The sequence below is a fragment of the Mediterraneibacter butyricigenes genome (assembly GCF_003574295.1).
Taxonomy (GTDB): domain Bacteria; phylum Bacillota; class Clostridia; order Lachnospirales; family Lachnospiraceae; genus Mediterraneibacter_A; species Mediterraneibacter_A butyricigenes.
On sequence record NZ_BHGK01000001.1, the window covers coordinates 749,730 to 807,400 of the forward strand.

A 57,671-nucleotide genomic window follows, 5' to 3' on the forward strand; every position below is an offset into this window, starting at 1 on the left:
TCGTCTGATCGGTACCCACGGCGGACTTTCCTCCGGCTATGGTCCGACTCATAATACCATCGTAGAATTCGGTGTTATGAACACCATTCCGAATATGACCATGATCGCCCCCTGCGATGCAAATGAATGTGTCAAGATGCTGGAAGCTTCCCTGACCTATCCGGGACCGATTTATATCCGTATCCCACGAGGAGAAGAACCAGCTGTTTATACCGATGATTTCGACTATGAAATTGGAAAGGCAATCACCATTAAAGAAGGAAAAGATGCCACCATCATCGCAACAGGATCTGAGGTTCATTTCAGTATCCAGGCTGCAAAAGAGCTGGCGGAAGAAGGCATTGATGTAGGAGTCATTGACATGCATACTCTGAAACCGATCGATAAAGACGCCATCATCAACGCTGCAAAGAAGACCGGCGTGATCATCACGGCTGAAGATCACAACACATTAGGTGGTCTGGGAAGTATGGTTGCCGATGTTCTGATGGAAGCAGGAGTTCCGGCAAGACTGAAGAAGATCGCTATCCCGGATACTTTCGTAAGCTTTGGTTATCCGGAGGAAATTTATCCTCATTACGGATTCGACGGACCAGGTATCGCTAAAACTGTCCGTGAATTTCTTTAGAAGTAATCCTTCCAAATAGATACCCTCTTATTTCAACAGGAAGAACCCTCAATCGGTCGGGTTCTTCCTGTTTCTGTTTTTTCTCTCTCCACTCCAAATTGAGAGAGTCTTTTTCACTTTTGATTCTGAGCAGGTCATTAGCAAACCAGAACGCATTCTTCCAAGAAGGAAGATTCAATGCTTTCATTCCTTTTATTTTCAAGGGTTTAAAGGATTTTTATCAACACGTTTTGTCCTATAATTCGAATTTCTGCGTAAAAGTAAAAGAAAAAAGACCAACATTACTGTTGATCTCCCAATAAATATGTACCTTCAAAATCACATACAAAGAACTCTTTCATCCATTCTCCTATCACCTGTTTGGTTATGCCCTCGACCTATTAGTAACAGTCAGCTCCATGCATTACTGCACTTCCACCTCTGCCCTATCTACCTCGTCGTCTTCAAGGGGTCTTACTAACTTCACGTTATGAGATATCTCATCTTGAGGGGGGCTTCACGCTTAGATGCCTTCAGCGTTTATCCCTTCCCGGCTTGGCTACTCTGCTATGCTCTTGGTAGAACAACAGATACACCAGCGGCCAGTCCATCCCGGTCCTCTCGTACTAAGGACAGCTCCTCTCAAATATCTTACGCCCACGCCGGATAGGGACCGAACTGTCTCACGACGTTCTGAACCCAGCTCGCGTACCGCTTTAATGGGCGAACAGCCCAACCCTTGGGACCTACTTCAGCCCCAGGATGCGATGAGCCGACATCGAGGTGCCAAACCACTCCGTCGATGTGAACTCTTGGGAGTGATAAGCCTGTTATCCCCAGGGTAGCTTTTATCCGTTGAGCGATGGCAATCCCACTTTATACCACCGGATCACTAAGTCCTACTTTCGTACCTGCTCCACCCGTCGGTGTCGCAGTCAAGCTCCCTTCTGCCTTTGCACTCTTCGAATGGTTTCCAACCATTCTGAGGGAACCTTTGAGCGCCTCCGATACCCTTTCGGAGGCGACCGCCCCAGTCAAACTCCCCACCTGACATTGTCCCCCGACCCGATCAGGGCCGCTGGTTAGAAACCCAATACTGCAAGGGTGGTATCCCAACAGCGACTCCCCAACAACTGGCGTCATTGGTTCCTAGTCTCCCACCTATCCTGTACATGCAATATCGAATCCCAGTATCAAGCTGGAGTAAAGCTCCATGGGGTCTTTCCGTCCTGGCGCAGGTAACCAGCATCTTCACTGGTATTTCAATTTCACCGGGTGCATTGTTGAGACAGTGCCCAAATCATTACGCCTTTCGTGCGGGTCGGAACTTACCCGACAAGGAATTTCGCTACCTTAGGACCGTTATAGTTACGGCCGCCGTTTACTGGGGCTTAAGTTCAAAGCTTCGCTTGCGCTAACCTCTCCCCTTAACCTTCCAGCACCGGGCAGGCGTCAGCCCATATACCTCACCTTTCGGTTTTGCATAGACCTGTGTTTTTGCTAAACAGTTGCTTGGGCCATTTCTCTGCGGCCTGTCACCAGGCACTCCTTCTCCCGAAGTTACGGAGTCATTTTGCCGAGTTCCTTAACAATGCTTCTCCCGTCGGCCTTAGGATTCTCTCCTCATCCACCTGTGTCGGTTTACGGTACGGGTATTTTATGAACAATAGCGGCTTTTCTTGGCAGTTAGCTCACACGCTTCCTTACTTTTATTTCAGTCCGCATCACGTCTTCTCCTTATGAGGCGGATTTGCCTACCTCACGGATACCTCGCTTGCACCGGTCTTTCCATTCCCGGCTCGTGCTCTCTCCCTGCGTCCCCACAGTTCTGTCATAAAATAGTACAGGAATTTCAACCTGTTATCCATCGACTACGTCTTTCGACCTTGCCTTAGGCCCCGACTTACCCAGAGCAGATCAGCTTTACTCTGGAAACCTTAGATATTCGGCCGGAAGGATTCTCACCTTCCTCTCGCTACTCATTCCGGCATTCTCTCTTCCATACAGTCCACTACTCCTTCCGGTATAGCTTCTTCCCGTATGCAATGCTCCTCTACCAATCTTCTAAAAGATTCCTAGGCTTCGGTAGTGTGTTTCAGCCCCGGACATTTTCGGCGCAGGACCTCTCGACTAGTGAGCTATTACGCACTCTTTGAATGTATGGCTGCTTCTGAGCCAACATCCTAGTTGTCTTCGAAATCCCACATCCTTTTCCACTTAACACACATTTTGGGACCTTAGCCGTAGGTCTGGGCTCTTTCCCTTTTGACCATCCAACTTATCTCGGACAGTCTGACTCCCATACAGCATCTACACGGCATTCGGAGTTTGATATTCTTTGGTAAGCTTTGACGCCCCCGCGGAAATTCAGTGCTCTACCTCCGCAAGACTCGTATGAGGCTAGCCCTAAAGCTATTTCGAGGAGAACCAGCTATCTCCGGGTTCGATTGGAATTTCTCCCCTATCCACACCTCATCCCCACCCTTTTCAACGGATGTGGGTTCGGTCCTCCATTGCCTTTTACGGCAACTTCAACCTGGACATGGATAGATCACCCGGTTTCGGGTCTACTCCGTCTGACTTCTCGCTCAGTTAAAACTTGGTTTCCCTTCGGCTCCACACCTGCAGTGCTTAACCTCGCCAGACAGCGTAACTCGCCGGACCGTTCTACAAAAAGTACGCGGTTCCGCCAATAATGCGGTTCCACAGCTTGTAAACATATGGTTTCAGGTTCTCTTTCACTCCCCTCCCGGGGTCCTTTTCACCTTTCCTTCACAGTACTATGCGCTATCGGTCACTAAGTAGTATTTAGCCTTACGGGGTGGTCCCCGCTTATTCAGTCAAGGTTTCTCGTGTCTCGACCTACTCTGGATCCCGCCTTGTCAACTCGTCTTTCGCTTACGGGGCTTTCACCCTCTCTGGCTGGCTTTCCCAAAACCATTCTGCTAAACTCATTGAATCAATTCCGCGGTCCGAACCCCAGCATGCACGCACACTGGTTTGGGCTCTTCCGTTTTCGCTCGCCGCTACTCACAGAATCACATGTTGTTTTCTCTTCCTCCGGCTACTTAGATGTTTCAGTTCACCGGGTTCCCCTCCTAACGTTATGTATTGGCGTTAGGATACTTGAGGTCTTCTCAAGTAGGTTTCCCCATTCAGAAATCTCCGGATCAATGGATATTTGCTCCTCCCCGAAGCTTTTCGCAGCTTATCACGTCTTTCATCGGCTCTTAGTGCCAAGGCATCCACCATACGCTCTTTTTAGCATAACCAACTTGCTTTGATTCACGGGAATGAATCTCAGCCACACATGTATAGCGTTACATGCGTTGGTAATAGTTCAATTGTTTCAGTTCGTTTTCTTCGAACAAGTTAATGTTGTTAACATTACCTCGGATGTCTTGATATTTCTATCTTATCTTTGTATGCGATTTTCAAGGTACATAAAGATGCGAGCGCGTCGATTGTGACAACTTGCTTGTCTAGCACTTTGCTTTTCGATGCATTGGCATGTCATGCCAGAGCGATAAACCGTAGGTTTAGAGCTTCGCATCACATCTTCTCATTTCATTGACTGAATTTATCAGTCATTAGAAACCTGAACACTTTTAGAACTTCTTCTTTTCTTCTCGTTCAACTCTCTAATCACTGGTAAAACCAGCTATCCGAACAGCACTTCCCTGCTGATGGGGTTGACCTCAGGCTCCCCTCTTTTCTTCAGTTGCCTGTGTCTGTATCTATGCATAAATGTCCAGCAGCGAATCTGTTCTTTCGTTCATTCTTTTTCAATTTTGGCGGCCACCTACTCTCCCACACCGTTACCAGTGCAGTACCATCGGCCGCTTGAGGCTTAACCATCGTGTTCGGGATGAGAACGGGTGTTTCCCTTAAGCGCATCGCCACCAAAAACCTTTCAGTCTTTGATAACTAAACAATAGACAACAGCACTCTCTACTTTTTCTTCCGTTTTAGTTGGATTGTTCCAGACGAAAGAAATATTTCTTTATCCTTAGAAAGGAGGTGATCCAGCCGCACCTTCCGATACGGCTACCTTGTTACGACTTCACCCCAGTTATCGGTCCCACCTTCGGCAGCTCCCTCCTTACGGTTGGGTCACTGACTTCGGGCGTTACCAACTCCCATGGTGTGACGGGCGGTGTGTACAAGACCCGGGAACGTATTCACCGCGACATTCTGATTCGCGATTACTAGCGATTCCAGCTTCATGTAGTCGAGTTGCAGACTACAATCCGAACTGAGACGTTATTTTTGAGATTTGCTCGGCCTCACGACTCTGCTTCCCTTTGTTTACGCCATTGTAGCACGTGTGTAGCCCTGCCCATAAGGGGCATGATGATTTGACGTCATCCCCACCTTCCTCCAGGTTATCCCTGGCAGTCTCTCTAGAGTGCCCATCCTAATTGCTGGCTACTAAAGATAAGGGTTGCGCTCGTTGCGGGACTTAACCCAACATCTCACGACACGAGCTGACGACAACCATGCACCACCTGTCTCGAATGTCCCGAAGGAAAGGCGACATTACTCACCGGTCATTCGGATGTCAAGGGCAGGTAAGGTTCTTCGCGTTGCTTCGAATTAAACCACATGCTCCACCGCTTGTGCGGGTCCCCGTCAATTCCTTTGAGTTTCATTCTTGCGAACGTACTCCCCAGGTGGACTACTTATTGCGTTTGCTGCGGCACCGAATGGCTTTGCCACCCGACACCTAGTAGTCATCGTTTACGGCGTGGACTACCAGGGTATCTAATCCTGTTTGCTCCCCACGCTTTCGAGCCTCAACGTCAGTCATCGTCCAGTAAGCCGCCTTCGCCACTGGTGTTCCTCCTAATATCTACGCATTTCACCGCTACACTAGGAATTCCACTTACCTCTCCGACACTCTAGATCAACAGTTTCCAATGCAGTCCCGGGGTTGAGCCCCGGGTTTTCACATCAGACTTGCTGTTCCGTCTACGCTCCCTTTACACCCAGTAAATCCGGATAACGCTTGCCCCCTACGTATTACCGCGGCTGCTGGCACGTAGTTAGCCGGGGCTTCTTAGTCAGGTACCGTCATTTTCTTCCCTGCTGATAGAGCTTTACATACCGAAATACTTCTTCACTCACGCGGCGTCGCTGCATCAGGGTTTCCCCCATTGTGCAATATTCCCCACTGCTGCCTCCCGTAGGAGTTTGGGCCGTGTCTCAGTCCCAATGTGGCCGGTCACCCTCTCAGGTCGGCTACTGATCGTCGCCTTGGTGAGCCGTTACCTCACCAACCAGCTAATCAGACGCGGGCCCATCTTGTACCACCTCAGTTTTTACCCCTGCATCATGTGATGCTGTGGTCTTATGCGGTATTAGCAGTCATTTCTAACTGTTATCCCCCTGTACAAGGCAGGTTGCCCACGCGTTACTCACCCGTCCGCCACTCAGTCACAAGATCTTCATCTCCGAAGAAAATCAAATCAAGTGCTTCGTTCGACTTGCATGTGTTAAGCACGCCGCCAGCGTTCATCCTGAGCCAGGATCAAACTCTCGTATAAAGAACTTAGGCTTTGTTCTTTGAAGCCTTATGTTCGTTTACGCTTCGCATGTTCTTAGTGAGGTCTCCCACGAACTTAGAACTGTCGAAGCTTCTTCGTTTGTGTCCAGTTCAAAATCAACCTTCTGGCTAATTCTTCCCTTTTTACTGTTGTTTGGCATTGAACACTTGATGAGGTTCTTCACGAATCTAGTGTGAAAGCCGTTCGGCTTCGCCGAACTTCCTCGTGTCCAATACGTTCTTGAATTTTTTCTCTTATAAGAAATTTTCAAGGGTTGTTGTCTATTGTTCAGTTATCAATGTTCTTTTTCTTTGCTGTGCTCTCACGAGTCAGCCTATTTAGGTTATCACATCCGCAGCTTTCTGTCAAGAACTTTTTTATTTTTCTTTTTCAGGTTCTCATCTCAGCTCTTCGTCTCAACCACTGTCGATCACCCGATCCGTTCTGTTGTTCCGACTTGCTGTTAGCTGTCTGCCTCAGCGACGTGTTATATCTTATCATTCTAATTTTGAATTGTCAATGATTTTTCTGTTTTTTATTTAATTCGCACAATTCAGACAATTTAGATTAAATCCAGCACTTCACTGATACTATTTACACCTACTAATTTTATTCCAGAAGTATCCTCTATACTCTTTAGCGATACCTTCGGAAGAATACAGGTTTCAAATCCAAGTTTTCTTGCTTCCGCTACTCTCTGCTGCGGCATGTTCACTGCCCGCACTTCTCCGCTAAGTCCTACTTCTCCAAACACTATGGTCTTTTCATCAATCGGACGATTCTTATAACTGGACACAATCGCCAGTATCAGTCCCAGATCTATCGCCGGTTCATTCATCCGGATTCCTCCGGCAATATTTACATAAGCATCATAATCCGATATATGCAGTCCGATTCGTTTTTCCAGAACTGCCATCAGTAAATTAACACGATTATAGTCTGTCCCCGTTGCCGTTCTCCGTGGCATTCCGAAATTGCTTTTACATACCAATGCCTGAATCTCAATCAGAATCGGACGCGTTCCTTCCATAGAACATGCTACAACCGAACCGGATGCATTTTCCGGCCGCCCATTTAACATATATTCCGATGGATTCTGTACTTCCCAGAGTCCGTCACCTCGCATCTCGAATACACCAATCTCGTTTGTGGAACCAAACCGGTTCTTTACTCCCCGCAAAATTCGATAAGATGCATGGCGATCCCCCTCAAAATATAAGACCGTATCTACCATATGTTCCAACACACGGGGACCTGCCACTGTCCCTTCTTTCGTCACATGTCCTACAATAAAGATAGAGATTCCCAGTCCTTTTGCCAACTGCATCAGCACATTTGTAGATTCACGCACCTGAGAAACACTTCCGGGAGCTGATCCCACTTCTTCATTGTACATGGTCTGAATGGAATCAATGATTACTGTTGCAGGTCTCTTCTTTTCTATTACACTTCTTATAATATCCAAATTGGTTTCACACAACAGTTTTAATCGATCCGAAAATTCTCCCATACGATTGGCGCGCAATTTGATCTGCGCCAAAGATTCTTCTCCCGAAATATAGAGCACGTTCTGCACTTCCGCCAGATGCTGACACACCTGCAACAAAAGCGTTGACTTTCCGATTCCCGGATCTCCTCCAACCAGAATCATTGAACCCGGCACGATTCCTCCTCCTAGCACCCGATCCAGCTCCTGAATTCCTGTCTGAACGCGAAGGGTATCATCCAACTTCACTTCTGATAGTCCCAGCACCTGCATTTCACTGTCCAGTCGGGCTGCTGCCACCGATTTTGAAGTTGTGATCTTCTCCTCTACAAATGTATTCCATTCCTTACAGGCAGGACATTGCCCTAGCCATTTATTTTCTTCATGTCCACAATTCTGACAGAAATAAATGCTCTTTTTCTTCGCCATTGTTTTCCCTCGCGTTATTTCCCCTGTTGGTTCTTGTTACTTAGTATAGAAAAGAAGCTGTCAGATCAGTCTTTTCTTATCTGACAGCTTTCCTCTTTTATCGCTTAACTTTCTCAGGATCTCTGTTCAACATTTTCAGGATATCCAGAATATGAATCATACAGATTAACACTTTGCAATCTTAACCTGTGCGCTTTCTCCCTCATTCAGTTCTACACTGACACTCAGTTTTCCACTGAGATTGGTAGACATCTTTCCGGCATCTTCTCCGTTGATCTTGACATCATACTCACATTCCGGCTCCAGTTCTACTGTAAACTGGGCATCTCCTGCCGCTGATACGGAAAATGATACTTCCGAGTCAGTCATGGAAAATGATTCAACTGCGGTTCCCGGTACTGATTCATAAACAAACAGACCATTCTTTTCCAATTTTGTAATCTCGTTGTATGTTTTTACCTTATAAACATCGCCCTCGAATTCAAAATTATCCAGTTTCGTCTTCTTGTCGAGCGTATAATCTCCAAAGCTAAGTGTCTTATCGGCTTCTGTTCTCAACAGTTCTTTTACTACTGCCATTTTTAGTTTCCTCCTAGGTATTTCAGAATTTATTCTGTTGTCAAAGGTATTATATACTAAATCTTTTCTTTTTTCTACTACAATATATTTATGGTTAATATCCGTTACCCCCGTAAGGAATTATCCATCTTGTTGTTTAAGCGCTTCTTTCTCTTCGCCGAAACAATTTTAAGCAGAATAAAACTTCATTTCTTTCCTGGATACTCCCACTTCTACTTTCTGACCACTTTTGACTTCTCCGCTCAGAATCGCATCCGCAAGCTTATCTTCCAGTTCCGTCTGAAGTGCTCTTCTCAGCGGTCGGGCACCAAACTTCGCATCTGTTCCCTTTTCCATAATCTGCTTTTTCACAGAATCCCGGATCTTCAGATCAATGTCTAACTGTTCCTTTACCCGACTTGTAAATTCTTTGCACAACAGTCCCACAATCTTCTTCAATTCCGGTTCACCCAACGTATGGAACACGATAATCTCATCGATACGGTTCAGAAATTCCGGACGGAACAGCCGTTTCACTTCATCCATCACATTTTGTTTCATACGTGCATAATCCGCTTTTTCATCTTTTTGCGCGGAAAATCCCAGTTTCTTCGGTTCTACGATTGCTTTTGCGCCTGCATTGGAGGTCATAATGATCACGGTATTCTTAAAATCTACTTTTCTTCCCTGTGAATCGGTAATATGGCCATCATCCAGCACCTGCAGCAAAATATTAAACACATCCGGGTGCGCCTTCTCAATCTCATCGAATAAGATGACCGAATACGGATGGGTACGAACCTGATCACTTAACTGACCGCCCTCTTCATGTCCCACATATCCCGGAGGAGATCCAATCATCTTGGACACGCTGTGGGATTCCATATATTCTGACATATCTACACGGATCATGGCATCTTCTTTTCCAAACAGAACTTCCGCCAGTGCCTTGGACAATTCTGTCTTTCCGACACCCGTTGGTCCAAGGAATAAGAAGGAACCGATCGGGCGTTTCGGATCTTTCAGGCCGATTCTTCCGCGTTTTACGGCGCGCGCTACGGCGCTCACCGCCTCATCCTGTCCGATGACACGTTTATGAAGCTCCTTTTCCAGATTCAAAAGTCTTCCAGCCTCCGACTCCATCAGCCGGTTGATCGGAACCTTGCTCCATACAGATACCACATCTGCAATATCCTCTTCTGATACCTGCTGTTCCTGCTTCTCATATTTTTTATCCATGCGCTTCTGCTGTTTTTTCAGTTTTTCATCCACTTGCTTCTGCTCTGCATTTAAGAGTGCTGCCTCCTGGAAATCTCCCTGACGGATCGCCTCTTCTTTCTGACGGGCAAGCTCAATTCTTGCTCCCTCCAGTTTTTCCATGGTTTCCGGCACTTTATACCCTTTCATGTTCACTTTGGAGCAGGCTTCATCTAGCACATCAATGGCTTTATCCGGAAGATTTCTGTCATTAATATAGCGCATCGAAAGATCCACTGCTGCCTGCAGTGCTTCCTCAGAGACTTTCACTTTATGATGACTTTCGTATTTTCCGCGGATTCCTTTCAGGATCTCAATACATTCTTCTCTGGATGGTTCTTCCACCATAACCGGCTGAAACCGACGTTCCAACGCAGCATCTTTTTCGATATATTTCCGATATTCAGCAATCGTCGTCGCGCCGATCAGGCGCAGTTCTCCTCTGGCGAGCGCCGGTTTTAAGATGCTGGATGCATCAATGGCACCTTCTGCTCCTCCGGCTCCGATCATAGTATGAACCTCATCCAGGAACAGGATCACATCCTGATTCTCCTCCACTTCCGCGATCAAACGTTTCATCCGCTCTTCAAATTCGCCACGATATTTGGAACCGGCGATCATCCCCGGAAGATCCAGAGAATAAATGTGCTTGTTCTTCATATGTTCCGGTACAGCTCCGGAAGCCACCCGTTGCGCAAGCCCTTCCAGAATCGCAGTCTTGCCGACTCCCGGCTCTCCAACCAGACAGGGATTATTCTTTCCTCTTCTGCTCAAAATCTGGATCAGACGTTCCATTTCTTTTTCCCGTCCGATTACCGGATCTGATTTTCCTTCCAGTGCTTTCTCGGTCAGATCTGTTCCGTACTGTTCCAACATATCTGTACGTTTTCCATTTTCTCCCTGCATCTCTTCCTGGTATTCCTTCGGATCTGCTCCAAGGGCCTGTAAAATCTCCGCGAACAATCGTTGCGGATTTACATTCAACGTCAAAAGAATCTTGGTTCCAACGCAATCCGGATCATGTAACATTGCCAGAAGCAATTCCTCGGTTCCGATTTCATGCATGCGGAAGAAATCCGCCTCTTTTTTCGCATTTTCATAAAGATACGTAAGCCTCGGACTCTCTGCAAGCTTCCTTCTTTTTCCGGTTCCTTCCTCCGGTGTGATCAGTTCGTTCATCACCTTCAGGACCTTTTCTTCCTCGACCTCGCAACCAGACAGGATCTGTCCCGCCACGCCTTCGTACTCATGGCTCAGCCCCAACAGAAGATGTTCGGTTCCCACATAGGGATGGTTCAGTTGTCTCGCCATTTCAGTTGCATATTCCCGCACCTGTTCTGCCTGTTTTGTATAGTGGTTCTGCATAAATACTCCTTTTATTTTTCTATGTTGCTTTTATTCTTTACCAGGATTTGGTAAACTTTCTACTTATATTCATCAAAAATCTCATCAACCAGGGTATGAACTTCCTCTCTGGTGATTCCTTTACAGCGACTTTGCGCCAGCAGCACAAGAAGCTGTTCCTTCAGACCTTCCATCGCTTTGATCCGATTCACATCGATTGCCACAACGGCACCTCTTCTCCGGTCAAGCTGGATAAATCCTTCCTGTTTCAATACAGCATACGCCTTATTAACCGTATGCATATTAATTCCGATCGTATCCGCCATCTGACGAACAGAAGGCAGCGGATCTCCTTCCTGAAGCTTTGATGTAGCAATCCCCATAATGATCTGATTGCACAGTTGCATATAAATTGCTTCACTGCTGTTAAAATCAATTTGAATTATCATTTGTGTCACCCATTTCCATCCTTACACTTGTTATACACATAGTAGCACATATGACACGTTTTACGCAAGCAAAAAGATAGATGGCAGACCCATAAAAAGAGGCAACCAAAAAGAGACATCTTCCGGGCTTGCTCGCATCGTCATTCCCAGAAGACATCTCTTCTATAATTAACCCTATTATTTTTTTACGCTTTCTGCTGCTACATTGTCTCGAACAAATTCACATCAAGCGTTTTTCGTTGCGATAATATCTATGCCTGTTCCGGCAACATCTTTCAGGATCACATCACCGATATGTACCGGTGCTTTGACTGTGATGCCCTTCAGGGCTTTCACACATTCAAAAATCTTTCCTTTCGGAATATCTTCTTTTGTCTTCACGGAAACCATATCAACCTTTCCGCCTTCTACCTTTACAGTGGAAGTTACAATTCTTGTAGGATTCGTCACTTCTTTTCTGGCATAGGCATCACCTCTCGGACAGGTATTTCCGGTGACACTGACTACTTCTGTTCCGTTCATCTCCACGGTCAGAGGGCATCCCATCGGGCAGCCGATACAGATCAATTCTCTTTTTTCCATCATGTTACGCCTCCTCTAACTTCACCGTAATCTTCTTCAGATCCGGATAATCCTTAAGCTGTGCCTTTTTCAGTTTCACATCTTCCATTTCTCCCGGTGCTACAACCGGACGTTTTTTATGGATAATTCTTTCGTCATCCAGATAAACGCTTACGAAACAGTTTTTATACACACCGCCTACACGGAAACGTACGGTCAGTACATCTTCCATCCGATCCACATGAATCGTAGATGGTACAGTATAACGTACACCGTCTGTCGCCACGATCTCTACTGCCTTTCCAGCTTCTTTGCTTCCTTCTTTTACATAGGTCGCCGCATTCTTTCCGGCTGTGGTTGCTTCCTCAGACACAAAATCAACCAAGTCATGCACATGCAGAACATTTCCACAGGCAAAGACACCTTCAATATTTGTTTCCAGGATTTCATTCACAACCGGTCCTGATGTCACTTTACTCAGTTCTACACCCATTCCGTTGGAAAGTTCATTTTCCGGAATCAGACCACAGGAGAGAAGTAAGGTATCACATTCATATTCTTCTTCCGTTCCCGGAATCGGTTTGCCTTTTCCGTCCACCTCAGCCAGTGTAATTCCTTCCACTCTTTCTTTTCCTTTGATATCCACAACCGTATGACTCAACTTCAACGGAATTCCGTAATCATCCAAGCACTGTACGATATTTCTCTTCAATCCACCCGAATACGGCATCAACTCTGCCACTACCTGTACTTTTGCACCTTCAAATGTCATACGTCTTGCCATGATCAGTCCAATATCTCCGGATCCCAGGATCACGACTTTACGGCCCGGCATATATCCTTCCATATTTACCAGACGCTGTGCAGTTCCTGCGGAAAAGATACCTGCCGGACGATATCCCGGAATATTCAAAGCTCCTCTCGGTCTTTCCCGACATCCCATCGCCAGGATCACTGCTTTCGCCGGAATCTCAAACATTCCGTCTGTACGGTTCATAGCCGTTACAACCTTGTCATGGCTGATATCCATTACCATCGTATTCAGCTTATATTCAATCCCAAGTTCTTCTACCTGAGCGATGAATCTGGCTGCATATTCCGGTCCGGTCAGTTCTTCTTTAAAAGTATGAAGTCCGAATCCATTGTGGATACACTGATTCAGGATTCCGCCCAGTTCATTATCTCTTTCCAGGATCAGAATATCGTCAATCCCGTTTTTCTTTGCAGATACTGCTGCCGCGAGGCCTGCAGGTCCACCACCAATTATCACAATATCATATGCTCTCATCTGCGTAAGCCTCCTTTAAATAGAATCCTTGTTTGTTCCAACTGCGATCACGGATTTTCCACCGGATTTTGTAATTTCCAGCATATCCATGTCACATTCTCTTGCCAGAATCTCCATAACTCTCGGAGAACAGAAACCAGCCTGACAGCGTCCCATTCCCGCTCTGGTTCTTCTCTTGACACCATCCAGAGATTTTGCACCCAGCGGACGTTTGATCGCATCAATGATCTCACCCTCTGTGATCATTTCGCAACGGCAGATGATCTTTCCGTATGCCGGATTTTCTTTGATCAGTTTGTCCCGATCTTCTTTTGATAAGGTATCCGGTTTCAGGATGCCTTTTCTCGTTGCGATAAAGTCCTCTTTCTCTTCCAGATCCAGAATATCTTTTACGATACCTGCTACCATCTTTCCGATTGCCGGGGAGCTGGTCAGTCCCGGAGATTCGATGCCGGCACAGTCTACAAAGCCTTTGGCACCTTCTACTTCTCCGATGATAAACTCGTGATTTCCTTCATGGGCACGAAGTCCGGCAAAGGAAGTAATCACAGAGCGAAGCGGCAGATCTTTTACATATTCTCCTGCTTTTTCGATCACCTGGTCCAGACCGTCTCTTGTGGTGTTGGTTCCTTCTTTATTTTCAATATCAATAGCCGTTGGTCCGAGGATCAAATTTCCATGGATCGTCGGCGATACCAGTATTCCTTTTCCAAATTTTCCAGGAAGTGGGAAGATCGTATGAGATACGTGCTTTCCTGCGGATTTATCCAACAGGCAATAATCTCCTCTTCTTGGAACAATATTGATCTTTTTATCACTTACCATATTGTGGATTGCATCTGCGTAAACGCCGGCTGCATTTACCACACATTTTGTTTCAAATTCACCCTGATTCGTCTCAACGATCCATCCACCGTCAATCTTCCTAAATCCGGTCACTTCTGTGTTGAATTTGAATTCTACTCCGTTGTCGCTGGCATTTTCTGCCATCGCAATATTCAGACCGAACGGACATACAATTCCACCGGTCGGTGCATACAATGCAGCCACTGCATCGTCTGCAATATTCGGTTCCATTGCTACCAATTCTTCTCTTCCGATAATCCGGAGATCTTTCACTCCGTTCTTGATTCCACGATCCAGAAGTTTCTGCAGATTCGGCATATCTTCTTCCGCTCTGCACACAACCAGAGAACCATTCATCGCAAAGTCAAAATCCAGATCCTTTGACAGCTGCTCCATCATCAGATTTCCCTCTACATTCAGCTTTGCCATCAGGGATCCTTCTGCTGCGTCAAATCCTGCGTGGACGATTGCACTGTTTGCTTTTGAAGTTCCGCAACATACGTCTTCTGCCTTTTCCAGTACGCACGCATTCACTTTGTAGCGAGAAATTTCTCTTGCAGATGCACTGCCGGAAACTCCTGCGCCGATAATAATTACGTCATACATCATAAATATCCTCCAGTCTTACTTTTAAAAAAGAACCTGACAATAAAACATACCTCTTCTGATATGTCTCGATTGTCAGGCTCCGTTCTCACACAATCCAATTATTCAATTATTGCTATTGTTGTTTCTTTGTTATTACCAGTTTACCACGGAATCGCGCCATAAAGCAATACAGCTACGATTGCTCCAACGATTGGTCCAAAAATCGGAACGATCAGACCATAACCGAAATTGGATGAACCTTTGTCTTTGATCGGCAGAATCGCATGTGCCAGACGAGGTCCAAGATCTCTTGCCGGGTTGATCGCATATCCGGTCAGTCCACCAAGTGACATACCGATGGAAACAATAATTCCGAATACGAAGAGTTTGTCAACACCAGTTGCAATTCCTGTTACATTTCCAATTCCTTTGATAGCAAATACCAATACAAATGTACCGATTGCTTCGGAAAGGAAGTTCAATGCCGTATTCGGAACAGATGGTCCTGTTGCAAATACACCAAGCTTGGTTCCCTGATCTTCTGTGGCATCAAACTGTTCTTTAAACAGGATATAAACTAAGATTGCGCCAACAAATGCTCCTGCTACCTGTGCTATAATATAACCAGGTACCATTGCCCAGTCAAAACTTCCATCCACTGCAAGTGCAATGGTAAGTGCCGGGTTGAAAGATGCTCCGGATGCCTCTCCGAAAATGAACGCCGGTACCAGCACTGCAAGACCCCAGGCAAATGTGATCTGAACAGTTCCGCCGCCTTTCATTCCTGATTTATCTAGGTTCACGTTACAACATACTCCGCATCCTAACAGGATCAGTATCATGGTTCCTAAAAACTCACTTATATATGGTAACATAGTGTGTCCCCCTTTTTAAGAATCGCTCTATTCGGTTGTGTTTGTGCATTTGGATTTTAAATAAAACTGGTTTTGAAATTTTTATGGCCTTTTAAGCTTTACCTGATCTTACTTTTTCTGATATGATTCAGATTTCCCGATCGGTTACTTAATCTTCTTTTGCCCATCCATATGCACATTTTACTGCTTTGTTCCAGCCCTTGACCATTTTTTCTCTCTTCTCGTCAGAAATCTCCGGCGCGAAGGTGCGATCGATTGCCCAGTTCTTTACTACATCTTCCTTGCTTGACCAGTAGCCAACTGCCAGACCTGCCAGATAAGCAGCTCCCATTGCAGTGGTCTCTACACACATCGGACGGTTAACCGGTGCATTACTGATATCAGCCTGCTCCTGCATCAGCAGATTGTTGGCACTTGCGCCTCCATCCACCTTCAGAGCTGCCAGTTTGATTCCGGAATCAGCTTCCATTGCCTTCAGTACATCATTTACCTGATATGCCAGAGAATCCAGTGTTGCACGGATAATGTGGTATTTATTTACACCACGGGTAAGTCCAACAATTGTTCCTCTTGCATACTGATCCCAGTGAGGTGCTCCAAGTCCTGTAAATGCAGGAACTACATAACATCCATTGGTATCTTTCACCTTTCTTGCCATATATTCAGAATCCGGTGAAGAATCAATCAGCCGCATCTCGTCACGCAGCCACTGAATAGATGCTCCTGCCACAAAGATAGAACCTTCCAGTGCGTAATTCACTTTTCCGTCCAGTCCCCAGGCGATCGTGGTAACCAGTCCATTCTTTGAGAATACCGGTTTTTCTCCTGTGTTCATCAGAAGGAAGCATCCTGTTCCGTATGTATTCTTTGCCTCGCCTGCTGTGAAACAGGTCTGACCAAACAATGCTGCCTGCTGATCTCCTGCTGCTCCTGCGATCGGGATCGGTCCTCCGAAGAATCCCGGATCAGCTTCTCCGTAAATGCAGCTTGACGGTTTTGCTTCCGGAAGCATACATTTCGGAATATTCAGTTCTGCAAGGATCTCATCATCCCATTCCAGGGTATTGATGTTGAACAGCAATGTACGGGATGCATTGGAGTAATCCGTTACATGAACGGCACCTTTGGTCAGTTTCCAGATCAGCCATGTCTCAACTGTACCAAATAACAATTCTCCTCTTTCCGCTCTTTCGCGGGCACCTTCCACATTGTCAAGGATCCATTTGATCTTTGTTCCTGAGAAATACGCGTCAATTACAAGTCCTGTTTTCTCTCTGAATTTGTCAGTCAGTCCTTTTTCTTTCAGACTGTCTGCGTACTCAGAAGTTCTACGACACTGCCATACAATTGCATGGAATACAGGTTCGCCGGTATTCTTGTCCCAAACGATGGTTGTTTCACGCTGGTTGGTAATACCAATTGCTGCAATGTCAGCTGCTGTGGCGTTGATGTTTGCCATTGCCTGCTGTGCAACTTCCAACTGTGTTGACCAGATTTCCTCCGCATCATGTTCTACCCAGCCCGGTTTTGGGAAGTACTGTGTGAATTCCTTCTGTGCAACAGAACACATCTCACCTTTTTCGTTGAAAAGGATACAGCGGTTACTTGTTGTACCTGCGTCCAGTGCCATTACATACTTTGCCATATTCGTCCTCCTTTAGGAAACTAGGATTTCGCCAAATGTACCGACCCAAGATACACTTGACAGATCTATCACCAAATTGTCTAATGGCCCCTTAGACAACCCAGCTTCGTTTTTCGTACACAGAAGATATGTTCCTGTGTATCAGAGGAACCAGACATCCTGGTTCGTTGAGGATACTGAAATCGCACCGGCATTTAATGCGCCCATCACATCTTCTTTGTCTGTGATCAGTCCGCCTGCAATCACCGGACAGCGACTTTTCTTGCAAATTCTTTTTATGATCTTCGGCATCACACCCGGCAAAATCTCAATAAAATCCGGTCGTGCTCCCGCGTACTGATGATCGGTCATCTCCACATTTCTCAATGCGATTGAATCCAAGATAAAGAATCTCAAAACTGTATAGAGTCCTAATTCTCTCCCTCTTTTAATCAATGCAGGTTTGGTGGAAATTATTCCATCCGCATGGGTATTATTTTTAATATATTCTACGGCGATTTCTTTGGAACTTAAGCCCACGATCAGATCCATATGTACCATGGCGATCTTTCCGGCCTCATGAAGCTTCTGTACGATCCCGTCTATGGAACAGATATCTCCAAACAGGATAAACACAACCTTGATATCCTCCACCTGACAGCATTTTTCAAGTCCATCCATGTCTTTGATCGCTGCGATTACCGGACTTGCTTCCACCGCATTATAAAATTTTTGATCCATATTCTATTGAAATCCCCTTTTTAATTTTTATAATATTCTTTTTCTTTATTATACTAAAAAAGCACAAGTTTATATACGACATTTCTGTCGTCCATGCTCGTGCTCTCGTCTCACTTCAATCTTTAACTTAAACTCAGTTTAACACAATGCACAATTTTTTTCAATACTATTTCTCATTTTTGTGCAACTCGTAATAATATTACATTTTTCGCACCTTGATTTGTTTGAAAATTCATGGAATTGAACAAAATTTATGTTATTCTTTTAACAGTCCTATATTTCAGCCATTCCTGGACTGGACAAATGAATATTTAGAAAAACCCGCCGGACCTGATGTCCGACGGGTTTCTTTATGATCTTGATTCAGAATCTGAACAATTGTGAAACTGTGGATTAGTCCTCTCCGTAAAGAGTTACTAATTTCTGCAGGTATGCAAATCTTTCCATAGCTTCTTTCTCGTTCTGAGCAAACAGTCTTGCTGCCTTCTCCGGATTCTGTCTTGCAAGTGCGTTGTAACGTACCTCTCCATTCAGGAAGTCCTGATACTCTTCAGCCTTCGGAGCCTTGCTGTCCAGAGTGAATTTACCCTTTTCAGCTGCCGGATTGAATCTGAAGTTGTTCCAGTATCCGCATTCTACTGCTAACTGTTCCTCTGTCTGAGCTTTGCTCATACCCTTCTTGATACCGTGGTTGATACATGGAGCGTATGCGATGATCAGTGACGGTCCCGGATATGCCTCAGCCTCTGCAATTGCTTTTACAGTCTGGTTGAAGTCAGCACCCATAGCGATCTGTGCAACGTATACATAGCCATAGCTCATTGCGATACCAGCAAGGTCTTTCTTCTTGGTTTCTTTTCCGCCTGCTGCGAACTGTGCAGTAGCACCAGTCTTTGTAGCCTTGGAGGACTGTCCACCTGTATTGGAGTAAACTTCTGTATCGAATACCATGATGTTGATGTCCTTACCGCTTGCAAGTACGTGGTCAACACCACCAAATCCGATATCGTAAGCCCATCCGTCTCCACCGAAGATCCACTGAGATTTCTTAGCCAGGAAGTCTTTCTCAGCCAGAATGTCTTTCTTCAGATCTCCGTCGCAGTCGCAAGCTTCCAGAGCAGCTACCAGTTTGTCAGTAGCAGATCCGTTGGTTGCTCCAACAGCGAATGTATCCAGATAATCTTTTGCAGCTGCCTTCACATCTTCGTTAGATGCTTCTTCTGCAAGCTGTTCTACTTTTACTTTCAGTCTGTCACGAATGGTGTTCTGAGCAAGCAGCATACCATAACCAAACTCAGCGTTATCCTCGAACAGAGAGTTTGACCAAGCCGGTCCTCTTCCCTGAGCGTTTACTGTGTAAGGTGTGGACGGTGAGGAGTTACCCCAGATAGAAGAACATCCTGTTGCATTTGCGATGTACATTCTGTCACCGAACAGCTGTGTGATCAGTTTTGCGTAAGGTGTTTCACCACAACCAGCACATGCTCCAGAGAACTCAAGCAGTGGCTGTTTGAACTGGCTTCCCTTAACGGTTGCTTCGTTAAATTTAGCAACAACTTCTGGTTTTACCGGAATTTCAACACCAAAGTCGAATACTTCCTGGCTTGCAACATTTGCTTCCATGTTTTCCATAACCAGAGCTTTTTCGCCCTTCTTTCCAGGACAAACGTTTGCACAAGATCCGCATCCTGTACAGTCAAGAGCAGATACTGTCATAACAAATTTCATTCCAGGCATACCGATCATATCGATTGCTTTTGTTCCTTCCGGAGCCTTAGCAAGTTCCTCTTCTGTCAGAGCTACCGGACGGATAACTGCATGAGGACAAACATATGCACAACGGTTACACTGGATACAATTTTCTTCTTTCCAAACCGGGATATCTACTGCGATACCACGTTTCTCGTATGCAGCTGCACCAGACGGTGTGGATCCATCTACATAATCATGGAAAGCAGATACCGGAAGTGTATTACCTTCCTGAGCATTTACTTTAGCCTGAATGTTCTTAACGAAGTCTACAACGTCATCTCTTCCACCCTTAACTTCCGGTGTGAACAGACCTTCGTCTTCACAGGATTTCCAGGAATCCGGAACGTTAATCTCTACAACCTGCTTAGCACCAGCGTCGATTGCATCGTAATTCATCTGAACGATCTTGTCACCTTTTCTTCCGTATGTAGCTTTTGCAGCAGCCTTCATCAGGTTGATTGCATCTTCTTCCGGAATGATGTTAGCCAGCTTGAAGAATGCAGACTGAAGAACAGTGTTGATACGTCCACCAAGTCCGATCTCTTTACCGATCTTGATACCATCGATGGTGTAGAATTTGATGTTGTGGTCAGCGATAAATGCTTTAACCTGTCCCGGCAGATGTTTCTCGAGATCTTCCATATCCCATGGGCAGTTCAACAGGAATGTACCACCATCAACAAGTTCCTGAACCATGTTGTATTTATTTACATAAGAAGGATTATGACAAGCAACAAAGTTTGCCTGATGGATCAGGTATGTTGACTTGATCGGCTTCTTACCGAAACGCAGGTGAGACATTGTAACACCACCGGACTTCTTAGAGTCATAATCAAAGTAAGCCTGAGCGTACATATCTGTGTTATCACCGATGATCTTGATGGAGTTCTTGTTAGCACCTACTGTACCATCTGCTCCCAGACCCCAGAACTTACAGTTGATGGTTCCTTCCGGAGTTGTAACAAGTGCCGGTCCTACTTCCAGTGACAGGTTTGTCACATCATCTTTGATACCGATTGTGAATTTCTGTTTTTCTGTGTTGTGATATACTGCAACGATCTGTGCAGGTGTTGTATCTTTGGAACCTAATCCGTAACGTCCAGTCATAACCGGAACTGCATCGAATTTAGATCCTTTCAGAGCTGCAACAACATCCAGATACAGAGGCTCTCCAAGAGATCCTGGCTCTTTGGTTCTGTCAAGAACAGAGATTCTCTTTACGCTGTCCGGAATTGCTTCGATCAGAGCTTCTGCACTGAACGGTCTGTACAGACGTACTTTTACAACACCGACTTTTTCGCCAGCTGCTACCAGATGGTCGATTGTCTCTTCGATTGTATCACAAACAGATCCCATAGCAACGATTACGTGCTCTGCATCAGCTGCTCCATAGTAGTTGAACAGTTTGTAATCTGTACCGATCTTAGCATTTACTTTGTCCATGTAGTCCTGAACGATTGCCGGAAGAGCATCGTAATACGGGTTACATGCTTCTCTTGCCTGGAAGAAGATATCCGGGTTCTGAGCAGATCCTCTCTGGCATGGATGATTCGGGTTCAGAGCGTGTGCACGGAACTCAGCCAGAGCCTCTTTGTTCAGGAGATCTCCAAGATCTTCATAATCCCATGTCTCAATCTTCTGGATCTCGTGAGATGTACGGAATCCGTCGAAGAAGTTAATGAACGGAATCTTTCCTTCCAGTGCTGCACAGTGTGCAACCGGTGTCAGGTCCATAACTTCCTGTACGCTGGACTCGCAGAGCATAGCAGCTCCGGTCTGACGACAGGCATAAACATCAGAGTGATCTCCGAAGATGTTCAGTGCGTGGGTTGCAAGAGCACGAGCGGAAACATTGAATACTCCCGGCAGCTGCTCACCTGCAACTTTATATAAGTTAGGAATCATCAGAAGCAGACCCTGAGATGCTGTAAATGTAGTAGTCATTGCTCCTGCTGAAAGAGCTCCGTGTACTGCACCTGCTGCACCAGCCTCAGACTGCATCTCTGTTACCTGTACGGTCTGTCCATATAAGTTCTTACGACCTTCTGTTGCCCACTCGTCAATATGTTCAGGCATAACAGATGACGGTGTAATTGGGTAAATCGCTGCAACTTCTGTATACGCGTAAGACACGTGAGCTGCGGCCTGATTACCATCCATGGTCTTCATTTTTCTTGCCATTTCCTTATTCCTCCTTAGGTTTTGCATTGATAAAAATATTTAATCACACATATTGTTATTATAATGCGGTTATACCAAAATGTCCATAAAAGTTTCCCAGATTCTTGTTCCTTTTTGTATACAATATTCATTCCTTATCACATCATAAAAAAAAGAAATACCAAACCCTCCTGGCAGACAGATTGCTACACTGTCCGTCCGGGAACATCCGGTATTTCTTTCTAAAATTTTCTTGTTTATTTTTCCGACCGGGCTGCCTTTCTGCGTTCTCTTTCCCTTCTCTTCCTCTGGAACTCTTCGTATTCGATCCGTTCCAGGTTCTTATGGTTATAAATAAGCACTCCTCCGACTCCCAGCACAATCAGTCCCGCCAGCAGCTGAGATACCGGCCATCCGAGTCCCGGAAGCTTCAGCTGATCTGTCCGGAGTCCTTCAATCCAGACTCTGCCAAGTGCATAGGCAAACAGATACAACAGGAACAATTCTCCGTCGTAACGCTTTCTCTTCCGATACCAGACCAGAAAAATCACGATCAGCATACACCAGAACGATTCATATAAAAAAGTCGGGCTTACCTGAATATATCTGACACCGTCAATCTTCGTCAGATGTTCCCGCATCTTGTCCGTAATGTCTGCTGCCCGGACCGCATCCACCGGCAATCTCATTGCCAGAAGTCCGTTGGTATATTCTCCGAACGCTTCCCGGTTGAAAAAGTTTCCCCAACGTCCTAACATCTGTCCATTTACAATACTGATTGCCACCGTATCAAAAATCAACGGTACATGCAGATGTTTGATCTTACAGTAAACCGTTCCAGTCAGGACCGCACCGATGATTCCGCCGTAAATTGCCAGTCCGCCCTGCCGCAGATTCAGGATACTCAAAAGATTGCCTTTGTACATATCCCAGGAAAAAATCACGTAATATAATCTGGCGCAGATCACACTGACGATGACCCCATAGATTGCCAGATCAAAATAAATATCCGGATTCTGTCTGGTTCTTCTGGCTTCCCGAACCGCAATAAAAATACCAAGCAAAATTGCCATTCCAATGATCATTCCATAGAATGCAATCTCAAATCCAAAGATCGAAATGGATTTTCCCACATGAGAAAGATGAATTCCGATATTTGGGAATGCAATATCCATATGCATGTTGCTACCCCTTTTCTGTCACGCTCTATTCCTTTCCGTATCCTACCTGTCTTCAAGATCCAAAGTCTGGTTTGTCCGAATTCAGAAAATGAGCCACTCTCTTTTTCTTATACATTAAAACGGAACAGCATGATGTCTCCATCCTGTACCACATAATCTTTTCCTTCCAGACGGATCAGGCCTTTTTCACGGGCTGCCGCATGGCTTCCACATGCGATCAGATCGTCATAGCTTACAACCTCTGCACGAATAAATCCACGTTCGAAATCTGTATGGATCTTTCCTGCTGCCTGTGGCGCTTTGGTTCCCTTTGTAATAGTCCATGCACGAACTTCCGGTTCTCCCGCTGTCAGGTAACTGATCAGTCCCAGCAGATGATAACTTGCGCGGATCAATTTCTCCAGACCAGATTCCTTCAGACCCAGATCCTCTAAGAACATTTTCTTTTCATCCTCTTCCAGTTCTGCAATCTCCTGTTCAATCTGCGCACATACCACAAACACTTCGCAGTTCTCCTGTGCAGCATACGCTCTCAGTGCCTGAACCCCTTCGTTATTTGCTCCGTCATCCGGCAGATCTTCTTCGGTTACATTTGCTGCAAAGATCACCGGTTTTGCGGTCAGAAGATTATAAGTTCCAAACCACTCTTCTTCCTCTTCATCCAGCAATTCAAATGTTTTTGCCAGCTTGCCGTCTTCCAGCCATGCTTTCAGACGTTTTAACATTTCCAGTTCTTTTGCTGCTGCCTTATCATTTCTGGAAAGTTTGACAACCTTTGCGATTCTTCGTTCCAGAATTTCAATATCGGAAAAGATCAGCTCAAAATTGATCGTCTCCACATCTCGCATCGGATTGATGGAACCGTCTACATGAACAATGTTGCTGTCCTCAAAGCAGCGTACCACATGGACGATCGCATCTACCTCACGGATATTTGCAAGGAACTGATTTCCAAGACCTTCTCCCTTGGATGCACCCTTCACCAGACCTGCAATGTCAACAAATTCGATCACAGCCGGAACGATTTTTTTCGTCTGATACATTTCTCCTAATACATTTAATCTTTCATCCGGCACTGTTACCACACCTACATTCGGGTCGATGGTACAGAACGGATAGTTGGCTGATTCTGCACCCGCTTTGGTCAGCGAGTTAAATAACGTACTTTTTCCTACATTTGGTAATCCCACGATTCCGAGCTTCATACAGTATATTTCTCCTTTAAAACATCTTGTTTTTTCTAAATTCGTTCATACATCCATATAGTGTATCATATTGAGGTGAAAATGTACAATTTTTTCTATTATCTTATCTTCGGCTGATACCGCATATTCGACACATTATACACCGTCACAAAGGCTTTTGGATCTATGCGGCTGATAAAATTCATCAGTTTCTGATATTCTGTCTTATCCACTATCGTAATGATCTCATTATGCTTCTGGAAATCATACGCACCGGTCGCTTCATAAATCGTTGCTCCACTGTGTAAATCCTCTATAATGAATTTGCGAAGTTCTTCTTCCTTGTCCGTGATAACGCAAACTCTGCGCTTTATATTATGATCAAAAATAAAATGATCCAGAACGATTCCATTAAAATATGTTCCAAGGATACTCAGAACAACTGTCTTCTTGTCGTAGACCAGTGCCGCAGACAATGCCACGCACATTCCGGAAAATGACATGGCTTTTCCCAACTCCATATGTAAATATTTATTCAGAATCTTTGCCACAATATCCAAACCGCCGGAAGAAGCGTTTCTATTAAACAAAATACTTAACCCCACACTGACTACCAGGATATAGCAAAGCACATCCAATTCCTGACTGCCTGTCAGTGACTGGAAATCCGGTGCAATTTTTTCAAACAGACCGATAAACAACGGCAACACAACACTTGTATAAACTGTCTTTGCACCAAACTCCCGACCACAGGTAAAAAATCCGATGACCAGAAGGACTACATTCAATATCATCGTAATTGCCGACAGTGGCAACGGTACGAAATTCGCCAGTACGATTCCGAGTCCTGAAATACTGCTCACGGATGTATGGCTCGGCACCAGAAAAAAGTAAACGGCTGCCGCTATGATCGCCACGGCCCAGGTCAATACTACAATTTCTTTTATGAGATCTGTTGCTGTTATCTGTTTTTTCCCCATCTTCTTTTCCTTCACTCCTCAGTTTTTTCAAGTTATCGAAACATCTGCGTTCTACTTCGGTCAGTGCTGAACAAGCATAAATCATAGAATACACACTTTACAAACATTCTATTGTCATGAATTCAAAACGAGACAAGAAACCATTTTAGTCTCTCGTCTCCATTAATACCAGTTGTCCGCTGCCGTAAGTGATCACAACTTCCTCTTCCTGGATCTGATTGCTGACGCTTAAGCTGTCATAAGGTTCCAGCAAATGATGAGAAAGTGGATATTTTGCTCCGGTTATACTCAGATCTCCGACCGCTCCTCCCAACGCAAACAGGGAGAAGTACGGACCGAAGGCCTCTTCTTTTTTTAAATGTACTTCGCGGTCGATCAGCCGAATCCGGTTGTGCGGATCCAGAAGTTCCGCTTCTACACCGGCATCCTTTGCAATCTTTAAGCACTGTACATTCGCCCAGATATGGTCAATCCTTGTTCCGGTTCCGCCCAGAATCCGAATCGGCTCTTTGCCATGCTCCAGTGCCTGGCGAATGGCAATTTCCGTATCAGATGCATCTTTGACCGGATTAAATTTCCGGATCGGGATGGAAAAATGTTCCTGATACCAGGGCAGGATTCCATCCTCCAGACTATCAAAATCTCCCACAATAATATCCGGCAGGATCTGATGACGGTACAGGAACTTCAGCCCTGCATCCACTGCGATCACATAACCAATTTCTTCCTTCTCTTCTCTAACTGCAGATTCTTCTAACTGCAGATACTCCCAACCATTCTGGCCAGTTAAAATGGGCAGAACAAAAGACTCGTCTAATGTTCCGCCGCTTACGATCACCGTATATTTACTCATGACTGTTTAAAATCTCCATAAATTCTCTGGTGTTTTTGGCAATATCTCCTTTGAAGACTCCGGATCCGGATACGATGATATTTGCTCCTGCATCCAGCACTTCTTTTACATTTGCCTGATAAATTCCGCCGTCCACTTCGATATCCACATCCACGCCAGCTTCCTCTACCATAGCGCGAAGTGCACGGATCTTATCCAGGGATTCCGGAATAAATTTCTGTCCACCGAATCCAGGCTCTACACTCATCACCAGAATCATATCAATCTGATCCAAATATGGGCGGATCGCTTCTGCTTCTGTTGCCGGTTTGATGGAAAGCCCTACTTTCAGCCCTGCTTCCCGAATGGCTTTGATGGTTGCCGCCACATCTTCACAGGCTTCCAGATGGATCGTGATCAGATCTGCGCCTGCCTCTTTAAATTCTTTAATATAACGAATGGGTTCTGTGATCATCAAATGTACGTCCATCACCTGATTCGTACAGGAACGGATCGAAGAAAGTACCGGCATTCCAAAAGAAATGCTTGGAACGAAGATTCCGTCCATCACATCATAATGAAGATATTCTGCTCCATTTTCCTCGATCGTCTTAATTGCCTGTCCCAGTTCTTTAAAATCTGCTGCCAAAATGGATGGTGCCAAAATGTTTTCCATACCTTTAATACCTCTTTTTTTCTTTCATTTCCTGATAGAGTTCTGTATAATTCTGATACCGCATCTTCGGGATCTTTCCTTCTTCCACCGCCTGCTTTACTGCGCAGTCCGGCTCGTGTACATGGTCACAGCCGTTAAAACGACATTTCCCCTCATATGGAGCAAACTCCCGAAAGCAGTATTTCAGTTCTTCTTTTTCCATATCATTGACATAGAGGGAACTGAATCCCGGCGTGTCCATGATAAAGGAATCTTCGTCAATCGGCAAAAGTTCCGCATGTCTTGTGGTATGCTTTCCACGATCGATCTTCCGGCTGATGGAACCGGTCTCCATCTCAGCCTCCGGAGACAACAAATTGATCAAAGAAGATTTTCCCACTCCGGAAGGTCCGGCAATCACAGTCGTCTTTCCTTTCAGTGCCTTCCGGATCGGATCGATATTTTCTTCTTTTCTGGCGCTTGCAAAGATCACCGGGTAACCGCAGGTCTGATAAATTTCCAGAAGTTCCTGCATCTCTTCGTCTTTTGCCAGATCCTGTTTGTTAAAACACAGAATCACCGGAATATCTTTACGTTCCATCATCACCAGAAACCGATCCAGTAAATGAAAATGAGGCTTTGGTTTTGTCACTGCAAACACCACCAACGCCTGATCCACATTTGCCGAAGCCGGACGAATCAATTCGTTTTTTCGAGGCAGAATCACATCCAGATTTCCCTCTTTTGCCGCTTCATCCAGCACACTGATCTCCACCAGATCCCCTACCAGCGGTTTCTTTTTTTCTTTTCGGAAAATTCCTTTTGCCTTACATTCATAAACACCGGATCCTACCACGTAAACGTAGTAGAATCCGGCAATTCCTTTTATAATTCTTCCCTGCATCTTGTATCCTGTCGTTTCTGTCTGCCGGTTCGCATTAAGTCCTGCTTATCAAAGTTTGTTGATTCACGCCTTATTCACTCTGGCTTTCTGTGTCGTCGTCTGTATCCGGTTCTTCCCTTCCGTTACTGATTACATAACTCACGGAAGCTCCTTCTTCCATCTGGCTTCCCGGAGATGCCGACTGTGAAATTACATAACCAACCGATACGGTATTGCTGTATTCATAGGTCACACTTCCCACATTCAGACCGGCGTTCTGAAGCGCAACTGCTGCCTCATCTCCCGTCTTTCCTGTCAGAGTCGGTACCGTAACCATCTTCGTTTGCGGGCCCTTGCTGACTACATAGTCCACACTGGTTCCCTTGGATACTTTCTTGCCTGCTTTGATTCCCTGAGAAATGATACATCCCTCAGCTACAGAATCACTGTACTTGGAGGTTACATTTCCCACCTCCAGTCCTGCCTGTGCAAGCAAGGACTGTGCTTCAGATTCAGATTTACCGGTCAGGCTCGGGACTTCCGCTTTCTCGGCACCCATGCTGACTTTCATCGTCACGGTATCGCCTTCTTTTAACTTGCTTCCCGCTACCGGATCTGTGAAAATGACATCGCCCTCATCCACATCGTCGCTGTATGTTGCTTCAGACTTCACTACAAATCCCGCATCTTCCAGAATCTTCTGGGCATCAGATTCAGACTTACCGGTTACATCCGGTACACTGACTTCCTCTGCCTTCTTACCGCTGCTGATGACCAGCTCTATCTGCGAATTCTTCTTGGCTTTCTTACCACCTGCCGGGCTCTGCTGCATCACTTCGCCCTTCTCGTATTTATCAGATTCTTTTCTGGCTGTGATCTTATACCCCAGACCAGCTTTATTCAAAGCTTTAATCGCCTCATCTTCGTCTATACCTACTACATTCGGCACTTCCACTTTTTCCGATTTTGTATCAGTAATCGCGGTTCCCGGCCCAAATTTGAACACACCGGCTGCTTTTCCGATCAGGAAGATTGCAATAAATGCAATAATCACCGCCACAACGATCATCAGGATCTTCATGACTTTCGCCATTCTCGGATTTACATCCTCATCCTGCGCTCCGTCATCGTCATAGTCATCGTCATACTCGTCGTCCTCATACTCATCGTCGTAGCCGTCGTCATCATACTCATCGTACTCGTCATCATCATAGTCATCGTCATACTCGTCATCATACGAAGAGTTTTTAATTCTTGCCAGTTCATCTTCTGTCACCATCACCGTAGCAGAAGTATCCATCGGCATCCCATCGATCCGGACAAAATCTCCTTCCGGATCTACCAGAGAACGTTTCAGATCCAGCATCAACTCCTGAGCGTTGTGATATCTGCGATCCGGACTCTTCTGGGTACATTTCAAAATAATCTGCTCTAAACTATATGGAATATCCACCTCTTCTGACGGCGGAACGATCTCTTCCTGCAACTGTTTGATCGCAATCGAAACCGTAGAATCCCCATCAAACGGCACATGCCCTGTCACCATCTCATACATGGTGATTCCGGCGGAATAAATATCACTCTTTGCGTCAGTCACGCCGCCTCTCGCCTGTTCCGGAGAGGTATAATGTACAGATCCCATCACATTGGAACTGATGGTATTGGCAGAGGTCGTTGCCCTGGCAATTCCGAAATCCGTCACCTTTACTTTTCCGTTTTTGGAAATAATGATATTCTGTGGCTTAATATCCCTGTGGATAATATGATGGCTGTGAGCAGCCTCCATTCCAGCCGCCATCTGGATGGCAATGCTGATGGTCTCTTTGGCAGAAAGTCTGCCTTTCTTTTCTATATAATCTTTCAGAGTGATGCCTTCCACCAGTTCCATAACCATAAAATACAGTCCGCGATCCTGTCCCACGTCGTATACATTTACCACATTGGGATCCATCAGTCCGGCTGCTGCTCTGGCCTCACTGACAAATTTGGAGACAAACACTCCATCTGTCCTGTAATCACTCTTTAATACTTTAATTGCAACGTATCGGTTCAGCTTATGGTCCATTCCTTTATAGACATCTGCCATCCCGCCGGATCCGATCCGCTCGATAATCTCATATCGCTTTCCTAAATAAACTCCCGACTTTAACATATACTCACCTCACCCAAACCCGGTACGATCAGTACAAGACCGATATTATCCGTACCGCCGTTTTCCTTTGCTGTCTCTACCAGCATCTCCGCGGCTTCCACAACATCTCTTGCTCCCTGTACAATATGGAAGAGTTCCTCGTCTTCCACCATGTTGCTCAAGCCATCGGTACACATCAAAATGATATCCCCTTTTTTTAACCGATGTTCATAAAAATCTACTTCTACTTCTTCTTTGGCTCCAATTGCCCTGGTGATGATATTTTTATCCGGGTGATGTTTCGCCTCTTCCGGCTTGATTCCTCCCAGTCTCACCATCTCTTCTACCAGAGAATGGTCTTTGGTCAGCTGCAGAATTCCCTGGTTAATCAGATACAGTCTGCTGTCCCCTACATTTGCAAAATACATCATCTGGTTGATAATGGTTGCAACCACGATGGTGGTTCCCATTCCTTTTAGATGCTCATCTGTTCCGGCTTCCCGGATCAGCTCATGATTAGCGACCTTGACTGCCTGGATCAGCGCACGCTCCACGTCTTCTTCGTCCGTGCGTTTCAGTTCTCTCTCCAGCACTTCCACCGTATATTTCGAAGCATAATCTCCGGCACGGTGTCCGCCCATTCCATCCGCGACCACAAACAGATTCGGCAGATGTCCAACCGGTTTGTCACTGGTATATACGTAATCCTGATTCACTTTTCTTACGACACCAACATCTGTCAATGAATAACTTTTCATGTAGTTTCCTTATCCTTCCTCTGCTTGCGCAAATCGTCTTCGAAGTTGTCCACAGGCCCCATCGATATCAGAGCCCATTTCCCTTCTTATAGTAACATTTATTCCGCGTTTTTCAAGTTTATTTTGAAATTTCTGTGCATTTTCCCGCGTAGGACGCTGATAGTCTCTCTCCTTGATCGGGTTGACCGGAATCAGATTCAGATGGCAGTTCCTTCCATGTAAAAGATCAGAAAGTTCCTGTGCATCCTGATCCGTATCATTCACACCATGCACCAAACTGTACTCATAGGTCATTCTTCTGCCCGTTTTTTCAAAATACGTGTCACAGGCTTTTAAAACCTCGGATAATTCATACTTATTCGCGACCGGCATCAGTTGTTTTCTCTTCTCCTGTGTGGATCCATGCAGAGATAGCGCCAGTGTAATCTGCATATTTTCCTCGGCAAGGCTTAAGATCTTCGGCACAATTCCACAGGTTGATACGGTCACATTTCTCTGACTGATATGTAAGCCATGTTCATCCGTCAGCAAATGGATAAATTTCAGCAGATTATCATAATTATCCAACGGTTCCCCCGTTCCCATCACGACCACATTAGAAACCCGTTCTCCGATGATCTTCTCGATTCGATAGATCTGCCCCAACATCTCAGCAGGTACTAAATTTCTCTCCAGTCCATCCAGTGTAGACGCACAGAATCTGCATCCCATCCGACAACCAACCTGAGAAGAAATGCACACAGAATTTCCATGTTTATATCGCATCAGCACGCTTTCCACTACGTTTCCATCTTCCAGACAGAACAAAAATTTGTTGGTTCCGTCTTTTTTTGAAATCTGTCTGGCAATCATTTCCACTTTCGGGATCCGGAAACTTTGTTCCAGCTTTTCCCGAAGTACCTTGGAGAGATTGGTCATCTCCGAAAAATCTTCGGCGCCTTTTTTATGAATCCATTCATAGATCTGACTGGCACGAAATTTCTTTTCTCCTGCCTCCAGCAATTCTTTTTGAAGTTCTTCCCAGTTTAACGAAGCGATATCTTTCTTCATGCTATCCCGCTTTTCCCCTTGTTCTTATTTCTGTTACTGTCTTGCTTTTTCTTTTTACTTTCATTTTCATTCAGTTCTGCTTTTCAACTCTGATCCCGAGCTTTATCTTTTTTTCTTTCGAAATTTTGCCAGGAAAAATCCATCACACGCATGCACTCCCGGAAGAAGCTGTATCATTCCGGCCGGCGGCGCTGCTGTGTCTTTTGTCTCCGGCAGCTGACCATTCTCCGACCGTGATTTCTGTGCATCTGTATCTTCCGGATCTTTCGCATCACAGCCACTCAGTGTCTGTGCATCCGCTCTCAAGACTTCCGGCAGATAAGGCCGGATCTCTTCCAGTTCAAATTCCGGAAATTCTTTTAAGAACCATTTTACATTTTCTTCATTTTCCGCCCGGTGAATCGTACAGGTACTGTACATCAGAGTCCCACCCGGTGCCACATAATTCTTTACCACAGAGAGCATCTGCCTCTGTAATTCTGCAAGCTGAAGGGCATCTTCTTTCGTCATCCGGTATTTCAGATCCGGCTTTCTGCCCATAACACCCAGCCCGGAACAGGGAAGATCCGCGATCACCAGATCCGCCTGTTCTTTCCAGTCCGGATCTTCACACTGTGCATCTGCCACCTTGACCGTCAGATTTTCTGCCTTGCACCGCTTTACATTTTCCCGGATCAGTTCTGCTTTCGCTTCGGTCAGATCTCTGGCTTCCACAGAACCGGTTCCGTCCAGCAGCTGTGCAATATGGATGGATTTGCCGCCGGGTGCCGCACAGACATCCAGTACCTTCGCTCCTTTGGCCGGATCCGCCACTTCCCCAACCAGCATGGAACTTACATCCTGCACCTGGAAGGCTCCATCCCTGAAACTTTCCAGCGCACTTAAATGATCCAGATCCGACAGGATCAAGGCTTCTTTCAGATAAGGATGCACACTGACCGTAACTCCTTCTTTTTCCAGGCGTTTTTTCAGTGCTTCCGGCGTCCCCTGCATAGGATTGCAACGCACGGTCAGCGGCCGTTTCTCCTGTAATCCTTGCAGGATCTGTTCTACCACTTCAAAAGAATAGGCATCCAGCCACAGCTTTACGATCCACTCCGGCATCGAATAACGAACCGAAAGATAACGAAGCGGCTCCTCTTTTCCCGGATATTTTACCTGATCCAGCGATCTTGCCACATTTCGAAGGACTCCGTTTACAAAACCTTTCAATCCGGAAAATCCTTTTTTCACCGCCAGTTTCACTGCTTCATTGCAGACAGCATGTACCGGCACGCTGTCCATATATTTCAACTGATAGACCGACATCCGCAAAATACAGCGGATTACCGGTTTCATCTTTCTTGTCTTCGTCTTTGAAAACTGATCCAGAATATAGTCCAGCTCAATCTGATGTTCCAGCGTTCCCTCCACCACTCTTGTGATGAAGGCTCTTTCCCGCTTCTCCAGATACTGATACTTGTTCAGCACCTCTCCCAGGATCACATGGCTGTAGACTCCGTTTTCTGTAATTTCGTATAAAGTAGCGAACGCAATCTCACGTTCGCTGATGGTTTTAGTCATTCCTTCTTCCTCCGATGATCAGAAGCCGCAGTAACTGCAGGATTCCTGCTGCCGCACCGGCTACATAGGTCAGTGCTGCTGCACTTAAGACTTTTCTGGTGCCTCTCAGTTCATCCGGCCCCAACATTCCGGTTTCTCCCAGAATCCTCACTGCTCTTCTGGATGCATTAAATTCTACCGGCAATGTCACAATCTGGAAAAGAACGGCAAAAGAAAACGCCAGAATCCCCAGATTAATGAACAACATGGATGCATTGCTCCTGATCAGCAGTCCCATAAGGATCAGCGGCCAGGAGATGGTGGATCCGAAATTTGCCACCGGAACCAGTGCACCACGGATAGACAATGGCGCGTACCCTTTGGCATGCTGGATCGCATGTCCGCACTCATGGGCTGCCACGCCGATGGCTGCCACCGAATTGGAATTGTAGACACTGTCCGAAAGACTTAACACCTTGTTCCTCGGATCATAATGATCCGTCAGGTTGCCGTAAATATGTTGCACCTGTACGTCATAGATCCCACTGTTTCTTAAAATGCGTTCCGCCGCTTCTCTTCCGGTCATCCCGCTCATGCTGCGGACATTGGAATACCTTGCGAAACTGCTTTTCACCTTTGCCGAAGCCATCAGGCTTAACAGCGCTCCGATCACAACCAGTAAATATGTTCCATCGTAATAATAGTAAAACATGTCAGAAACCTCCTTATTTATTTTAACAGGGTTCCCCTCTCCATCTCATATCCTCTTAAAAATGCAGCCGTTTCCATCCGCTTTTTCCCCGGGAGCTGCAGCATTTTCACTCTGAGCTGACCTTTTCCGGTCTGTACCAGAAAATCCTCTTTTTCCACACAGGTTACCGTTCCCGGCTGCTCTTTTGTATCCGCTTCACAGACTTCTGCCTGCCAGATTTTCATCACTTTTTCTTTCCAGTGTGTATAAGCACTGGGCCAGGAATTCATTCCACGAACCAATCGTTCGACCTCCACAGCCGGACGACTCCAGTCAATCTCTCCCATCTCTTTTGTCAGCATTTTTGCATAATGGGTGGTTGTCTCGCCCTGATGCTCAAACACGGCCGTTCCATCTTCCAGGGCTTCCAACGTCTCCACACAGAGGGCTGCGCCTGCTGCCGCCAGCTTGTCATGCAAGGATTCTCCGGTCTCATCCGGCAGGATCGGGATCTCTTCTTTCAGGATCATATCCCCGGTATCCAGTCCCTCGTCCATCTGCATGGTGGTGACTCCGGTTACTTCCTCTCCGTCCAGGATTGCCCACTGGATCGGTGCCGCTCCCCGGTATTTCGGAAGCAGGGATGCATGGACATTGATACAGCCGTATGGCGTCAGCTCCAGAATCTCTTTCGGAAGGATCTGACCAAACGCAACCACGACCATCACATCTGCCTGATATTTTCTCAGAACTTCCACACATTCCGGTTCCCGGATCTTTTTCGGCTGATACACCGGGATATCATGCTTTACAGCCGCCTCTTTTACCGGAGTAAACTGCATTTCTTTTCCGCGTCCCTTCGGTTTGTCCGGCTGTGTTACCACCAGACACACTTCATGTTCTGCCTCGATCAGTGCTTCCAGAGTTCCTACGGAAAAATCCGGAGTTCCCATAAATATTACTCTCATGTTACTCTTCTTCCTCCTCTGCATCTGCCGCAGTCACATCATGAAGCTCCCCTTCTACCAGATCTACGTATAACTTTCCGGATAAATGGTCGATCTCATGGCAGAATGCACGGGCCAGCAGCCCTTCTCCTTCCAGGATCTGTTCTTCCATATTTTCATCCAGTGCTTTTACCTTTACATAATTCGGTCGGGTAACCACACCGCTCTTGCCCGGTACACTTAAGCATCCTTCTTCTCCGGTCTGCTCTCCTTCTGTCTCAAGAATTTCCGGATTGATCAGAAGGATCGGCCCTTCTCCGATATCGATCACAACGATCTGTTTCAAAATACCGACCTGTGGAGCTGCCAGTCCCACACCGCCGCTTTCATACATTGTGTCAAACATATCATCGATCAGCATCTTGGTTCGCAATGTCAGCTTGCTAACCGGTTTACTTGTCTTGGTCAGAATCTCCTCTCCGATTTCCCGGATAGTTCGAATTGCCATAATTTTCTCCTCTTTTCTTCTATCTTTTCTCTCTATTGTTCTACTTGCTGTTCCTGCATCTTCTCCAGAATTTTTAAAGATGCATGGGATCAAAATCAAACTGTATCCGAATCTTCTGATATCCGGAATTGATCTCAATATATTGCTCCAGCCGATTTTTCATCTTCACCAGTGTATCATATTTTTCCGTTTTCAGGTAGAGTACCTTTCGGTAAATATCATTGATTTTTCCAATGGACGGACTGGCCGGCCCGATGATCTGGATCGGTGCTTTTCCCGCAGCTCTCTTTGCGAAGTTCTTCAGATAGTCTGCTCCCGTTTCCAAAAGTGTTTCCTCTTCACAGGAAAGCAGAACCGCCAGCAAATGTTCTACCGGCGGATATCCCATCATCTCCCGATAATACATTTCCTGTTCATAGAATCCCTCATAGTCCTGGGCAGCTGCCGTCTGAATGGCATAATGGTCCGGACTGTACGTCTGGATCACTGCTTCCCCGGCTTTCTCTCCGCGCCCGGATCTTCCCACTGCCTGAGTCAGGATCTGGAACGTCCGTTCCCCGGCCCTGTAATCATCTGCATAAAGGGACATATCTGCCGCCAACGCCCCTACCAGGGTCACATTTGGAAAATCATGTCCTTTCACGATCATCTGGGTTCCGATCAGAATCTGCGCCTCTTCATTTGCAAAGGCAGACAGAATCTCTTCGTGTCCGTTTTTATTTCGTGTGGTATCCAGATCCATTCGTAGGACTCTTGTCTGCGGAAACATTTTCTGGACCACATCTTCGACCTGCTGGGTTCCCACCTTGAACTCTCCCAGATGTTTCGAGCCACATTCCGGGCAGTTCAGAGGCTTGTATTCTTCATGTCCACAGTAATGGCAGACCAGTTTTCCGCCTCTGTGGGTAGATAACGAGACGTCACAATGCGGACATTTGATCACGTGTCCACATTCCCGGCAGGAAAGAAATCCCGCATACCCTCTCCGGTTTAAGAATAGCATGATCTGTTCGCCGTCCTTTAACCGCTGTTCCATTTTTTCATAGAGGCTGTGGCTTAAAATGGAATGGTTGCCCTCCTTTAATTCTGCGCGCATATCCACGACTTCCACCTGTGCCATTTTCGCATGCGCCTTTGCCCGCTCGGTCAGTGTGATCAGACCATATTCTCCGTTTCTCGCCCGGTACATTGCTTCCAGCGAAGGTGTGGCAGACCCTAAGATCACACCGGCATCTTCTAACTCTGCCCGACGGATTGCCGTCTCTCTGGCATGGTATCTCGGCACCTGTTCACTCTTGTACGTCGTTTCATGTTCCTCATCAATCACGATCAGTCCCAGATTCGGAAACGGGGTGAACAGAGCCGATCGTGGACCGATCATCACATCGATCTTTCCTTCTTTCGCCCGCACCATCTGATCATAGCGTTCCCCGGCCGAAAGTCTGGAATTCATGATCGATACCCGATCACCGAACTGATGATAGAACCGCATCACCGTCTGATAGGTCAGCGCGATCTCCGGAATCAGAACGATTGCCTGTCGGCCTTCCGACACCGTTCGTTTGATCCATTCGATATAAAGAGCCGTCTTTCCGCTTCCTGTCACGCCATGAATCAGCCAGGTTCTCTGTCCGGCTTTCAGCCCGTTCCAGACCGTTTGGATTGCCTCCTTCTGAGCCGTTGTATAGGAAAATGCTTTCTCCGAAGATTCCGATTCTTCCTGATCTGCTCCGATCCCCGGATTATCCGCCAATGGATTTCGAAAGACATTTTCACTTTCCAGCGCCAGTACATTCTGCTCTTCCAACGCCCGCACTACCGTCCGGGTGATATTCAGCTTCTGAACCACCAGCTCATAGGGCAGAACCCCATCTGTCCCATCTCTTAACAGAGCTTCCAGAAGTCTTGCTCTGGCTTTCTGATTTTTTTTCTGATAAAGAAGAAGCTTTTCTTCCGCTTCTTCTTTCGACAGCAGCAGCCGCACCTGCCGTTTGACTTTGGCGGATTCCTGCCGTTTGATAGGCAGAACCGTCTTCAGTGCCTGAATCATGGTGCCGCCGTAGTGTTCCTTCATCCAGGCTGCCAGCGCCACCAGCTTTGCCTCGATCCCCACGCTTTTTTCTGCCAGTCCGTTTATCGCCTTGACCTTAGACAGATCGTAATCGCAGGTTTCAGAAAAGCCGATAATATATCCTTTCGTCAGGCGGTTTCCCCTCCCGAAAGGCACTTCCACTTCTGCTCCAACTTCAAGCATCCCTTCCAGTTCAGAAGGGATGCGATATTGAAAAATCTTATCCAGTTTTTCATGAGTAATATCAATGATGATATTCGCAAACATGTAAACTCCTTCATTATTTTTTCTTTGCTCCAATTTCAATGATTCTGGATTGTTCCGGCATTTCAGATTCCAATTTCATTTTTTACCGACCAAGTTCTTCTAACACTTCTTTGATCAGCACTCTTTCATCCATCGGATGTTTCACGCCTTTGATCTCCTGATAATCTTCATGGCCTTTTCCCGCCAGCACGATCACATCCCCCGGCTGACCGTGTTCGATGGCGTATTTGATTGCTTCCTTCCGGTCGCAGATTTCCACATATTTTCCATCCGTCTTTCCGATTCCGATCTTGATATCATTGATGATATCCTGTGGCTCCTCAAATCTCGGATTGTCCGACGTAATGATCGTCAGATCCGCCAGACGTCCGGACACTTCGCCCATCTCATAACGTCTGTCTTTGGAGCGGTTTCCTCCACATCCAAACAGGCAGACCAGACGTTTCGGATGATATTCTTTCAGAGTAGTCAGAAGGCTCTCCAGGCTCATGGCATTGTGGGCATAATCAATCATCAGTGTAAAGTCATCGGATACTTTGATCATCTCGATCCGCCCCTTTACCTTTGCCACTTTGAGTGCTTTCTGGATCACCTCTGCCGGTACCTGGAAATGATGGCAGACCGCAATCGCTGTCAGGGAATTATATACGCTGAAAGTTCCCGGAATGTCGATCTCTACATCAAAGTCCATCTGACCGGACACATGATATGCCACGCCCAAATATCCAGGCTTTGACACCAGATGCGTGTCGGTTGCCCGAAGATCCGAACCCTCATTAAATCCAAAGGTCTCTACCTTACAGGTCGCATTCTGAAATACATCTTTAAAATACGGATCATCTCCATTTGCAATGCCAAGCTTACACTGCTGAAACAAAAGTCCCTTACATCTCTTATAATCTTCAAAATCCTTATGCTCATTCGGACCGATATGGTCATGGCCAAGATTGGTGAAAATTCCGATCTCAAACGGAATTCCCGCGGTACGATCCAACATCAGTCCCTGAGAAGAAACTTCCATTACTACACTGTCGCAGCCTTCTTCTACCATTTCCGCAAAGTATTTCTGAATCGTGAAAGATTCCGGTGTGGTATTCGCTGCCGGAATGTGTTTCTCTCCGATAATCGCCTCAATGGTTCCGATCAATCCTACTTTATGTCCTACAGATTCCAAAATAGAGCGAATCATATAAGTCGTGGTAGTCTTACCCTTGGTTCCGGTGATTCCGATGACTTTCAGTTTTTCTGCCGGATAACCGAAATATGCTGCGGAAGTCAGTGCCAAGGCGTAACGGGTATTTTTCACCTTGATCACCGTGATTCCTTCCGGCACTTCCACCTCTTTTTCCACAATCAGTGCCGCAGCTCCTTTTTCCGCTACTTCTTTGGCATAAGCATGACCGTCAGAGACTGCGCCGCTGATGCAGACAAAGACCGCTCCGGGTGCTGCTTTTCTGGAATCATTGATCAGAGTCTCTACCTCTGTCTCTGCCGATCCCTGTACCACTTCATATTCCAGACGTTCTAACAAACGTGATAATTTCATAGTCTCAACCTCCATTTTATGGGTTCTTTCTTCCTTTTTACCTATGCCACTAATCATACCATAAACACCGCTCTCATGCAAAAATCTAATCTTAAATTTTTATGAAGAATCATGGATTCAACTTTACTCTTCTCCCAAAAAGTGATACCTTGTTGCCCTGAGGAGGATATCTATGAAACATTTTGTTACCTTTTTTCTGAAACCACTTTCCTTTCTGCCTGCTCTGGTCATGATGTATGCGATTTACAGCTTTTCTGCCCAGACCGGGACAGAATCCGGAAATTTAAGCCATATGATCAGTGTAAAGATCGTAGAAACCGCCAGTGACACCCTGCAAAAAGATCTGGACGACTGGGAGGTCGAGGAACTGGCAGACCATATCGAGTTCTATGTACGAAAAGCCGCCCATATGACCGAATACTTTCTGCTTGCTATCGCCGTCTCTTTTCCATTATATGTCTACGGACTGCGGGGATTTCCGTTGTTGTTATTCGCCGGACTGATCTGCGTAGGCTTCGCCTGCGGAGATGAATACCATCAGTCCTTCGTGGACGAACGTGGACCTTCTGTCCGGGATGTGTGTATCGACAGCGTGGGCGTTTTCTTCGGGATCATGCTGGTACGGATCGTCTGTTGGACCTTCCTTGCCCCAGTACGTGTCGTCGAAAGCCTGACCGGTCTTGGTCGCCGTGATCGGCATAGCCACCGCAAACGCAGTCACAGTAATCACTCATACAGAACTTCTTATGACCGCAGAAATTCTTACGGAAGAAATGACGGTTCTCAGATGTCAGAACGCGCCATAGAAAAACGAAATCAGGAATTATTAAAAAAAGAAGGTCGGAGACATATTTACTAAATTGATATGCCTCGGCCTTCTTTTTTGTCCCTCGTTTATGGAAACATTGATATGTTTGCTCTGTTTTTTATGAAGATGTACTTCTTATTCCTCCCGTTGCAACCTTTTGCGGGAGGATAACGCTTCTCTTCAACACATTTTATCCTGTAACTCGGAAACCTTGCATTCTCTAAAACAAAATCCTGCGCAAAGGTGTCTTATTCAATCCGTATACGCACAGATAAGAAATCAGACCCAGTCCCACCGACAATACCGGGATCACCAGATATGCCGAAAGATCCCCCGGATCCACATATTTTTTAAAGATATCCAGAAACAGAATATGGATCAGATAAATTCCAAAAGAGCAGCCGCCCAGTCGATCCATCCATTTTTTCATTCCTCTCGGAAACTCAATCTGCCCGCCATGTACCTTGTACAGCATCATAAAAAATGCGACACCGCTTATCACCACAAACGGACATCCATATTCCAACAGCCTTTCGTAGTGATCTCCCTTTTTAAACGATACCAGTGCTGTCAACACGATTTCAAATGCCGTCGAACCCGCAAAGATCGACGCCACAACCGGAAATCTCCACGGAATCTTGTTCCGATATTTCTGAATAAAGTATCCTGCAAAGAAATAAAACGTGTAGGCACGATCTCCCAGCAGCGGAACATCATAATAGGGTTCTTCATGAAACAGCGAAGAAATATATTGCGCCACAACTACAACCAGGCACATTGCAATAAATGCATCATCATATTTTTTCTTCATGCCCCAACACATGATTTGGAAAAACGGAAGTACCAGATAAATCGGAAGCAACGCATACAGATACCAAAGATGCGCCTCCACCGGTTCGAACAGCACTGCCTTCAGATTCACCTTCGAATGCATGTAATACACATTAAAGAAATAATAGATCACGCTCCACGCCAGCAGCACTTTGAAAAAACGAAACAGCCTTCGCACATTTTTATCCAGATTTGGTTTTTCTCCCAGTAACAGTGCACCACTCATCATAAAGAAACAGGGCACACTGACCCTCGCCATGGCATCCAGTATCAGCGCAAACCCGTATTCTCCCCGGGAGATTTCCGCGTATCCCCTGCAATAATAATTTGCCACATGAATCACGATCACAAACCCAAACGACAGCGTTCGGATCAATTCAATATTATAATTCTTTTCTTCCATCTTTCTTCCAATAGACTCCTCTTTGAATCGCCCCTTCCCCAAAGCGGCTTCGAATACTGTCCATCGCTTCATTCAGGCGTTTTTGCTTTTCATTTTCCTCTCCCAGATCAAACAAACTCAACTGTTCCGGTTCTTCTGCCTCCACCAGTTTCGAAGTCCGAATTCCCAACAGGCGAATGGGTTCCCCCGTCCACATTTCGCGGAACAGTTTTTTCGCCGTCTGATACAAGATCTCATCTTCATTGCCCGGTCGCTGAAGCTGTTGTTGGTGGGAGGTTCGCTGAAAGGTATAGTATTTCATTTCTACACTGACCATTCCAGCCTTCTGCCCGGCTTTTCGAAGCCTTCTTCCCACGCTTTCCGCTAGTTCCAGCAGAACCGGCCAGACCTGTCCTTCTTCGGTCAGATCTTCTCTTAAAGTAACAGAATTCCCGATTCCTTTATTTTCCGTCGGCTCCGACTGCACCTGGGAGCGATCGATTCCATTTGCAAATTCCCAAAGCATCCTGCCGTGGCTCTTCAAATGCAGCTCCACCAGCCTCGGATCCGTCTTCGCCAGATCTCCGATGGTCAGAATCTCCAGTTTTCTCAAAGTCTCCACGCTGGATTTGCCCGCCATAAACAATTCTCTCATGGGGAGCGGCCACATTTTTTCCTGAATCTCTCCCGGAAACAGGGTATGCACTTTATCCGGTTTTTCAAAATCCGATGCCATCTTTGCCAGCAGTTTGTTCTCCGAAATCCCGATATTCACGGTAAAACCAAAGTTGTCTCTGACCCGGTCTTTTAAAGCAGTTGCCACCTCAACCGGTGACTCTCCCCGGCCGATCGCATCGGTGGCATCCATATAGCACTCGTCCACACTGACCTGTTCGATGTTTGGGCAAAATTCTGCCAGAAACGCTATCAGGTCCCGGCTTTTTTCCCGATACATTTTATGATCCGGCGGAAAACTTTTCAGATTGGAACACTTACGAAAGGCATTCGCCACCGGTTCCCCGGTGTGAATGCCATATCTTTTTGCAGGGATTGATTTTGCAAGCACGATCCCGTGACGGGATTTCTGATCCCCGCCAATGATCGCCGGAATCGTCCGAATATCAATCTCTGCTCCATTTTTCAATTGTTCGGTTGCTGTCCAGCTTAAATAAGCGGAATTGACATCAATATGAAAGATCACCTTTGCCATCTGTCTTATGCCTCATGTTCGCTGTGCGCCTCCAGATGACCATCCTTTACATCCAGGACAATGATATCTCCGGTGCCCACATTTCCCTCCAGGATCAGTCTGGCAGCCAGTGTCTCCACATTCTTCTGCAGATAACGTTTCAGAGGTCTTGCGCCGTACATCGGCTCATATCCTCCGTCTGCCACCAACTGTTTTGCTTCTTCTGTCAGGCGGATCGAAATCTGACGGTCTTCCAGCCGCCTGTTCAGATCTTGAATCAACAAATCAATAATGGCATAAATATTATCTTTCGTCAATGGCTTGAACATAATGATCTCATCCAGCCGGTTCAGAAATTCCGGACGGAAATGATTTCTCAGATCAGCCATTACCATGTTCTGTGCATTTTCCTCAATGGTTCCGTCTTCCCGGATTCCATCCAGCAGATAACTTGCACCGATATTCGACGTCATGATCAGAATGGTATTCTTAAAGTCTACCGTTCTGCCCTGAGAATCGGTGATTCGTCCGTCATCCAGTACCTGCAGCAGGACATTGAATACATCCGGATGGGCTTTCTCGACCTCATCAAACAGCACCACCGAATAAGGTTTCCGGCGGACTGCTTCCGTCAGCTGACCGCCCTCATCGTATCCTACATATCCCGGAGGCGCTCCGATCAGTCGGGACACGGAATATTTCTCCATGTACTCACTCATATCGATTCGCACCATATTATTCTCATCATCAAACAGACTGGCAGCAAGTGCTTTCGCCAGCTCTGTCTTACCGACACCGGTCGGTCCCAGGAACAGGAAGGAACCGATTGGCTTGGTCGGATCCTTGATTCCGGCTTTGGAACGGATGATTGCTTCTGTTACCAGTTCCACGCCTTCATCCTGTCCGATCACACGTTTATGGAGTTCTTCTCCCAAATGAAGGGTCTTGCTTCTCTCACTTTCATTTAATTTTGCAACCGGGATTCCGGTCCATCTGGAAATAATCCTTGCGATCTCATCTTCCGAAACCGCCTCATGAACCAGAGACAGATCTTTGTCTTTGATCCGGTCTTCTTCCTCTTCCAGCATCTTCTTCAACTGCGGAAGACGTCCGTACTGTAATTCTCCGGCACGATCCAGATCATACTGCTGCTGAGCTTTCTGGATCTCGCGGTTGGTCTGCTCGATCTCTTCCCGGATCTTCTGGACTCTCTCCACGGAATTCTTCTCATTATCCCACTGGGCTTTCTGTCCGGCAAATTCTTCCCGGAGTTCTGCCAGCTCTGCCTGCAGATCCGCCAGTCTTTCCTGACTCAGACGGTCTTCCTCTTTCTTCAGGGCCGATTCTTCGATCTCCAACTGCATAATCTTACGTCTCAGCTCATCCATCTCTGCCGGCATAGAGTCCAACTCTGTCTTAATCAACGCACAGGCTTCATCCACCAAGTCAATGGCCTTATCCGGAAGGAAACGATCCGAAATATAACGATTGGACAGTGTTGCGGCTGCTACCAGTGCACCGTCTGTAATCTTCACTCCATGGAAGACTTCATAACGCTCTTTCAGACCACGAAGGATGGAAATCGTATCCTCCACTGTCGGCTCATCTACCATAACCGGTTGGAATCGACGTTCCAGCGCAGCGTCTTTTTCAATATATTGTCTATATTCATCCAATGTCGTTGCACCGATACAGTGTAATTCACCACGGGCCAACATTGGCTTTAACATGTTGCCGGCATCCATTGCGCCATCGGTTTTTCCGGCTCCCACAATGGTGTGCAACTCATCAATAAACAGCAAAATCTTGCCATCACTGTTCTTCACATCTTCCAGAACAGCTTTCAGACGTTCCTCAAATTCACCACGATACTTTGCTCCTGCTACCAGTGCTCCCATATCCAGAGAAAAGATGGTCTTGTCTTTCAAGCCTTCCGGTACGTCTCCATTGACAATTCGCTGTGCCAGACCTTCTACGACCGCCGTCTTACCGACACCAGGTTCACCAATCAGCACCGGATTGTTCTTGGTCTTTCTGGAAAGGATTCGGATCACATTCCGGATCTCCGAATCACGACCGATCACCGGGTCCAGCTTCTGCTCTCTTGCACGCTCCACCAGATCCTGACCGTATTTATTTAAAGTATCGTAAGTGGCCTCCGGATTGTCACTGGTCACACGCTGATTGCCTCTGACCGTTGACAGGGCCTGCAAAAAGCTGTTCCGGTCGATACCCGCTTCCCGGAAGAGCTGCTTCATCTCTTTGCTTGCATATTTCAGCATGGAAAGGAAGAGATGCTCTACGGAGACATATTCATCTCCCATCTGCTTTGCTTCATCTTCAGCATGGATCAGAACCTGATTCAGATCCTGTCCCATATAAACCTGTCCGCCCTGAACTTTCGTCCGGGCTTCGATGGCCTGTTCTACCCGGTCGGTAAACTCCTGTACGGAAATTCCCATCTTCTCCAGAAGTTTTCCGATCAGACTGTCATCCTGTTTTAACAGTGCATACAAAAAATGTTCCTGTGCGATTTCCTGATTGCCATATTCATAGGCATATTTCTCACAATCCTGAATTGCCTGGATTGATTTCTGCGTAAACTTACTTATATTCATAAAACAAACCTCCTTTTAAAGGTTTCCCTTTTTCTTTGTTCTACAGAGAGTATAACACAAGTTGTTAGCACTGTAAAGAGGAGAGTGCTAATTTTTGTAATTTTATGCTCTTTTGTTTCTGCCAGCCTCGTTTTTATTTGCGATTGACTGGCAAATCATTTCCGATTACACTGTAAATATAAAATTCATTGCAGCATTTCATGCTGCAATGTGCGTAGCAATCCCAATTATAATCATGTCAAGATCAACATATCCAAGTCAAAACATCAGGAGGTACTTCGCATGGATGCAATTTTTCACAGAACCAGCGTCAGAAAATTTTTAGACAAACCGGTAGAAAAAGAAAAAATCGAAAAAATCCTTCGCGCTGCCATGGCGGCACCATCTGCCAAGAATCAGCAGCCCTGGGAATTTTATGTCGTAACTGATAAGGAGAAATTAGTAGAGCTTTCAAAGGTAAGCCCGTATTCCATGAGTGCGAAAAATGGTCCGCTCGCCTTCGTTCCCTGCTATCGGACACAATGCCCCGCTCCGGCTTACACCCACATTGATCTGAGTGCTTCCGTTGAAAATATTCTTTTGGAGGCAGACGCCCTGGAACTGGGAGCTGTCTGGCTGGGTGTTTGCCCGGAAGAAGATCGGATCGCAACGGTTCGGAAAATTCTGGATATCCCGGATACTCTGGTTCCATTTGCCATTATTCCCTGCGGATATCCACAGAAAATCCGCCCGCAGCAGGATCGATTCGAGGAAGAACGAATGCATTACGTCATTTCATAATAATGCGCATAGATCCCGCCTTGTTTCAGTAACTGTTCATGGGTTCCCCGTTCGGTAATTCCATTTTCAGAAACTACCAGGATTTCGTCGGCATTTCGAATTGTAGACAACCTGTGGGCAATGGTAATTGTGGTACGGTCTTTTGCCAATTCTTCCAGGCTTTGTTGGATAAAGCGTTCACTCTCATTATCCAGAGCACTGGTCGCTTCATCCAGGATCAGAATCGCCGGATTCTTTAAGAAGACTCTGGCGATGGAGATCCTTTGTTTCTGTCCGCCTGAAAGTCTGGTGCCCCGCTCCCCAACAAAGGTATCATATCCCTCCGGAAGGTTCATGATAAAATCATGAATATTGGCTTTTTTTGCTGCTTCCATGATTTCTTCCAGACTTGCATCCGGTTTTCCATAAGCAATATTTTCTCGAATGCTTCCACAGAACAGATATACATCCTGCTGAACCAGCCCGATCTGACTCCGAAGACTTTCCAATGTGATCTTGCGCACATCTCTTCCGTCTACAGTAATCTTTCCCCCTGTCACATCATAAAATCTTGGCAACAGAGAACAAATCGTCGTTTTTCCACTTCCAGAAGGTCCTACCAAAGCAATGGATCTGCCTGCCGGGATTTCAAAGGAAACATCGGAAAGCACCAAGGTTTCATCATCACTGTAATGAAAAGATACCTTTTCATAACATACATGTCCTTTGATTGTTTCTATCGGCTTTGCATCTGGCGCATCCACAATCTCCGGTTCCGTCTCCACCACATCCAAAAACCTACGGAAACCAGACAGTCCTTTCTGCATCATTTCTGTCAGCTCTACCAGGATCTGAATGGGACTGATAAAGATTCCTATATAAAGGGCATACATCGCAAGATCTGCCGGTTCCATCTGTCTGTGTGCAATCAGCCAACCGCCAAACACCAGCGTCATCAGATACATCATTCCTTGAAAGAACAAGTTTCCACTCATAAAATTTCCCATACAGTGATAGTTAGCGTTTTTGGAAACCAAAAAAGCCCGGTTACTCTTTTCAAATTTTTCCCGTTCTATCTCTTCATTGGCAAAAGACTGCACCACCCGTATTCCGGATAATGTATCCTGCAAACTTGAATTCATATCTCCGATTTTTCGCCGGTTATCCATAAAGGTTGCCTGCATTTTCCGGTTCTGACCATAAGAAAATATCAACATCACTATCACCAGCCCCAGAAGCGGAATTGCCAGTTTCCAGTTGATCAGAAACAAGAATACAAAAGAACCTGCAATTTTGATTAAGGAAATAAATAGGTTTTCCGGTCCGTGATGCGCAAATTCTGAAATATCAAACAAATCTGAAACCAATTTGCTCATCATCTGTCCGGAATTGTTCTGATCATAATAAGAAAAGGATAATTTCTCATAATGATCAAACAACTGCTGCCGCATATCCCGTTCCATTCTCGCTCCCATCATATGCCCCTGGTAGCTCACATAATATTTACAACCGGTCTGTAAAAAATACAGAAGGAAAAGTCCTGCCCCTATCGGCAATAAACCAGACAGAATCTTTGCAGAACTTTCTGCAAACAGAGTCTTCGTCAACATTCGTAGGATCTGCGGAAACACCAGATCCACAAAACTGATGACTGCAGCACAGACCAAATCCAGAAAAAACACACCTTTGTAAGGTTCATAATATCGAACAAACTTTTTCATTGTTTCCATAATTTCTATCCCCATTCTTACCTAAAGTTCTCTTGTGGATCTCGAGTTCCGCAAGTTCTCTTAGTATATCATATTTCGAGCCATCGTATTTAAACTTTTAGGATCTGTTCTGTTATAGTTTCTTTCTTACAGGTTTCTCCCTGAATTCCTCGACAATTTTCTCTTTCCATGATACATTATCTCTTAGCGAAATTTTTATATCCGAAAAATGGGGGGTTTTTCATGTCTGTTCATACATTTATCATTCTGTGTCCATTGATCTTTCTTGCAGGATTTGTTGATTCCATCGCCGGAGGTGGCGGTCTGATCTCACTTCCTGCCTATATTTTCACCGGCATTCCGATCCACAATGCCATCGCAACCAACAAGCTTTCATCTTCCACCGGAACCTGCGTTTCCACCTGGCAACTGGTCAAAAATAAACGGGTCGTTGCCTGGCTGATCCCCGGAACCGTTATCTGTACTCTGATTGGTGCATTTTGCGGAGCAAACCTGGCACTTGTTATGAGTGACTGGATTCTGAAAAAGGTTCTGATCGTCCTGCTGCCGATCGTTGCTTTCTGTGTGTTGAAAGATAAAGACACCACCGTTACGATCCCGGAAGGCTTCTCCGAAAAAAAACAATATATCATCTGTGGAATCTGTTCTTTTGTATTGGGAATGTACGACGGGTTCTACGGCCCCGGAACCGGAACGTTCCTGCTTCTCGCCTTTACCAAGCTGGGGAAAATCGACATGGTAAAAGCAACCGGAAATGTTAAGATCGTCAACTTAACTTCCAATCTGACGGCTCTGGTTACTTTTATCTTTGCCGGAAAAATTTTATGGAGTGTCGGAATCGTTACGTCTCTGTTTTGCATCGCCGGTCACTATCTTGGGGCTCATATGGTCATGAAAAACGGGACGAAAATCATTCGCCCCGTCATCCTGCTGGTACTAGCCCTGCTTTTAATTAAAATTATTTTTGGATAGAAGATACCACCGCTCCGACAAAGGAAATTCCTGCAAAAACCAGATACGGAGTTTCTGTATGTCCATCGAACCATGCGATCAATTTCAGGATCAACGGAGAAGTTGACGCTGCCAGATTGCAGCCTACCAGAACCAGAGACGTGGTCAGGCTCACAAGTTCTATCGGCAATTCCTCTGATACCCCATTCAGACAACAGGTCAGCGGAATCATGTAGAAAAATCCGGATAACGCCGCTCCAACCGTCAAAACCAGCAAACTGTGGGAACTCACAATCAAAAGAAGGCTAAGACCCAAACCAATCAGACCGACCGCTTCTAATTTCTGTTTCCACAGATCACGCATCTGTCCGAACAGGACCCCTGCCACAATACTCGCTACCATCAGGATGCTCAGTACAATGCTGGAATCCGATTCATTTCCTATCCCGCGTTCCAATACGAACGAGGGGACTCTCAAAGATATCACACTGTTTACCAGAATCATAAAGCCGGCTGTCACAACAAGCCGTAACAATGTCACAACTTCTTTTCCTGATAAACTTCGACTCGGATGATTCTTTTGCTTCTGCTCTGTCTTTTCAGCACTACGTGCTTCGATTCCTTTCGGTTCCTCCGGAAGAAATCTCAGATACAAAACCAGGATCACAACCCCGAATCCATAAATACAAAATGCAAGATTCCATCGAATCAAAAGCAGTCTTCCGACCACCAGCGTCATCAGGATATTTCCCGCCACTTCGATAGAGGCACGATATCCCAGCAATGTCACTTTTTCCCTGCCTTCGAATCGTTCACTGATCATACTAACCGCCCGTCCGTTGACCAGTCCTAATCCAATACCAAGAAACGCACGGGATGCAAAGATCACCGGATAACTTTCTACAAAAACCGGAACCACACCAGCTACAGACAATAGAATCAATCCCTGAGTAATCCAGAATTTTTCGGATGCAAACCGATAGATCCAGTTGCTGCCCAGAATCATCAACATCATGCAAAAAGAAGGAATGGATACCAGCATTTCCACCTGATCTGTGGAATAAGCCGGAAACGCTTTCTGCATTAAGGGCAAAAGCGGCGTCACCGAGAAGGTCGTTGTCAGCATAAACGACAACGACAGTACCGTGATTTTTTCCATCCTTCTGTTCATATGTGCTTCCTCTTCCCCTAACAAATTTCATGTATTTCCTGTCGATTGTTTTCTGTTGATTCATCAAATCATATCAGAATTATTTTTCCAGATCAATTTTTTCCTGCAATACCACACATCCTGCCAGGTCTCCGATTACATTGACGCAGGTTGCTCCCATATCACACAGAGTATTGATACTGATATAAACACCCATGATTCCGGCCGGAAGTCCTGCCATGGTAGCCAGTGCTGCGAAGGACGCGATTGCTCCTCCCGGGATTCCCGGTGTTCCTACTGACAGCAATGTATTCGCAAGAAGAATAATCACCATCATGGATACACTGACATTGACTCCACATGCATTTGCGAAAAATATAATCATAAAGGACATGACAATGGAAACCGCATCCATATTTACCGTTGCTCCAAGCGGAACTGCGATACTGGAGATCTGGTTGGACACACCCAGTTCTTCTTCTACACATCGTTTGCTGATCGGAATCGTCGCAGAACTGGAACAGGTTCCGAATGCATTCAGAGCTGCCGGAAGAATCGCACGGAAGAAACGGATTGGGTTTACTTTTCCCAGTACTTTTACCGCAGTTCCATAGACAATAAATGCAAATCCAAAGAATGCTGCATATAAAATAATCAATTGTGTTGCCAAAGAAAGGATCGTGTCCGTTCCATTTGCCTCTACGACCGGAACGATGGTACAGAAGACTCCGATCGGTGTAAAATACATGACTGTACTGATGACTTTTAAGCAGACTTCATTGCAGGAATCAATCACCTTCAATAGCGGCTTTCCCTTTTCTCCGATCGCAATCAGCGTAAATCCGATAATCACTGCGAACGTCAACACCTGAAGCATATTCCCGTTGGCAAACGCTGCGATCGGATTGGACGGGATCAGCCCCTTGATCGTATCCAGGATGCTGTTCATCTCTGTCGCCTGAATGTCAGCCGTTGCCATTTCAAAATGAACCCCCTTGCCCAGACGGATCAATCTCGGAATGATCAGCCCTACAAAACTTGCCAGTACTGTTGTCCCCAGGAAAAACAGCATTGCTGCACCTGTAATCTTTCCGGTGATTTTTGCGCTTCCAATACTGGTGATTCCCATCACGATCGAACAGAATACTAACGGAAAGATCATCATATTCAAAGCATTCATATAAATACTTCCCACCAGACCGGTTGCCGTCAGAACAAACTCCGATTTATTTGCCAGAAACAGGCCGACCAGAATTCCAAGGATCAATCCCGTAAAAATTGCTCCCGTAATATGTTTTCGATACCATTGATAAAATTGTTTCATTTGTGCTCTCCTTACCTTTTTCTGCATAACTTCTGTGCATCGCTACAATCCCGCCGAAGACTGTCCCCGATGAGAGATTCGTTCCATCATTGGTATCATTTCTCTCACATCCGGGCTATGCAAATTTAATTTTTAGTATATATCCACACACTTCCATTCGTCAATTCTTTCCGGATAAATCCAACCGTTTTCCGACCGTTTCTATAGGAAAACAGGACTGTTTTTCGAAATATTACTCCGATAAACGAAAAAAATGTTTTCCCCGGTAAGATATGTGCTATAATTTTGACCAGAATATTGAGGAGGTTTTCATAATGGAAAAAATAAAAATCGGAATTGTAGGATATGGAAATATCGGCCGGGGTGTAGAACAGGCCATCAAACGAAATGATGATATGGAATTAAAGGCAGTCTTTACAAGACGTGCTCCAGAGACAGTTGCAATCCAGACAGAGACTGCAGAAGTGAAACCTTTTGATGATATGGAAGCGATGAAAGATCAGATCGATGTTATGATCCTCTGCGGCGGTTCTGCCACAGATCTTCCGGTCATCGGACCAAAGGTTGCCGCTTCTTTTAACACCATCGACAGCTTTGATACCCATGCAAAAATTCCGGAATATTTTGCAAACGTAGACAAAGCAGCCAAAGAAGGCGGAAACATCGGCATCATTTCCGTAGGCTGGGATCCTGGAATGTTCTCTTTGAACCGTCTGTATGCAGAATCCATTCTGGTACAGGGAAGTACTTACACTTTCTGGGGAAAAGGTGTCAGCCAGGGCCATTCCGATGCGATCCGTCGGATCGAGGGTGTAAAAAATGCGATCCAGTACACCGTTCCGATCGAAGCAGCCGTTGACCAGGTACGCAGCGGAAGTGAACCGGAACTCACCACACGCCAGAAACATTTGAGAGACTGTTATGTTGTGGCAGAAGAAGGTGCCGATAAAGCAGCCATCGAACAGGCCATCAAGAACATGCCGAACTACTTTGATGAATACGATACAACCGTAAACTTTATCTCCGAAGAAGAGTTAAAGGCAAACCACAGCAAAATGCCTCACGGCGGTTTTGTAATCCGTACCGGAGAGACCGGATGCGAAGGCAATAAACACGTGATCGAATATTCTCTGAAACTGGATTCCAATCCGGAATTCACCGGAAGTGTTCTGGTTGCTTACGCACGTGCCGCTTACAGACTCTCCAAAAACGGAGAATCCGGAGCTCGCAGCGTCTTTGACATTGCACCGGCAATGCTGTCACAGATGACACCGGAAGAATTGAGATCTCATCTGCTGTAATATCATCTGATCCGGGCACTCCCCTGTTTAAAAAATAATCGTGAACGATTGCCGGTAGCAGAAGCTTCCTGATTTCAGGAGCTTCTGTTTTTGGTTACGGTTCACAGAATGTTCACAACTTTTTAGCACTCTCCTCTTTACAGTGCTAATATTATATGTTATATTACACCTAGAACAAAGATAACAGATCTTTCGAAAGGAGATATGACATATGTTAAGACCAAGTATTTTCACGATAGTTTATTTGATGACTTTTTTGATTTTCCATTTTATGATGACAAAGCAGCCCGCAAAGCTGAGAAGAAACTGTACGGCCATCACGTACATGATCTGATGAAGACCGATATCAAAGAGAAGAAAGACGGTTACGAACTCATCATCGATCTTCCGGGATTCCATAAAGATCAGGTCAGCGCCGAACTGACCAACGGATATCTGGTTATCAGCGCCGCAAAGGGAATGGATCAGGAATCCTCTGATAAAGCTTCCGAACGTTATCTCAGAAGAGAACGTTTTGCAGGATCCTGCCAGAGAAGCTACTATGTCGGCGAAGATATTTCTGAAGAAGATATTAAAGCCGAATTTAAGCACGGCGTTTTAAAACTTTTGTTCCGAAGAAAGAAGCACAGCCCGTAGAAGATACGAAAAAATTCATTTCCATCGAGGGTTGATGCTTACAGGGCCCAGCCTTCCTCTCATGATAAAAGCTGGTTTTTCAGAAATTTTTTCAGAAATTGAATATGATTCCTACATTTGACATACCAGTCAGGCAACGAAAGGGGCAGGCACTGTAAGATACAGTGTCTGTCCTTTTCCACAATATAGAACTGATACAACAACGCAACAGACAGCATACAATCGATAACACCGATACAGCACCATCGCAACAGACAGCATACAATCGGTAACATCGATACAATAACATGCAAATACTCAGGAGGTGAAAGTTATGAGTGCCAAACGTGATTATTACGAAATATTGGGTCTGGATAAAAAAGCCACCGATGCTTCTATTAAAAAAGCATATCGAAAGCTGGCCAAAAAATATCATCCGGACTCTAACCCCAATGATAAAGAAGCCGAGAAACGATTTAAAGAAGTGACAGAAGCGTACAACGTACTGAGTGATAAAGAAAAGAAGAAATTATATGACCAGTTTGGCCATGCAGGACTGGATCCAAACGGTCCTTTTGCAAATGGTGGTGCCTATGGAACTTCCGGCAACTATACCGGAGCCGGTGGAAGTCGGAATTCTTATGCCTACCGAAGCCCCGATGGAACTTATCAGGAATTCCATTTTGAAGGCGGCGATATGAATGATATCTTCGGAGACATGTTTGGAGATATTTTCCATCATACACATTCCGGTTCCTCCGCAGGAGCTCGTAGCGGATTCGGCAATGGATTTGGGAACGGATTTTCCGGTCAGAATTATAAACAAAAGGGAGAAGATCTTCATACAGAGATCGATGTTTCCTTCCACGATGCCGCTTTCGGTTGTGACAAAGTGATTCATCTGACCAATCCTTCTACCGGACAGACGCAAAGTCTGCAGGTTCACATCCCTGCCGGTATTGATGATGGAAAGAGTGTCCGTCTGAAAGGAAAAGGACATCCCGGAATCGGCGGCGGTCCAGCCGGAGATCTGTTCCTGAAAGTTCACATTCAGAACAGTACTGCTTTCACTCGAAAAGGATTGGATATTTACACGACAAAACGGGTGCCTTTTACCACCGCTGCTTTAGGCGGAGAGGCTTTGGTTTCCACCCTGGATGGGCAGGTACTCTGTAAAGTCCGGCCCGGAACCCAGTCCGGTTCTAAGATCCGGCTGAAGGGAAAGGGTATTGTTTCCATGCAAAATCCATCGGTTCACGGAGATCTGTATGTAACAATCCAGATCGATGTTCCGAAGAATCTTTCGCCGGAAGCACAGAAAAAACTGAAAGAGTTTGAGGCCTGCTGCAACAAAAATTCCCGTTATCAAAGCAGTAAAGCATCCTAATTTTTGCGGAAAACCGTTTAATTTTTCTTAATTTAATGTAATAAAGCAACAAAATATACAAAACCTATTGATAAATTTATTTTCTTATGATACTCTGGATTTGTGTATAAAACAGAGAGCGAGTATGTGTCCCGGCATTTTCGCCGGGATATTTGCTTGTTAACTCAGGAGAGTCTCTTCCCAAATCAACTATAATCATAATCTAAAAGGGAAAGAGCGCCGAAGGTGTACGCAGCAATGGAGCCTGTTTTTATTCCATTACTGTTAATCTCTCAGGCAAAAGGATGGAGGAATGAAAGTATGTTTACACAAATCAACAATTTTATCACATGGTTCGATGGAGTAGTCTGGGGGCTCCCATTGATCATTCTGGTCCTGATCACAGGATTTCTGCTAACCACTCGGTTAGGGCTTTTGCAAGTAAGACATCTGGGCAAAGCTTTAAAATTCATGATTAAAAATGAAGAAGGCGGCGAAGGAGAAGTCACCAGTTTTGGTGCATTATGTACGGCTCTTTCTGCAACCATCGGTACCGGAAATATCGTAGGTGTTGCTACTGCGATTGCTGCCGGAGGTCCCGGAGCACTGTTCTGGATGGATGTTGCAGCATTTTTCGGTATGGCTTCCAAATACGCCGAAGGATTACTTGCAATCAAATATCGTACCATTGATAAAGAAGGCCATGTACTTGGCGGACCTTTCTACTATATTGAAAATGGTATGGGCAAACAATGGAGATGGCTTGCCAAGATTTTTGCATTTTTCGGTGCAGGCGTAGGACTCTTCGGAATCGGGACCTTTACACAGGTCAACGGTATTGCTTCCGCAGTCAAAAACTTCTTTGATCCGGATTCCTTACATATCGTACATTTATTTGGCAACACCTATTCCTGGGCAACCGTCATTGCATGTCTGGTTCTGACGCTTTGTGTCGGTCTGGTTGTCATCGGTGGTATCCAGCGAATTTCCAAAGTTTCTCAGGTTATTGTACCATTTATGGCAGTGCTTTATGTAATTCTTGCCGTAATTATTCTGCTTACGAATCTTTCTGCAGTTCCGGCAGCCATTGTAACGATCGTAAAATCTGCATTTACCGGAAGCGCACTGGCAGGTGGTGTCATGGGAACCATGGTCATTGCCATGCAAAAGGGAATTGCCCGCGGAATCTTTTCCAACGAATCCGGACTTGGTAGTGCACCGATCGCAGCCGCTGCTGCTCAGACAAAAGAGCCGGTTCGGCAGGGTCTGGTATCCATGACCGGAACCTTTATCGATACGATTGTAATCTGTACTATGACCGGACTTTCTATCATCATTACCGGCACCTGGAATACAGGACTGGAAGGTGTAGAGATTACAACTGCTGCATTCCAGAAGGGACTTCCGTTCCCACCGGTTGTTGCATCATTTTCCCTGATGCTGTGTCTGGTATTCTTCGCATTTACCACAATCCTGGGATGGGATTACTATGGCGAACGTTGTCTGGAATACCTGTTTAACCGCAACAAAACTGCAGTGAAAACCTATCGTTGGCTTTACATTCTTTGCGTATTTATCGGGCCTTACATGACCGTGGCTGCCGTATGGAATATCGCAGATATCTTCAATGCACTGATGGCATTCCCGAACTTGATTGCTCTGCTTGCATTAAATGGAGTCGTCGTAAAGGAAACAAAGGATTATTTCCAACGCCATTCGAAAGGAAATTAAATTCTACTATCATGAGCTAAAAAAGAAAGACAGAACCACAGGATATCACGTGATTCTGTCTTTTTGTTTATATTTTATTCGAATTCTCGGTCAAATACATTTATGGGGACATGATATGTCTGCTCTGTTTTATTATGAAGGTTTACTTCTTATTTTCTCCACAAAAAGAATGCATAAGGGAACATCCTCATGCCCTCTTAACTCGTTTCACTCCCACTGCTACCAAAAACCATAATACTTCCAGCAGCACGATCGTTCCGCCCGGTTTCACACCTATACAATAAGAAAGAAACAGACCCGCAATCGTCGTGAGAAGTGCTGTCACGATCGCCCACACTAATGTCCAGCGATAACTTTTTGCCATTTGCATCCCACAGGCCACCGGAACTACCAGCATAGAAGATACGATTAACGTTCCCACGGTTCTGGATGCTACGGAAACTGTCAACGCCGTTAATATGGTAAACATGAAATTAATCTGCCGCACCGGAACCCCGGAAACCCTGGCTGCATTTTCATCAAATCCAATATAGAATAATTCTCTGGAAAAGATACCGAGCGTCAGAAGGACTGCTCCGCTGATCACACAGACCGCGATCATCTCTCCATGGCTGACCGAGACAATACTTCCGAACAGAAAACTGTTAAAATTCGTGCTGTCTTTCACAAACCCGGAAACCACGCCCGCCAGACCAATCCCCGCCGACATAATGATTGCGATGGCAAGTTCGGAATATCTGGGGATCTTTTTTCGAATCGCTTCAATTCCGAGTGCCGCCACGATACAGACCACGACCGCGCCTAACACCGGATTGATCCCAAGCAACAGGCCGATTGCAACTCCTGCCAGCGAAGAATGGGACAGTGCGTCTCCGATCATGGAAAGTCTCTTTAATACAATGGTAATTCCAATGCAGGGCGTAATGACTGCCAGAAGTATTCCGACCACAAATGCCCGCTGCATAAATCCATACTGCAAAATCTCCATTATTCTGTGATGCCTCCTTCTTCTGCCCGTAAATGTCGATTGGCTCCGGCAAAAATTCTGGTATTTCCATGTGTTACCATCAAAATCGTCAGCCCCTCTTTGTGTTTCTTCTCCAGAATCTCGCACAATGCCTGGATAGAACTGCTGTCCACTCCCACGGTTGGCTCATCCAGAATCAGAAGCTTCGGTTCGTCCGCCAGGACTCTTGCCAGCATGACTCTTTGCTGTTGTCCTCCGGAAAGTTCTCCGATCCGTCGTTTTAAGAAGTCTTCCATCCCCAGTTCCGTCAACGCCTGAAGCACTCTTTTGTTGCACTCTTTTCGTGAAAGTCTCTTCCCCAGCGGGCGGTATAATCCTGTCCGCATCACTTCTTCTACAGTTGCCGGGAAATCCTGATTTCCACTGATACTGTTCTGCGGAACGTAGCCGATTTTCAGTCCGCGAAAGGAACCGGATGCCATGTCCCGTCCCAACAACTCAATTTTCCCCTGATTCGGAGACAACTGTCCCAATACCAGTTTCAAAAACGTACTTTTCCCGCTTCCGTTTTCCCCGGTCAGAATCACATAATCTCCTTCATCTATCTTTAAA

General features: G+C 45.8%; 42 protein-coding genes, 3 rRNA genes and 1 riboswitch (2 of these 46 cut by a window edge). Of the genes, 8 read left to right on the forward strand and 37 right to left on the reverse strand.

The window, feature by feature from the left end; translation table 11 throughout:
* Positions 1-628, forward strand: the 3' portion of a protein-coding gene (locus KGMB01110_RS03595) for a transketolase family protein (protein ID WP_117604056.1). The gene continues 335 nt to the left of window position 1, outside the view; 628 of the gene's 963 nt are visible here — the last part of the coding sequence; its start codon lies beyond the left edge, outside the window; its stop codon occupies positions 626-628.
* Between the two features lie 360 nt (positions 629-988).
* On the opposite strand, the gene KGMB01110_RS03605 is transcribed toward KGMB01110_RS03595, so the two are convergent.
* The 29 genes from KGMB01110_RS03605 to KGMB01110_RS03745 all read right to left on the reverse strand — a co-directional run bounded on the left by KGMB01110_RS03605 (position 989) and on the right by KGMB01110_RS03745 (position 39,337).
* Positions 989-3,879 (reverse strand): 23S ribosomal RNA (locus KGMB01110_RS03605).
* A 517-nt stretch (positions 3,880-4,396) separates the two neighbouring features.
* Positions 4,397-4,514 (reverse strand): 5S ribosomal RNA (gene rrf, locus KGMB01110_RS03610).
* Between the two features lie 106 nt (positions 4,515-4,620).
* Positions 4,621-6,153 (reverse strand): 16S ribosomal RNA (locus KGMB01110_RS03615).
* The 16S, 23S and 5S rRNA genes sit together here, the layout of an rRNA operon.
* A gap of 562 nt (positions 6,154-6,715) precedes the next feature.
* Positions 6,716-8,068, reverse strand: coding sequence for a DNA repair protein RadA (gene radA / locus KGMB01110_RS03620; RefSeq protein ID WP_119297585.1), 1,353 nt, complete (start codon positions 8,066-8,068; stop codon positions 6,716-6,718).
* 165 nt (positions 8,069-8,233) lie between these two features.
* Entirely contained in the window at positions 8,234-8,647 is a 414-nt protein-coding gene (locus KGMB01110_RS03625) for an endosialidase (RefSeq protein WP_117604226.1), read from the reverse strand.
* Positions 8,648-8,815: 168 nt separating this feature from the next.
* Positions 8,816-11,248, reverse strand: a complete 2,433-nt coding sequence (locus KGMB01110_RS03630; RefSeq protein WP_117888893.1) for an ATP-dependent Clp protease ATP-binding subunit — start codon at positions 11,246-11,248, stop codon at positions 8,816-8,818.
* Between the two features lie 59 nt (positions 11,249-11,307).
* Positions 11,308-11,676 carry a GntR family transcriptional regulator gene (locus tag KGMB01110_RS03635; protein ID WP_117604228.1) on the reverse strand — a complete coding sequence of 123 codons (369 nt, stop codon included), beginning with the start codon at positions 11,674-11,676 and terminating at the stop codon, positions 11,308-11,310.
* A gap of 225 nt (positions 11,677-11,901) precedes the next feature.
* A complete protein-coding gene (locus tag KGMB01110_RS03640) occupies positions 11,902-12,258 on the reverse strand; it encodes a DUF1667 domain-containing protein (protein ID WP_119299068.1) in 357 nt (118 codons plus the stop codon).
* A gap of 4 nt (positions 12,259-12,262) precedes the next feature.
* On the reverse strand, positions 12,263-13,525 hold the full coding sequence (locus KGMB01110_RS03645) for an NAD(P)/FAD-dependent oxidoreductase (RefSeq protein ID WP_119297586.1): 1,263 nt from the start codon (positions 13,523-13,525) through the stop codon (positions 12,263-12,265).
* 15 nt (positions 13,526-13,540) lie between these two features.
* Positions 13,541-14,977, reverse strand: coding sequence for an NAD(P)/FAD-dependent oxidoreductase (locus KGMB01110_RS03650; protein WP_119299071.1), 1,437 nt, complete (start codon positions 14,975-14,977; stop codon positions 13,541-13,543).
* 143 nt (positions 14,978-15,120) lie between these two features.
* The gene (locus KGMB01110_RS03655) at positions 15,121-15,834 is read right to left on the reverse strand and encodes an MIP/aquaporin family protein (protein WP_117604230.1); all 714 of its coding nucleotides are present in this window, start codon (positions 15,832-15,834) and stop codon (positions 15,121-15,123) included.
* Positions 15,835-15,982: 148 nt separating this feature from the next.
* On the reverse strand, positions 15,983-17,479 hold the full coding sequence (glpK, locus tag KGMB01110_RS03660) for a glycerol kinase GlpK (RefSeq protein WP_119297587.1): 1,497 nt from the start codon (positions 17,477-17,479) through the stop codon (positions 15,983-15,985).
* A gap of 141 nt (positions 17,480-17,620) precedes the next feature.
* Positions 17,621-18,199 (reverse strand): glycerol-3-phosphate responsive antiterminator, encoded by a 579-nt coding sequence (locus tag KGMB01110_RS03665; RefSeq protein WP_119297588.1) that lies wholly within the window; start codon positions 18,197-18,199, stop codon positions 17,621-17,623.
* Between the two features lie 393 nt (positions 18,200-18,592).
* Positions 18,593-22,132, reverse strand: a complete 3,540-nt coding sequence (gene nifJ / locus KGMB01110_RS03670) for a pyruvate:ferredoxin (flavodoxin) oxidoreductase (protein WP_119297589.1) — start codon at positions 22,130-22,132, stop codon at positions 18,593-18,595.
* Positions 22,133-22,368: 236 nt separating this feature from the next.
* The gene (lgt, locus tag KGMB01110_RS03675; RefSeq protein WP_119297590.1) at positions 22,369-23,292 is read right to left on the reverse strand and encodes a prolipoprotein diacylglyceryl transferase; all 924 of its coding nucleotides are present in this window, start codon (positions 23,290-23,292) and stop codon (positions 22,369-22,371) included.
* Between the two features lie 107 nt (positions 23,293-23,399).
* Complete coding sequence (ychF, locus tag KGMB01110_RS03680) at positions 23,400-24,497, reverse strand: redox-regulated ATPase YchF (RefSeq protein WP_119297591.1); 1,098 nt, start codon at positions 24,495-24,497, stop codon at positions 23,400-23,402.
* 98 nt (positions 24,498-24,595) lie between these two features.
* Positions 24,596-25,456, reverse strand: a complete 861-nt coding sequence (locus tag KGMB01110_RS03685) for a YitT family protein (protein WP_119297592.1) — start codon at positions 25,454-25,456, stop codon at positions 24,596-24,598.
* A gap of 145 nt (positions 25,457-25,601) precedes the next feature.
* Positions 25,602-26,309, reverse strand: a complete 708-nt coding sequence (locus tag KGMB01110_RS03690; RefSeq protein WP_119297593.1) for a thiamine diphosphokinase — start codon at positions 26,307-26,309, stop codon at positions 25,602-25,604.
* Positions 26,302-26,964 carry a ribulose-phosphate 3-epimerase gene (gene rpe, locus KGMB01110_RS03695; RefSeq protein WP_119297594.1) on the reverse strand — a complete coding sequence of 221 codons (663 nt, stop codon included), beginning with the start codon at positions 26,962-26,964 and terminating at the stop codon, positions 26,302-26,304. The genes KGMB01110_RS03690 and rpe overlap by 8 nt, the downstream gene beginning before the upstream one ends.
* 4 nt (positions 26,965-26,968) lie before the next feature.
* Complete coding sequence (rsgA, locus tag KGMB01110_RS03700; protein WP_119297595.1) at positions 26,969-27,847, reverse strand: ribosome small subunit-dependent GTPase A; 879 nt, start codon at positions 27,845-27,847, stop codon at positions 26,969-26,971.
* Positions 27,848-27,917: 70 nt separating this feature from the next.
* Positions 27,918-29,978 carry a Stk1 family PASTA domain-containing Ser/Thr kinase gene (gene pknB / locus KGMB01110_RS03705; protein ID WP_119297596.1) on the reverse strand — a complete coding sequence of 687 codons (2,061 nt, stop codon included), beginning with the start codon at positions 29,976-29,978 and terminating at the stop codon, positions 27,918-27,920.
* Positions 29,972-30,715 carry a Stp1/IreP family PP2C-type Ser/Thr phosphatase gene (locus tag KGMB01110_RS03710; protein WP_117604240.1) on the reverse strand — a complete coding sequence of 248 codons (744 nt, stop codon included), beginning with the start codon at positions 30,713-30,715 and terminating at the stop codon, positions 29,972-29,974. The genes pknB and KGMB01110_RS03710 overlap by 7 nt, the downstream gene beginning before the upstream one ends.
* 9 nt (positions 30,716-30,724) lie before the next feature.
* On the reverse strand, positions 30,725-31,765 hold the full coding sequence (gene rlmN, locus KGMB01110_RS03715) for a 23S rRNA (adenine(2503)-C(2))-methyltransferase RlmN (RefSeq protein ID WP_117888904.1): 1,041 nt from the start codon (positions 31,763-31,765) through the stop codon (positions 30,725-30,727).
* 102 nt (positions 31,766-31,867) lie between these two features.
* Positions 31,868-33,328, reverse strand: a complete 1,461-nt coding sequence (gene rsmB / locus KGMB01110_RS03720) for a 16S rRNA (cytosine(967)-C(5))-methyltransferase RsmB (protein ID WP_119297597.1) — start codon at positions 33,326-33,328, stop codon at positions 31,868-31,870.
* Positions 33,321-34,019 (reverse strand): zinc metallopeptidase, encoded by a 699-nt coding sequence (locus tag KGMB01110_RS03725; RefSeq protein ID WP_117604243.1) that lies wholly within the window; start codon positions 34,017-34,019, stop codon positions 33,321-33,323. The genes rsmB and KGMB01110_RS03725 overlap by 8 nt, the downstream gene beginning before the upstream one ends.
* 17 nt (positions 34,020-34,036) lie before the next feature.
* Positions 34,037-34,966, reverse strand: a complete 930-nt coding sequence (fmt, locus tag KGMB01110_RS03730) for a methionyl-tRNA formyltransferase (protein WP_119297598.1) — start codon at positions 34,964-34,966, stop codon at positions 34,037-34,039.
* 1 nt (position 34,967) lies between these two features.
* A complete protein-coding gene (gene def, locus KGMB01110_RS03735; RefSeq protein WP_117604269.1) occupies positions 34,968-35,453 on the reverse strand; it encodes a peptide deformylase in 486 nt (161 codons plus the stop codon).
* A gap of 73 nt (positions 35,454-35,526) precedes the next feature.
* The gene (priA, locus tag KGMB01110_RS03740) at positions 35,527-37,791 is read right to left on the reverse strand and encodes a replication restart helicase PriA (RefSeq protein ID WP_119297599.1); all 2,265 of its coding nucleotides are present in this window, start codon (positions 37,789-37,791) and stop codon (positions 35,527-35,529) included.
* An 82-nt stretch (positions 37,792-37,873) separates the two neighbouring features.
* The gene (locus KGMB01110_RS03745; protein ID WP_119297600.1) at positions 37,874-39,337 is read right to left on the reverse strand and encodes a UDP-N-acetylmuramoyl-L-alanyl-D-glutamate--2,6-diaminopimelate ligase; all 1,464 of its coding nucleotides are present in this window, start codon (positions 39,335-39,337) and stop codon (positions 37,874-37,876) included.
* Positions 39,338-39,509: 172 nt separating this feature from the next.
* Between KGMB01110_RS03745 and KGMB01110_RS03750 the strand changes: the two genes are divergently transcribed.
* Positions 39,510-40,196: a VanZ family protein gene (locus KGMB01110_RS03750; protein WP_119297601.1), complete on the forward strand. Its 687-nt coding sequence runs from the start codon at positions 39,510-39,512 to the stop codon at positions 40,194-40,196.
* A gap of 169 nt (positions 40,197-40,365) precedes the next feature.
* Here KGMB01110_RS03750 and KGMB01110_RS03755 read toward each other — a convergent pair whose 3' ends face one another.
* Genes KGMB01110_RS03755 through clpB form a run of 3 tightly spaced genes read right to left on the reverse strand, consistent with a single transcriptional unit; the run spans position 40,366 to position 45,165 of the window.
* Entirely contained in the window at positions 40,366-41,379 is a 1,014-nt protein-coding gene (locus tag KGMB01110_RS03755; protein ID WP_119297602.1) for an acyltransferase, read from the reverse strand.
* The gene (locus KGMB01110_RS03760; RefSeq protein ID WP_119297603.1) at positions 41,360-42,568 is read right to left on the reverse strand and encodes a Y-family DNA polymerase; all 1,209 of its coding nucleotides are present in this window, start codon (positions 42,566-42,568) and stop codon (positions 41,360-41,362) included. Before KGMB01110_RS03760 ends, KGMB01110_RS03755 begins: the two co-directional genes overlap by 20 nt.
* Positions 42,569-42,573: 5 nt before the next feature.
* Entirely contained in the window at positions 42,574-45,165 is a 2,592-nt protein-coding gene (gene clpB, locus KGMB01110_RS03765) for an ATP-dependent chaperone ClpB (protein ID WP_117888911.1), read from the reverse strand.
* A gap of 282 nt (positions 45,166-45,447) precedes the next feature.
* Here clpB and KGMB01110_RS03770 point away from each other — a divergent pair, with 282 nt between their 5' ends.
* Positions 45,448-45,945, forward strand: coding sequence for a nitroreductase family protein (locus KGMB01110_RS03770; protein ID WP_119297604.1), 498 nt, complete (start codon positions 45,448-45,450; stop codon positions 45,943-45,945).
* On the opposite strand, the gene KGMB01110_RS03775 is transcribed toward KGMB01110_RS03770, so the two are convergent.
* Positions 45,930-47,654, reverse strand: coding sequence for an ABC transporter ATP-binding protein (locus KGMB01110_RS03775; protein ID WP_117604270.1), 1,725 nt, complete (start codon positions 47,652-47,654; stop codon positions 45,930-45,932). The two genes, KGMB01110_RS03770 and KGMB01110_RS03775, sit on opposite strands and share 16 nt — an antisense overlap.
* Positions 47,655-47,876: 222 nt before the next feature.
* Between KGMB01110_RS03775 and KGMB01110_RS03780 the strand changes: the two genes are divergently transcribed.
* Positions 47,877-48,626 carry a TSUP family transporter gene (locus KGMB01110_RS03780; RefSeq protein ID WP_119297605.1) on the forward strand — a complete coding sequence of 250 codons (750 nt, stop codon included), beginning with the start codon at positions 47,877-47,879 and terminating at the stop codon, positions 48,624-48,626.
* On the opposite strand, the gene KGMB01110_RS03785 is transcribed toward KGMB01110_RS03780, so the two are convergent.
* Complete coding sequence (locus tag KGMB01110_RS03785; RefSeq protein WP_117604253.1) at positions 48,613-49,776, reverse strand: MFS transporter; 1,164 nt, start codon at positions 49,774-49,776, stop codon at positions 48,613-48,615. The two genes, KGMB01110_RS03780 and KGMB01110_RS03785, sit on opposite strands and share 14 nt — an antisense overlap.
* Before the next feature lie 79 nt (positions 49,777-49,855).
* Complete coding sequence (locus tag KGMB01110_RS03790) at positions 49,856-51,079, reverse strand: dicarboxylate/amino acid:cation symporter (RefSeq protein ID WP_119297606.1); 1,224 nt, start codon at positions 51,077-51,079, stop codon at positions 49,856-49,858.
* Positions 51,080-51,393: 314 nt separating this feature from the next.
* Here KGMB01110_RS03790 and KGMB01110_RS03795 point away from each other — a divergent pair, with 314 nt between their 5' ends.
* From KGMB01110_RS03795 to KGMB01110_RS03810, 4 genes are all read left to right on the forward strand, one after another.
* On the forward strand, positions 51,394-52,380 hold the full coding sequence (locus tag KGMB01110_RS03795; protein ID WP_117604254.1) for a diaminopimelate dehydrogenase: 987 nt from the start codon (positions 51,394-51,396) through the stop codon (positions 52,378-52,380).
* A gap of 204 nt (positions 52,381-52,584) precedes the next feature.
* Positions 52,585-53,016 carry an Hsp20/alpha crystallin family protein gene (locus KGMB01110_RS03800; RefSeq protein ID WP_330508016.1) on the forward strand — a complete coding sequence of 144 codons (432 nt, stop codon included), beginning with the start codon at positions 52,585-52,587 and terminating at the stop codon, positions 53,014-53,016.
* Between the two features lie 313 nt (positions 53,017-53,329).
* Positions 53,330-54,382 (forward strand): DnaJ C-terminal domain-containing protein, encoded by a 1,053-nt coding sequence (locus KGMB01110_RS03805; RefSeq protein ID WP_119297607.1) that lies wholly within the window; start codon positions 53,330-53,332, stop codon positions 54,380-54,382.
* 155 nt (positions 54,383-54,537) lie between these two features.
* Positions 54,538-54,680: riboswitch (glycine riboswitch) on the forward strand.
* Positions 54,681-54,682: 2 nt separating this feature from the next.
* Positions 54,683-56,092: an alanine/glycine:cation symporter family protein gene (locus KGMB01110_RS03810; RefSeq protein ID WP_119297608.1), complete on the forward strand. Its 1,410-nt coding sequence runs from the start codon at positions 54,683-54,685 to the stop codon at positions 56,090-56,092.
* Between the two features lie 187 nt (positions 56,093-56,279).
* On the opposite strand, the gene KGMB01110_RS03815 is transcribed toward KGMB01110_RS03810, so the two are convergent.
* The gene (locus KGMB01110_RS03815; RefSeq protein WP_117604258.1) at positions 56,280-57,080 is read right to left on the reverse strand and encodes a metal ABC transporter permease; all 801 of its coding nucleotides are present in this window, start codon (positions 57,078-57,080) and stop codon (positions 56,280-56,282) included.
* Positions 57,080-57,671: the 3' portion of a metal ABC transporter ATP-binding protein gene (locus KGMB01110_RS03820; RefSeq protein ID WP_117888917.1), read on the reverse strand. It continues 71 nt past the right edge of the window; the window shows 592 of its 663 coding nt (coding positions 72-663); its start codon lies beyond the right edge, outside the window; the stop codon is at positions 57,080-57,082. Before KGMB01110_RS03820 ends, KGMB01110_RS03815 begins: the two co-directional genes overlap by 1 nt.

Excerpts from the sequence above, each read along its gene's own strand:
- radA (WP_119297585.1), bottom strand. The coding sequence starts at position 8,068 with ATGGCGAAGAAAAAGAGCATTTATTTCTGTCAGAATTGTGGACATGAA.
- KGMB01110_RS03625 (WP_117604226.1), bottom strand. The coding sequence starts at position 8,647 with ATGGCAGTAGTAAAAGAACTGTTGAGAACAGAAGCCGATAAGACACTT.
- KGMB01110_RS03630 (WP_117888893.1), bottom strand. The coding sequence starts at position 11,248 with ATGCAGAACCACTATACAAAACAGGCAGAACAGGTGCGGGAATATGCA.
- KGMB01110_RS03635 (WP_117604228.1), bottom strand. The coding sequence starts at position 11,676 with ATGATAATTCAAATTGATTTTAACAGCAGTGAAGCAATTTATATGCAA.
- KGMB01110_RS03640 (WP_119299068.1), bottom strand. The coding sequence starts at position 12,258 with ATGGAAAAAAGAGAATTGATCTGTATCGGCTGCCCGATGGGATGCCCT.
- KGMB01110_RS03645 (WP_119297586.1), bottom strand. The coding sequence starts at position 13,525 with ATGAGAGCATATGATATTGTGATAATTGGTGGTGGACCTGCAGGCCTC.
- KGMB01110_RS03650 (WP_119299071.1), bottom strand. The coding sequence starts at position 14,977 with ATGTATGACGTAATTATTATCGGCGCAGGAGTTTCCGGCAGTGCATCT.
- KGMB01110_RS03655 (WP_117604230.1), bottom strand. The coding sequence starts at position 15,834 with ATGTTACCATATATAAGTGAGTTTTTAGGAACCATGATACTGATCCTG.
- glpK (WP_119297587.1), bottom strand. The coding sequence starts at position 17,479 with ATGGCAAAGTATGTAATGGCACTGGACGCAGGTACAACAAGTAACCGC.
- KGMB01110_RS03665 (WP_119297588.1), bottom strand. The coding sequence starts at position 18,199 with ATGGATCAAAAATTTTATAATGCGGTGGAAGCAAGTCCGGTAATCGCA.
- nifJ (WP_119297589.1), bottom strand. The coding sequence starts at position 22,132 with ATGGCAAGAAAAATGAAGACCATGGATGGTAATCAGGCCGCAGCTCAC.
- lgt (WP_119297590.1), bottom strand. The coding sequence starts at position 23,292 with ATGCATATGGATATTGCATTCCCAAATATCGGAATTCATCTTTCTCAT.
- ychF (WP_119297591.1), bottom strand. The coding sequence starts at position 24,497 with ATGAAGCTCGGAATCGTGGGATTACCAAATGTAGGAAAAAGTACGTTA.
- KGMB01110_RS03685 (WP_119297592.1), bottom strand. The coding sequence starts at position 25,456 with ATGGGGAAAAAACAGATAACAGCAACAGATCTCATAAAAGAAATTGTA.
- KGMB01110_RS03690 (WP_119297593.1), bottom strand. The coding sequence starts at position 26,309 with ATGAGTAAATATACGGTGATCGTAAGCGGCGGAACATTAGACGAGTCT.
- rpe (WP_119297594.1), bottom strand. The coding sequence starts at position 26,964 with ATGGAAAACATTTTGGCACCATCCATTTTGGCAGCAGATTTTAAAGAA.
- rsgA (WP_119297595.1), bottom strand. The coding sequence starts at position 27,847 with ATGCAGGGAAGAATTATAAAAGGAATTGCCGGATTCTACTACGTTTAC.
- pknB (WP_119297596.1), bottom strand. The coding sequence starts at position 29,978 with ATGTTAAAGTCGGGAGTTTATTTAGGAAAGCGATATGAGATTATCGAG.
- KGMB01110_RS03710 (WP_117604240.1), bottom strand. The coding sequence starts at position 30,715 with ATGAAAAGTTATTCATTGACAGATGTTGGTGTCGTAAGAAAAGTGAAT.
- rlmN (WP_117888904.1), bottom strand. The coding sequence starts at position 31,765 with ATGAAGAAAGATATCGCTTCGTTAAACTGGGAAGAACTTCAAAAAGAA.
- rsmB (WP_119297597.1), bottom strand. The coding sequence starts at position 33,328 with ATGACTAAAACCATCAGCGAACGTGAGATTGCGTTCGCTACTTTATAC.
- KGMB01110_RS03725 (WP_117604243.1), bottom strand. The coding sequence starts at position 34,019 with ATGTTTTACTATTATTACGATGGAACATATTTACTGGTTGTGATCGGA.
- fmt (WP_119297598.1), bottom strand. The coding sequence starts at position 34,966 with ATGAGAGTAATATTTATGGGAACTCCGGATTTTTCCGTAGGAACTCTG.
- def (WP_117604269.1), bottom strand. The coding sequence starts at position 35,453 with ATGGCAATTCGAACTATCCGGGAAATCGGAGAGGAGATTCTGACCAAG.
- priA (WP_119297599.1), bottom strand. The coding sequence starts at position 37,791 with ATGTTTGCGAATATCATCATTGATATTACTCATGAAAAACTGGATAAG.
- KGMB01110_RS03745 (WP_119297600.1), bottom strand. The coding sequence starts at position 39,337 with ATGAAATTATCACGTTTGTTAGAACGTCTGGAATATGAAGTGGTACAG.
- KGMB01110_RS03750 (WP_119297601.1), top strand. The coding sequence starts at position 39,510 with ATGAAACATTTTGTTACCTTTTTTCTGAAACCACTTTCCTTTCTGCCT.
- KGMB01110_RS03755 (WP_119297602.1), bottom strand. The coding sequence starts at position 41,379 with ATGGAAGAAAAGAATTATAATATTGAATTGATCCGAACGCTGTCGTTT.
- KGMB01110_RS03760 (WP_119297603.1), bottom strand. The coding sequence starts at position 42,568 with ATGGCAAAGGTGATCTTTCATATTGATGTCAATTCCGCTTATTTAAGC.
- clpB (WP_117888911.1), bottom strand. The coding sequence starts at position 45,165 with ATGAATATAAGTAAGTTTACGCAGAAATCAATCCAGGCAATTCAGGAT.
- KGMB01110_RS03770 (WP_119297604.1), top strand. The coding sequence starts at position 45,448 with ATGGATGCAATTTTTCACAGAACCAGCGTCAGAAAATTTTTAGACAAA.
- KGMB01110_RS03775 (WP_117604270.1), bottom strand. The coding sequence starts at position 47,654 with ATGGAAACAATGAAAAAGTTTGTTCGATATTATGAACCTTACAAAGGT.
- KGMB01110_RS03780 (WP_119297605.1), top strand. The coding sequence starts at position 47,877 with ATGTCTGTTCATACATTTATCATTCTGTGTCCATTGATCTTTCTTGCA.
- KGMB01110_RS03785 (WP_117604253.1), bottom strand. The coding sequence starts at position 49,776 with ATGAACAGAAGGATGGAAAAAATCACGGTACTGTCGTTGTCGTTTATG.
- KGMB01110_RS03790 (WP_119297606.1), bottom strand. The coding sequence starts at position 51,079 with ATGAAACAATTTTATCAATGGTATCGAAAACATATTACGGGAGCAATT.
- KGMB01110_RS03795 (WP_117604254.1), top strand. The coding sequence starts at position 51,394 with ATGGAAAAAATAAAAATCGGAATTGTAGGATATGGAAATATCGGCCGG.
- KGMB01110_RS03800 (WP_330508016.1), top strand. The coding sequence starts at position 52,585 with ATGACATATGTTAAGACCAAGTATTTTCACGATAGTTTATTTGATGAC.
- KGMB01110_RS03805 (WP_119297607.1), top strand. The coding sequence starts at position 53,330 with ATGAGTGCCAAACGTGATTATTACGAAATATTGGGTCTGGATAAAAAA.
- KGMB01110_RS03810 (WP_119297608.1), top strand. The coding sequence starts at position 54,683 with ATGTTTACACAAATCAACAATTTTATCACATGGTTCGATGGAGTAGTC.
- KGMB01110_RS03815 (WP_117604258.1), bottom strand. The coding sequence starts at position 57,080 with ATGGAGATTTTGCAGTATGGATTTATGCAGCGGGCATTTGTGGTCGGA.